Source organism: Xanthomarina gelatinilytica (assembly GCF_000348685.1).
Classification (GTDB): domain Bacteria; phylum Bacteroidota; class Bacteroidia; order Flavobacteriales; family Flavobacteriaceae; genus Xanthomarina; species Xanthomarina gelatinilytica.
The window spans coordinates 1-57,671 of record NZ_ANLA01000003.1; the positions used below are offsets into that span (position 1 = coordinate 1).

The following is a 57,671-nucleotide window of genomic DNA, read 5'->3' on the forward strand; positions in this document are numbered from 1 at the left end:
TAAATTAGAATTTATAACTGTCCTATTTTTGGGGAAGCCTACATTAGATACATAAATAAGTTTGAAAATAAATATACATTACTTCTTAAATTTAAATATCCTATATCATAAGCAGAAAAATATACTTCATAAAATAAAAGTGAAGTTATTATCAACCACCATAAAAACATAGTAATACTTACTATAGAATTTAAAGATTTATAAAACACCAATATCTTATCACTGTTTAGAATTTCAATAAAATATAAGGAAATACAATTTAAAATCACTAATGCACCAAAAATATTGACGAATTTTAATTGTGAATTAAAAAATGAATCTAAATTTTGACTAATATAAGTAGTAGAACTTAACAAAAAAATGAAACAGACATATTTTACAATTTTTTTAAAATTACTATTCAATAAAATTTTATAATAATAATATGACATAAATAAAACACCACCTAAATTCCAGAAGGTAGTAAACCACCAATAATTTCTACTAAAGCTAGTTTCCTTTAAGTAATCTCTTAGACCATGAAGTTGTTGATATTCTATAACATAAGTTGGATAGCTACCTATAAAGTCTACAAAAGCAACATAAATCAAATAGTATATAAATATTTTGCTGTTATAATTCTTATATTTTTTATAAAATATAATCCCTATAACAGCACATACAATTAAAATTAAATCATTTAATTGTGAAGTATATTTATATAGAAAGTCTGACATGAATTATTGTGGATAATTAGCTGGTGGTGGCATTCCTGGACCTCCTCCATTTAAACCTCCTCCAGGAATATCTCCTCCTCCAGGTGGCAACATATTAAATAAAGTGCTATTTCCTTGGGAGAAGTTTTCAACACCTGTTGGCACCATAAACATGGTGGTGTACCCCAACTCCTTAGATTCATTTTCGGCATATTTTAAATATTCGCGCATGCACTGTTCTTATTTATTAAAAATTAATCATTTTTCTGGATTTGATATTATTAGCCCAATCGCAAACATACCATACAAGAACAAGTTAGCAAATAAATAGACTTGCCATTTCAAAATAATATAATTCCAATCTGCAGTTGAATAATACACTTCATAAAATGCCAAAGGAGATATTATGAGCCAAAAAATTAAAATTGCAATGCTTATATAAAAATTTAAATCTTTATAAAATTTGAGCACTCGTTCATTTGAAAGAATTTCCAAGAAATAATAAAAAGCACATTGAATGATAATCAAAGCTCCAGCAATATCTATGGAAGAAAAAGATTTAACAAAGAAATCTTTCCAATTACTCAATATGATATAAAAAGAGAATACTAAAAATATAACTGTTGATGCTTTTAGTAAGTTTGCATAAAACTTATTCTTTAATACTTTTTGGTAGTACAACGCAAATATTAAAACACCTCCAATATTCCAAAATAAAGTAAACCACCATCTATTTTTTTCAAACAAGGTGTCCTTTAAAGCTACTTTTACATTGTGTAAAAATTCAAATTTTTCCACATAAATAGTATACGCTCCAAGAAATTCAATAATAAAGAGATAAACTAGAATAAAAATGAAATATTTAGCATCTGAATATTTGTGTTTTTTATAAAAAATTAAACCCACAAATACTGCGAAAATTTCAATACTAGTTATTAAAATACTATAATTATTTCTTAAAAATTCTTCCAAATAAAAAAATTTTACTGTGGATAATTAGCTGGTGGTGGCATTCCATTATGACCTCCATTTAAACCTCCTCCAGGAATATCTCCTCCTCCAGGTGGCAACATATTGAATAAGCTACTATTTCCTTGAGAGATGTTTTCAACACCTGTTGGCACCATAAACATGGTAGTGTAACCTACTTCTGCTTCTGTAGGATAGGCTCCCAAGTATACACGTACACCATCCATGGTGTAACCTAACTCCTTAGATTCGTTTTCGGCATATTTTAAATAATTTTTCATGTCTTCCAAAGACCACCAAGCCGAACGGTTGTCTGGACGTTTCACTATGGAATCACTAATCAATGCGTGTCTGCTGTTAAATGCTTGGTCTAGGGTCTTGGCCTCTTCTGGTGTAATTAATCCTTTGGGTGCCACAATGCCTACTTCGGTATTGTCATCGCCACACATGGGACAAAAAAAGTAGGTAGCCAAAGCACCTATAATGATCCCTAATACTAATAAACTAAAATTTTTCATAATGAGTAAGATTGGTTAATAGAATCTAAATGTATTAAAAAGATTGAAAATTCCTTCAATTTATGGTTTTAAAATAAAACTGTTGCCTCTTTTTTAACCCAGCCAACCTTCCCGATCCAAGCTTCTGTATTGGATGGCCTCGCTAATATGTGAACCCAAAATGTGGTCGCTTCCTTCTAAATCGGCAATGGTCCTGGAAACTTTTAAAATCCTGTCATAAGCTCTAGCCGAAAGGTTCAATCGTTCCATGGCTGTTTTCAACAACTGCATGGAAGCATCGTCCAGCACACAATGTTTTCTAATTTGCTTCGTGTTCATTTGTGCATTGTAATGTACAGTTGTAGAATTTTCAAAGCGTTTGGTTTGTAACTCCCTTGCTGCTGTTACACGCTTTCTAATCTCTATGGAAGATTCGCCTTTTCTGGTATCGGACAGTTTTTCAAAAGGCACAGGAGTCACTTCTATATGAATGTCTATTCTATCCAATAAAGGACCAGAAATCTTACTTAAATAACGTTGCATTTCGGCTGGAGAGGAAGTCACTGGTGCATCTGGATCGTTGAAATAACCGCTCGGACTCGGGTTCATACTGGCAACCAACATAAAAGACGATGGATAGGTTACCGTAAATTTTGCCCTTGAAATGGTTACTTCCCTGTCTTCCAACGGCTGACGCATCACTTCAAGAACTTCGCGTTTAAATTCCGGCAATTCGTCCAAAAACAACACGCCATTGTGTGACAAGGATATTTCACCAGGTTGTGGATAGCTACCTCCTCCAACTAAAGCAACATTTGATATGGTATGATGAGGACTTCTAAATGGACGTTGAGCCATGAGTCCTGTATTTTCCTTAACTCTTCCAACAACCGAATGTATTTTGGTGGTTTCCAAGGCTTCTTCCAAGGTCATTGGTGGTAGAATACTTGGCAAACGTTTGGCAAGCATGGTTTTTCCTGCTCCTGGTGGACCAATTAAAATAATATTATGTCCTCCAGCTGCTGCAATTTCCATACAGCGCTTTATGGATTCTTGTCCTTTCACATCAGAAAAATCAAACTCTGGAAAGTTTAGGCTTTTATTGAATTCTTCTTCTACATTTATGATGGTTTGCTCCAAAGGCTCGCCTTTATCAAAATAATTGATAACCTGCTCAATGGTTTCTACACCATACACGTTCAATCCAGAAACTATGGCAGCTTCCTTGGCATTTTGTTTTGGCAATATAAAACCTTTAAAACCCTCTTCTTTGGCTTTAATGGCAATAGGCAAAGCGCCTTTAATTGGTTGTAAGGAACCATCCAGGGACAATTCGCCCATAATAAGAAAATCTTCTAAATCTTCAGCTTGAATTTGATTGGTAGCAGCAAGAATGCCAATGGCCAAGGTTAAATCGTAGGCACTTCCCTCCTTTCTTAAATCGGCTGGAGACATGTTAATAATGATTTTTTTTACAGGAATTTTAAACCCATTGTTTTGCAAGGCAGCAGCTATTCGGTAGTTGCTTTCCTTGATGGCATTATCTGGCAAACCAACCAGATGGTACCCTACACCTGTGTCCACATTTACTTCAACGGTTATGGTAGTAGCCTCTACCCCAAAAACAGCAGATCCAAAGACTTTTTTAAGCATAATCGATTGGTTTGCTTAAATGTAAGAAAAAATACTAAATTATAATTCCTTAATAAACTCCAAAGCCCGTTTTTCGTTGTAATAAAAGCCTCCTTTTTGAAAAAAACCTACGTGACCTCCATGTTTAGGCATTTCCAAAAACAAATTTGAATTGTTTTTGGCTTCTTTTACAGGATAACATTCTGAAGATAAAAACGAATCGTTTAGCGCATTGATAAGCAAGGTTGGAATGCCAATGTTTGGAAGGAATTGCAAACTGGAACTTTGTTTATAATAGTCCTGGGCATCTAAAAATCCGTGAGCCTTAGACGTGTAAAGGTTATCAAAATCATATAAAGTTTTAATGGAAGTAACATCTGCTACTTTAAGTTTGTCAGCATGTTTATTGGATTTTAATAGCAATTTGGTTTTTAAGTTGTACTTAAATTTATCATGAAATGCTTTGTTTTTAAACTTGTGCAATTCGTTGGCAGAGCCTGCTAAAAAACAAGGTACCGAAACAGCTATTCCAGCTTTTATTTGTACTGGTAAGTTTGTGGTTTCCCCTAAATATTTTAGCGTTACATTGCCTCCCAAACTAAAGCCTTTGATAAAGATTTCAGAATACTGTGTTGTATCTAAAATATGCTGAATCACTTGTCTTAAATCTTCTGTTTCGCCTGAATGATACGAACGAAAAGACTCATTGTCCTCACCACTGCAACCACGAAAATTAACCGAAACTGCATCGATATGATTCTGATTAAAAAGCTTGGCAGTTCCTGTGATGTAATGCCTTTGGGCATTCCCTTCCAAGCCATGAAGAATAATGATGAGCCTTTCCGTTTTTTCTTCGGAATAACTCCAATCCAAATCCAAAAAATCGCCATCAGACAAGGTAATCCGTTCTCTTTTTTGAATCAGACCGTTTACATTTCTAATTAAACCGGAATAAACCGTAGCAACAAATCCGTTTCTGAAAAAATAAGGCGCTTTGTAGGTTGATTCTATTATAGGCATTTTCTAAACTTCAATGTTAGTAAACTGAAACGTATTCCCATCAAATAACCCTTTATCGCTTAATTTTAAGGATGGAATCACCAACAAAGCCATAAAACTCAAGGTCATATATGGTGCATGTAGTGTGCTTCCCAGTTGTTTTGCCATTTTATCAAGTTCAGCATATTGTTTTCCAATTGTTTTTGCATCCTGATCGCTCATAATGCCTGCAACTGGCAATGCCACCACTTTTTCTGCCTTATCGGCAGACAGGTTTTCTGAATCTGAAACTGCACAAATACCTCCTTTGGTTTCAATAAGTAAATTGACTGCTTTACATATAGCTTCATCACTAACTCCTACTGCAATTATGTTGTGAGAGTCGTGTCCAACAGAAGAAGCAATCGCGCCTTTCTTTAACCCAAAATTCTTTATAAAAGCAATGGCTGGTTTCTGATTTTGATATCTATTGACAACGGTCATTTTTAAAATGTCCTTTTCAACATTTGAAACTAGATTCCCGTCTTGCAACAGACTTTCTACAATAATCTCGTTTGTTACCAATTGTCCTTCCAAAGCTTCGATAACACGAATTTTCGCTTGCCCTGAGCGTAGTCGAAGGGTTGCTGATGATTCATACCTAAAGTCGGAAACGTCTTTTTTGTCTGTTTGGAAGTTGTTTAGAATTTCAAAAGGAACAGAATCTATTTTCGAAATATCTTCATCGAAAACCAATTCCCCATTGATGTAGGTTTGAAGTGTTTTAAAGTCTTTTAAATCTTCTACCACAATACAATCGGCAAAATCTCCAACATTTAATAAGCCAACATCTAAATTGTAATGTTTCACAGGATTAACACAGGCAACCTGTAACACCTTAAAAACATCCATGCCTTTAGCAACAGCTCTTGCACATAGATTGTTAATATGATGCAATAACAAATCATCTGGATGCTTGTCGTCGCTACAAAACATCATGTTTTCATAATGTTCTGGCAGCAAATCGATAAGTGCTTCAAAATTTTTGGCAGCTGAACCTTCACGAATCAGGACTTTCATGCCTTTTTGAAGTTTTTCTAAACCTTCTTCAAAAGTAAAACACTCATGATCTGTACTAATTCCTGCTTGAATGTATTTGGTTAGGTCGTCGCCTCGTAATCCTGGAGCATGTCCATCAATAGGTTTGTTGTAGTGTTTTGCCCAGGCTATTTTTTTAAGGACTTCATCATCTTTAAATAAAACGCCAGGATAATTCATCATTTCTGCCAAATATTTAATGTCTGGATTAGCCATTAAGGTTTTAATGCCTTCGGAATCTATGACTGCTCCTGCAGATTCAAAAGAAGTTGCAGGCACGCAGGAAGGTGCTCCAAAATTAAATTTAAAAGGAGTTTCTTTTCCATTGTTAATCATAAACTCCACGCCTTCAACACCAAGCACATTGGCTATTTCATGAGGATCGGAAACCGTTGCTATGGTTCCATGTTTTACTGCAATCCTGGCAAATTCACTGGGAACCAACATGGAACTTTCAATATGAATGTGTGCATCTACAAATCCTGGAAGGATGTAATGGTTCACATTGTGTTGTTTTTCTTCAACACTAAAAATCTTCCCATCTTTAATGGTAATTTCACCTTTAAAAACACGTTGGTTTGGTATGTCGACAATATTTCCTTTTAATATCATAAAATAAAATTAATCATTTTTGGATTGAAAATGCTTCACTTTTACATTGAGTTGAGCAGACTGGTTCAGCAAGACATTATTAATAAAAAAGCGAGAACCAGTCTCGCTTTTCAATTTTGTTATTGAATTTATTCCTTAAAATTTTCAATCCCCTTTTTCAGCCATTCGTAATATTCTTTAGGATCTGGTGTATAACCAACTGTTGGGCTAATATCTTCACCATCCAAATTTTGAATAACATATAAGGGTTGTGCATTGGTATTGTATCTGGTTTGCTGGAACTCCAACCATTTATGTCCGTAGGTCCTTACTTTGTTTCCGGTAAGTTCAGATTCAAACTGTTCGGCTTCAGGAAGTTTGGTCCTGTCGTCCACATATAGTGAAATAAGCACGACCTCGTTATCCAACAAGGCATAAATTTCATCTTCCACCCAAACCTGTTCTTCCATTTTACGACAGTTCACGCAGGTTAATCCTGTAAAATCCAGCATCACTGGCTTATTGACTTTTTTTGCATAAGCCATCCCTTTATCGTAATCATGAAAAGCTATTAGATCATTTGGTCCAAAATGAGCATCTTTAGGTAATTCTTTAGCAACAAATTCGCCTGAGGCAGAGACCTGTTTTTTCATATAACCCACTCCATAAGGCGATTCGCTATTGGTACTCATTGGTGGTGGAAAACCGCTAATCAATTTTAATGGTGCTCCCCAAAGTCCTGGAACCATGTAAACAGTAAAAGAAAGTGCCAAGATGGCCATACTTAATCTGCCAACCGAAATATGCTCTAAAGGCGAATCGTGAGGCAATTTGATTTTACCCAATAAATACAACCCTAAAGTTCCAAATATGGCAATCCAGATAGCTAAAAAGACCTCTCTTTCCAAGAAGTGCCATTCTAAAACCAAATCAATCATTGATAAGAATTTAAAAGCAAACGCTAATTCCAAAAATCCTAGAACCACTTTAACGGTATTCAACCAACCACCCGATTTTGGCAAGGAGTTAAGCCAACTAGGGAAAAAGGCAAACAACCCGAAAGGTAAGGCAATGGCCGACGAAAAGCCCAACATACTCACAATTGGAGCAATACCTCCTTTTGTGGCAGCATCCAATAATGCCGTTCCTGCAATAGGGAACGTACAAGAAAAAGATACAACTGCCAATGCCAATGCCATAAAGAATATACCAACAATGCCTCCTCTATTGGCTCCACTATCCACTTTATTGACCCAAGAATTTGGCAACATAATTTCAAAAGCACCTAAAAATGAAAATGCAAAGACCATTAAAGCAATAAACATAATGGCATTAAAAGTAACTCCAGTTGAGAACTCGTACATGGCATTGCTACCAAAAATGGCTGAAATGGCTGTTCCTAAAAGGGTGTAAATAACTATAATGAAAAACCCATACAACAAGGCATTTTTAATTCCAGATGCCCTGGTTTTGCTTTGTTTTGTGAAGAAACTCACAGTCATAGGGATCATTGGGAACACACAAGGAGTTAACAAAACCAAAAAACCTAAAAAGAACGCTGTAAAGAATATGGTTAATAAACCTTTGTTTTCTTTCTCTGCTGCAAGTGGTTTGTTATCTTTTTTTACAACTGTTTTAGTTTCGTCCTCAATAAAATTTGATGGATCTTCGGTTGCTGAAGTGGCAGTGGTCAAATCGAATGTCACCATCTTGCTTTGATAAATACAACGTTCGTCATCGCAGGCTTGAAAGGAAGCTTCAACTTCTATGATTTTTAGATTTGGATTTAACACTTCAATTTTTTGCGTAAAAGTTGCCTTTTCGTCAAAATAGTTCAAATCCATTTCAAACACCTTGTCGTAAGCAGTTATATAAGGGCTTTCAAGCGTTTTTCCTATTAAGTTATAATTATTGACCCGACTTAAGGAATCATAGATGAACTCGGTTGGCAAAGCGCCTCCCTCTGGCATATCCTGAGAATATAAATGCCAATGCTCTTCTATCTCTGCATTAAAAATTAGGTTGTATTCGGTATCTGATAATTTTTCAACGTCGCCTGTCCAAGTTACAGGGTTCAATACCTGCGCTTGGACCATACATACAGTAAAAAATAGGCTGATAAAAAGGGCTAGTTTATGTATCATTATCTAAGGTAATTTTTAATATGTTGTGTGTTTTGTCAGTTATTTTAAATCGGTTGTCTGCCCTGTAATTCAAGATCCAAACAATGTCTTGATTAGAACATAACAGCCAAACCTTTTCTTTTTCCAGGATGGAAAGTTTCTCATCTTTAAAAAACTTGCTCAGTTTCTTTTTGCTTTCCATTCCAAAAGGGTAAAAATAGTCTCCTTTTTCCCATTTCCTTACGGTTAAGGGATATTTTAACAAATCTTTATCAACATAAATTGTGGATGGGTTACCCGTTTCCAAACTATCTGTCAATTCAAATCTTAAAGTTCCCAAAAGTGTCTTTACACGTTTATTTTCTTCTGAAATGACAATAACTTTTTCAGGTGTATCATTGATGGTACGAAACAAAATCAGTTCATCCCTATTTTTTAGTAAACAATGTGATTTTGAACACACTTGTTTACCAGATTGCGCATCCAACAAATCCGTTACATCTTGCCATTCTGTAAATTGATAATCTTTCAACATATGGTATAAGTAAGCTTTGGGATGAGACAAGCCTTTAATTTTCTGGATGTTGAAGTGAATTTCATGTTCAGACATCTTGGTTACGGTTTTTTTTAAAACCTCTTCTATGCTATCGTCTATAATGGTTTTTGAGTCCTGTAGATGTGCTTGGGTAAGTTGAAAATTTTGAAGTAGCTGTGGATTGATATCCTTTAAAACAGGTATCACCTCGTGACGTAATTTGTTTCTCAAATATTTATTGGATGCATTGCTGCTGTCTTCACGCCAAGTTATTCTGTTTTTTAAGGCATATTGTTCCAATTGCTTCCTAGTAAAACGTAATAAAGGTCTTATAATTTTTCCATGAACCTCTGGAATTCCAGTTAACCCTTCTAAACCAGTACCTCTGGATAGGTTTATCAAAAAAGTTTCCAAATTATCATCTGCATGATGAGCAGTTAATATATAATCAAAATGAAGCTGTTCTGCCAACTCAGAAAACCAATGATACCTTAATGTTCTGGCTGCCATTTGCGTGGATAGTTTATGATCTTTAGCAAAGGTTTCAGTATCAAAATTTTCTATAAACACTTCAAGTTCCAAGTCTTCGGACAATTGCAATACAAATTCTTCATCTCCATCACTTTCCTCTCCTCTTAAATTGAAATTACAATGTGCCAATCCTATGTGCAATCCCAATTGATGACACAAATGGGTTAAGACAACGCTATCCAATCCTCCAGATATTGCTATAAGCAACTTGGTTTTCTTTAAGAAATTTAGGTTGTTGTTGATATGTTGCTGGAATATCTCAAGCATTTTGACATGAATTCATATTTGGTTTTTAATAGTTATCAAATATAACACCTTGAAACTTTTAACTTTTAACTTTTTACCGAAAACTTTAATCCTCAAGAACCTCACGCATAGCTTTAGCCTTAATCAAGCATTCTTCATATTCTTTTAAGGGGTTGCTTTTTGCAGTAATGGCACTTCCTACAGAAAATGACACATATTGTTGGCTGTGATTGTATAAGATACTTCTAATAACCACGTTGAAATCGAAATTGCTGTCTGGAGTAAAATAACCCACTGCTCCAGAATACACACCACGTTTGGTTTCTTCCAAGGTCTCTATAATTTTCATGGCCGAAATTTTAGGTGCTCCTGTCATGCTTCCCATAGGAAATGTAGACTCCAAAACATGGACTGGATGCTCTGTTTCCTCTATTTCAGAAGATATTGTTGAAATCATTTGATGCACTTGTGGAAAGGTATAAACCTGACATAACTCTACCACTTTAACTGTTCCTTTTTTTGCTGTTTTGGATAGATCGTTGCGAACCAAATCCACAATCATGATGTTTTCGCTGCGTTCTTTTTCGTCTATGGCCAATTGTTCTTTAAGGTGTTTGTCTTCCACACTATCTTTGGAACGTTTGGCAGTTCCTTTTATGGGTTGCGAAATGATCTTAGTTCCGGTTTTTTTTAAATAACGTTCTGGTGAAGCCGATAACAAATACTTGTCGTTAAGTTTTATAAAAGTGGCAAAAGGAGGTTTGGAAATGCTATTGAGTTTCCGATAGGTTTCCAAAGGGTTTATCTGAGTGTTTTCTATGTAAAACTCCTGACAAAAATTGGCTTCGTATATATCACCACGATAGATGTGTTCCAACATGGTGTTCACTTTTGACAGATAATCGGTTTTTGAGATTCTGGGTTTTATTACTATTTCATTCAAAAAATTGCTCCGTTCTTCGTCACTCTCTGCCGACAAGACAGGCTCGCAATGACAGATGTTATTCAAATCATTATCCATTTCATCTGCAACCACATTTAAGTAGTGCATTTCAACCGTATCTCCTTTAAATAAAAAAAGTTTTTTAGGTTGGAAAAAATAGAGTTCCGGAAAATGCAAGCCATCAAAATTTTCGGATTTCAAATCTTCTATGGCATTTTTCAAATCGTAGGATAAATAGCCAAAAATCCAATCTTTTGTATGGGTTTGGTACTCCTTTAACTTCAAAAAAGCCTCCTGGAAATCTGTTTGGATACAGGTCATGGCGTCTACAGCCAACACTGCATCAAAGCTTGAATAGGCTTCATGATAATCGTTGGAATCCATCCAAACGGCCTCATGATATGGCTGACTCCAAGTCAATAACTGACTTTTAAAAGTATCTATGCATTTTGGTTTATGTAAGTATGCTGTTCTCAATATTACAAATTACCGAAAATTAAAATAGATTTGGAAGTTGAAGACCTTTAAGTTTATAAAAAAAATTAGCTACGATTTCACAAATGTTTTCTTGATTTATTCCACAGTAATGTCTCGCTTACTAACAACAACGTTCAACCGTCTTTTCGCACTCGAGTGAGGCAAACCATATTGGTGTATTTCCTCGAAATTCGGGACAAGCTGTGGCAAAACAGGTAGCATAATTCTTCAAATAACTAATTATAAGATTCTTGCTTTCGCAGGAATGTAGAATCCTTTTAAAAAATCTATCTTTGCAGCAGATAAAATGAACATGAGTACATTTCAAGATTTAAATTTAAACACACCTTTATTCAACGCCTTAGACGATTTAGGCTTTACACAACCAACTCCAATCCAGGAACAAGCCTTTAATGTGGTGGCTTCTGGAAAAGACGTGGTGGGAATAGCGCAAACAGGAACAGGTAAAACCTTTGCGTATATGCTACCTATTCTTAAAAACCTAAAATTTTCCAAACAGGACAACCCAAGGATTTTGGTTTTGGTGCCTACACGTGAATTGGTTGTGCAAGTGGTTGAAGAAATTGAAAAACTGGCCAAATACATCAATGTTCGTGTGCTGGGAGTTTATGGTGGCGTAAACATCAACACCCAAAAAATGGCTGTGGCTCAGGGTTTGGATATTATTGTGGCTACTCCTGGACGTTTGTACGATCTGGCAGTGAGTCGAGTGCTTCAGCTTAAGTCCATACAAAAAGTAGTCATTGACGAAGTGGATGTAATGTTGGATCTTGGGTTTAGACATCAGTTGATGAATATTTTTGATATCCTGCCTGAACGAAGACAAAACATCATGTTTTCTGCCACGATGACTCAAGATGTCGATGAGCTGATAACCGATTTTTTTATTGCTCCAGAACGTGTGTCCATTGCGGTTTCCGGAACACCATTGGAAAATATTTCGCAAAGCAAATACAGGGTTCCTAACTTTTATACCAAGTTGAACCTACTCAAGCATTTATTAAACGATACCGAAACCTTTAATAAGGTTTTGATTTTTGTTGCCAATAAAAAAATGGCAGACAGACTGTTTGAAGCCCTAGACGAAACATTTCATGACGAATTATGCGTTATCCATTCCAACAAAACACAAAATTACAGATTGCGAAGCATTGAGCAATTTAGAGAAGGTTTTAACAGGATTTTAGTGGCTACAGATGTTATGGCTCGTGGTTTGGATATTGATAATGTATCACATGTGATTAATTTTGACACTCCCGATTTTCCTGAAAATTACATGCACAGAATTGGTAGAACTGGTCGTGCTGAACGCGAAGGTCAGGCTCTTATTTTTTCCACTGAAAAAGAACAGGAAGCTCTATCAAACATTGAAACCTTGATGCAAATGGAGATTCCCTTAAAGGAAATTCCAGAAACAGTAAGCATCTCTACCGAACTTATTGAGGATGAACGCGAGGTTATAAAAGAGCGTAACAACCCCTTAAGACGTAAAAAAGACGAAGAGGTTGGACCTGCCTTTCATGAGAAAAAGGACAAAAACAAAAAGGAAAACCTTGGTGGTTCCTATAAGTTCAAGATTGCCAAAAAGTATAAAAAGCCTAAAACCCGTGGAGACAAGAACTATAATAAACGTAATAAGAAAAAGTAAGTTTAATTACCATTATAACCAAAAATCCCTTTTCATTTCTGATAAGGGATTTTTATGATATAGAGTCCTAACATTTTCTTGCAAACAAGCTGTTACACCTGTTAATTAACAGCAGCCACTTGTTGGTTCGCAACAATCTGAATCTTGAATTTCAGAAAGTTTCAGTTTTGGCTTCTCTTGCCTTACTCCTTCTTTTTCAGCATATACAGTGATGCTATAAATGCCTGTGGCACCTTTATTGAAAGACTGTATGTCATCTTGTGACAGATATTTACTCAAAATATCGTCTGGAATACTAATGGTTTTTTCTTTTTGGATCTTGATATTTTGAAAACCTCTATCTTCAATCAACTTTAAATAGTCCCCTTTTTGAATGGCTCCTGCCACACAGCCAGCATACATTTCGGCATCCTGTTTTAAGGCGTCGGGCAAGTCTCCTACCAAAACAATATCTGAGATACTGAAATGACCTCCAGGTTTTAAAACCCGATGGATTTCTGAAATAACCTTTTCTTTATTTGGAACCAGATTCAACACGCAATTGCTCACAATCACATCAGCAACAGCGTCGTTTACTGGCATGGCATCAATATCACCTTCCCGAAACTCAACATTGTTAAACCCTAGTTTCTCGGCATTGCTTCGTGCTTTTTGAATCATGATGGGTGTAAAATCTATTCCAATAACCTTTCCTTCGCTTCCTGTTTCATGTCTGGCAACAAAACAGTCGTTTCCTGCTCCAGAGCCTAAGTCAATGACTGTGTCTCCTTTTTGTATGTGTGCAAACTTTGTTGGTAAGCCACAACCTAAGCCTAAATCGGCATCTTCAATATATCCTGAAGTTTCCGAATAATCGTCCATCATGATATTATAGACTTTGTTTGATGGTGTTGTGGCACCACAACAAGACGAAGCATTTTCTACCTTACCTTGTTCTGCTATGGTTGTGTAACGTTGTTTTACAATATCCTTTAGTTCTTGTTCTTTTTTCATTTGTGTGGTTTTATGGTGAAAAAAATCTTTATTAATTACTTTATTGCAATATTACGATTAAACATGGAATTTGAAAAATATATTGATAAAAAAATCCCTCTTCATTGCTGAAAAGGGATTGGAATAACCTTGTTATATCAAAACCTTCCTAACAATAACTTATACCATACATAAGTTTAGTCTTGATTGTCACGCAATTATTCAGTATTATTTATAAGCTAATCAATAAATAATAACTAATATCTTTAATTTTTATTACTTGACCAAAGAATAAAGTTATTCTCTTATAAACAAATGTTCTGACAGAATACAAAAAACGAGCCAAAAATAACCCGTTTACGATATCTCAAGCATGTATGTCTATATTTTTAATTTATTTTTAACTTTTGCATGCGCTCTTTATAATAGGTGTTCCCACTTAATTGATACGCTAAAGCTAGCATTTGCAATGCTTTTTTTTTATTGTTTGTGGCAAGATAATAATCTGCCATGGAATCATAGGCATTGGCGCTTTTAGGATAATATTTAATGGCTAGCTCAAAATACAATTTAGATTTATCTAATTGATGCATATCTATATTCATATAACCTAAACCATTCAATAAGTCTTCTGGAAAAGGTGGAACTGAATATCCGAAGTGGTTTTCAAGTTTATTGGCACGAAATTCAATCATGTTTTTTAATTCGTCCTTTGGGGTATCAGGAGCATTAAATTTATCTGTGTTTTCCATCTGAAACCATGTAAAGAGAGATATCATTCCATCTTTTATGGATGGTTGTGGAATGGTTCCATGCAAATCGTTTGGATAAAACTGCCATTTAAAAGACAGATTGTTTTCAGGGCTTTCTTCTATAATTCTTGAAAGCATGATATTGGAACGCGCAAATAAGGTATAATCGCTGGTATCTTCCATGACATTATCAATAGTAACTTCTTGATTTTGCATGTGCAATTGGCCACTTAACGATACATACAAAGCTTTTCCTTCAAAACTTTTTTCCTTAAAAACCTTTTCGGCCTGTTTTAAAACCATTTGGTCATCCCAATCCAGACTTGGATCGATACTCACATAGTTTGCAAACAATTCCGGTTTGTTGATTAAAGTAAAAATTGTAAATAAGCCTCCATAGGAATGCCCTATCAAGGTTCTGTAATTGGTAACAGGATAGTGTTGTTCCACATAAGGAATCAGTTCGGTTTCAATAAACTTCAGAAAGTTTACGGCTTCACCATTCTCTTCATAAAAAGGCATGCCATATTTGGTGGTGATTTTTGAAGGTGTTAAATCCCTTGTTCTGTTTTCTGAGTTCGAAATACCCACGATAACCATTTCTGGCATGAAACCACCACTGTAATAATCATGAGTATTGACTAGAGTTGGCATGAGCACATCGCCATCTAATATAAATATAACTGGATATTTTTCTTGTGAATCTGATTTATAGCTGTCTGGAAGCTGAATATAAATATCTCTATTTTCATTAAGAATTTTAGAATATATACTATCCTTTTTCCCTATTTGATATAGGTATTCTGTTTGTGCTCTGGATTGTTGAAAAACCAAACTTATCACAACCAACATTAGCTTACCAATATTCAAGCTGTTTGGTTTAGTTTTCATGAGATTGAGTTTTTTGCATGCTTCTTAAAATAACAATGCCAAGTCTTGCTACAAGAAAAGTAAACAAGCCAAAGGTAGCTGTTAATAAAGATACTTTCAGGCCTCCAGCAAAAATTGAAGGATCGGCATTTCCCATGGCTTCAATTGAATCGAAGGCTGTTATCAACCCCAATACAGAAGCAAAGAAACCTAAAACCAAACCCAAGAGGCTAATATCTGCAGCCAGTTGCAGCATTTTTTTGGAGGTTATTGGGTCTTTCAGCTTTAAAAACCCTTTCACAATAAAAAATATGGCCAAAAGCAAACAAATTAAAATAAGGAACATGAAAAAGCCTCCTTCATTAAACCTATCTGTTAAGGGATTTGCTGCAATAACTACTTGTGGAACTAATACATAAAGTTTCATAATAAATGTTTATAGATTAACATACAGCAAACTTAAAGCGCTTCTTCAAGATATAAATTAAAATGCGACGAACTACCATATTAGTTAAGGAAATGACATTTGGTTGAAAGCCTTGTTAATTCCGTTATTCGTCTACAAAATATAAAAAGGCTGAAAAAATATGGTATTATTGTAAGATATTTTGAGATGATGTTCTGTAAAAAAATCCTTTTAAAAATATTGTTTCGGATGATATTGCATCTGGTTTTTTGGTGTGCAGTGCTGCTATTTTTTACTTATTTTTTTGGAGCTGGAAGTAAAGATTTTCATGATACCTTTTTGTTTTCACTGTTTATAATGCCCATTACGATGGCTACCACTTATGTATCCATTTACAAGTTAATTCCTGACTATTTGGTCACGAAACGCTATGGTCTTTTTATTTTATATAGTATATATACCTTAATTGTTTCGGGGTATTTGATCATGGTTTCCATATTTTTTAGTTTGATTTACCTGGCCAATTTTGAATATACCCAAATGAATCCCATTACCAGAAACATCTTATTGGTGACTTCTGGCGTGTATTTAATAGTGGTAGTAGTGAGTGCTTTTAAACTGTTGAAGTTGAACTTAATCCAAGCCGAAAACACTAAAAAACTGGAGACCAAAATACTGGAAACCCAATTAAAACTAAAGGAACAGGAGCTGAACTATCTTAAAATGCAGATTCACCCACATTTCCTGTTTAACACCTTGAATACCATGTATGGCTTTGCTCTAAAAAAAGCCGATGAAACACCAGAAATGATCCTGAAACTTTCCAATCTCTTGGATTATCTATTATATCAAGTGGATAAACCTTTAGTCTTGCTAATAGATGAGATCAATCATATCAAAGATTATATTGAGTTGGAAAAGTTGCGTTTTAACAAGCGATTGGATGTAAGCTTTAACACTTATAACATTCCAGAAAACATTAGCATTGCACCTATGCTCCTTCTGCCGTTTATAGAAAACAGCTTTAAGCATGGACACTTAAACAATGGCGTTTTAACTATTAAAATTGTATTATCTTGTACCAAGGAACAAGTGTTTTTTTCCATAGAAAACAGTAATTCCAACAACAACCAAAGCAGAAAAGGCATTGGATTGGAAAACATACAAAAACGACTGGATTTACTATATAAAGGCAAATACGATTTGCAAATAGAAAACTCCAACAATCTATTTAAAGTGCAATTAAAATTAAATCCCAGTTAATTGAGTGAGCCAAAACACATATCCTGTTTGATAGTGGATGATGAAGCCATGGCTAGGGACATTATTGCCACTCATCTCTCCAAAATAAGCAATATAAAGGTGGTAGCGAGTTGCAGTCACGCCATGGAAGCCTTTCAAGTAATTAGCAGCAACACTATCGATTTGGTATTTTTGGACATCAACATGCCGGAAATTTCTGGAATCTCTTTTGCAAAATCCATCAATAAAGACATAAAAATAATCTTTACCACAGCCTATCGTGATTATGCTGTGGAAGGCTTTGAACTACAAGCTGTAGATTATTTATTAAAACCCATTTCGTTTGAACGTTTACTAAAAGCCATAAACACCTATTTTGAAGTATATAGCAACCTTAAAAATCAAGACCCTTTAGAATCGGAAAGCAATCCCTTTATGTTTGTACGTGCAGACAGACGCATGATTAAAGTGGACTTTGATACCATTATTTACATAGAAAGTTATAGTGATTATATTAAAATACATTTGGCTAACCAAACCATTGTTACCAGGGAAACCATAAGTGCCATTGAAGCCAAATTACCTAGTAAACAATTTATTAGAATCCACAGATCGTTTATTATAGCCTTGGCACACATTTCTTCCTTTACCAACGAACATGTTGTTATAAAAGGGCAAGCCTTAACCATTAGCCGAAGCTATAAAAAGGAGGTTTTGGAAAAGTTGTCCAACTTTTAGTGAACTTACATGCTTTCAACAAATTCCATAAAAACCTTTTTATGAAGCTCCAAATCCAAATTTGGGGAAAGCGACGCACGAACTATATAATCTTTATCACCTTCTTTGGTGGTTCCTTGAGTAGATGTAGCTGGAATGGTCCAATAACAGCCTTTTAACTGTCCATAACTCACACAAAACTTGCTTTCGTCAGGTATTTTGGTTATCATTAAGTTGATTAATTTTAAATTCAAGTCTCTTTTATAAGCTTCTTTTTCTTCAGCCGTTTCGCCTTTGGTAGGCAAGTCCAAAGAAAAAACAGAAGGTGTAAACCCTTGCTCTGCCAAGGCTTCTGAAACAAAATTTATTTTTGCTTCTGGTAAAACTTCTTGAATGAAGTTTACAAACTCCCTTGTGTTTGTATAAGCATCGGCTATACGTTGTGTCATGGTAGGCAGCTGTTTGGCCAGAATCTGGTATTGAAGGGCTGTAGCTTCGTTGTCGCAAAGCAACAAATGCGTTTCTATTTTATCCATCAATCTTTTGGTTGGCTTGTTTCCTACGCAGTAACCTGCTGTACAAAGTCCGCCACTAGGGAATTTGGAACCACTGGCAAAGGATATGGTTTTAACCTGAGAGAGCATGCCATCTTCAGCTAAAAATGGCACATTAGGACAAAAGGTTTGATCTAAAATAAAAACAGGAGCCATTGCAGTTGTACCTCTTGCTGTTTGTCGCTCTTTACTTAAAACATCTCTTAACTTGTTAAGGTCTGGAACTTCAACTCGGGGGTTGGTAGGGATTTCGGCAATAATATAAGGGATGGTATCTTCTTTGGCAATGCTAGCCAAAACAGTGTCTATACTTTCTACCATATTGTTATCTCCATCCACCAACAAGTCTACAATGTCTACATTATCAAGACAGGCTGCCACGCGTCTGGCTTGGTCGTTTGTGCCACCATAACAGTTGGGAGGCACTATTATCTTAATGGCTTTTCCCTGATGATTCTCAATGGCATCGTGAATGAGTCCCATGAGGATGGCATATTGAATAGACAAGCCACTGGAAGCCACAAGCGCTTTTGTGGTTGTTTCAGTAATTTTATTAATAGAATTTAAGACGCTTGTTTTGTTTGCTTCCACAAGCTTGTTGTCACTCTCCACAGGTTTATGGTGTATCAATGCTTTTAAAGCAACCAGACAATCTGCAGGTGTCATGGCAATGGTTTCTCTTCGTCTTACATGCTGAATTTCTGAGACATAATTTTCGTTTTGCTTGCCATTTACTATTAGAATACTTCCTAAGTTTTTATGCAGACTGATATAAAAATCTATATTCTCAAAAAGCTCCATGGTTTCTAGGTTGGCTTCTTGCGATATATAAATGGTGCTTCCTTGAAACGCTGGAATGTTATCTATATGTTCCACTTTAATTAATTCAAAGGAGTAACCATAGATGTTTTTGATGATTTCAGCATCAAAACCTTGAGGTAAATGTCCTGTGTAAGCAATTTGGGTATTTTTATTTTCAAAAAGATTTTTTCTTAGAACAGCCAAAACAGGAATGGTCTGTGACGAAAAACTAATGACATGACTTGATTTTAATTGATGCAAGTTGGCAATAGTCCATTCCAAAACACTGGATAATGGATGACCCAAGCGAATATAATCGTAAGCTGTAGGTAATGTTTCTAGTGCAGCTGTGTCTGCATTGTTTTGTTGATATAAGGTTTCAAAAGCGTCCAAGAATTGGGTTTTTGCCAAGGATTCGTTGTAAATATCCAAACGATGGGTAGTTAAACGCAACCAATCTGTTGGCATGTTATGTATGACTTTTTTAAGGTATTCCAGCATATTTCAGTATTCTAATATAAATGTTTTAAGACAAGCTGCAAGTTACAGTTTTTAGAATTTCTTTAAAGGGAAAACCAAAGATTTTTAAAGTGCTTTTAACATTTGGAAATAGAAGCATGCCAGGCTGAGAAAACCATTTTGGGTTGATTTGAATATAACTCTGTTCAAAGCACGAAATAATGCCACAAAGCGTGATAAAAATATCATTTATTAAAAATACTGTTGATTTTAGATACCATATAACAGTATTCTTGTCTTAGGTTTGTTCTTCGTTGTTTAAGTGTCTTATACTTAAAATCATGGCTAAAATTAGTAGAACATTTGAAAGGATCCCAGCTAAAGGCCCTTTTTCTAGATGGTTAAAGTCCAACTCAAGAAAATTCATGGTTAAGAGTAAGATTCCAGCTATTAAAACACCAATAGCACCTGTTTTTCTGCTCATAGTAGCTTGTTTTAGTTTTATTTTTTTTTAAACGTAATAAAGTTAAAAATTATATTCTAAAAACTTCATTGCAATTCATTGATTTAATAACATAAATTATCGAATAGACTTTAAGCCCTTTGTTTAGAATCTTGCTAAACCCTTTTAAACATTTTTTGCACTTTTTTTACTTATGTTTTACAAGTTTAGCTCCTGACAGTCCTACATTCGGGGAAACATTATACCTTTTATTATGAAATATTTAAAACTTATTGTCATGCTAATTTCCAGTTTGGTTATTGTGTATATGCTTAGTCCTTATACCAATAACAACATTACAAACAAACCGTACGCCATTCATAATTAGACGTTTGTATTCTTACACTATTCAGTAAACCCAACTAAAATAAACAAAAAAACCTCATGGTTTAAATGAGGTTTCCTAAAATTGTATAACGACTCTTGTAAAAAAAATGTCTCACTAACGGTTTTTTTTTATTTAAATTAAGGATATTGAACATTTTAGTTTTTCATGATCCATTTCTGTCTGCCAACTTTTTTATTTGCTTATGTTATATGTCACATATCCTCATTCATTCCACTGTATTAAAATCCGTTTCAGGTTCTCTGCTTTAATCAAGTAAAACATGGTCCAAAGCAACACCCAAACCATAAATGCCAAAAATAAAAAAACCATATTCAGTCCACTGTATTTTAAATTGAGGAACATAAAAAGGAATGTTATGATTATGGCTCCAATAAAGTTGTAAAGAATTGCGTTTTTAATGCTCATTTCAATCAGTCCAGTTAAAAAATTCCAACCAACAAGTTTATCTTTTATGACTATTTTATCAGGTTCGGAAAATTCAACGATCACTCTTTGAGCAAAAGCCATTTTAATTATCAGTTCGTTATTTTTCCTTTGAAATTGATAACCAAACTTTTTTAACAATGCTTCTGTTTTGTCTATTTCCATAATTACTGACATGTTTTAAATCGTGTTTTAAACACCTAATTTAGGAAATAAAAAATAGAAATTAAAAAATGTTTTATGGAATGACATTGTGTAAAATCATTCACAAATAGAGTAGTTTTTTAGTCGTGTTTTTGTTTTCGTTTTTCTTTTAAACTGAAGACTGTTTTGAGCTTTGTTTCTTTATGAATATGATAAAATTAAATTTTCGGACGAGTTAATCGTTAAGTCGGATACAAGATTTGGTCAAAGTATTTAATAATTTTAAGCGCTTCAAAATTGTAGTGGTTGTTTTCTACTTATGTAAAAGGGTCAGCAATCATATTTAAAAAATTTTTATAAATATAACTAAGGGTTTCCATAATGCTAAACGCCTTGTTAAACACAAAAAAAAAGCAACCTTCTCAGGTTGCTTTTTTCGATATATGTTTTTGGCAGTCAATAAAAAGCTTTCAAAAAAGCTTTGCGACACCTAATGGGTATTATATATGAAGTGCCCTATCCTCTGTTGCTGCCAAGGCAGCTTCTTTAGTGGCTTCGGCAAAGGTAGGATGTGCATGAGACATTCTGGAAATATCTTCGGCAGAAGCTCTGTATTCCATAGCTACCACAGCTTCGGCAATCATGTCGGCTGCTCTTGCGCCAATCATGTGAACGCCTAAAATTTCGTCCGTGTTTTTATCAGCAAGTATTTTTACAAACCCGTCTAAATCCATACTGGCTCTACTTCTACCCAAAGCACGCATAGGGAACTGTCCTGCTTTATAGGCCACACCAGCTTCTTTAAGTTGTTCTTCGGTTTTACCAACAGATGCCACTTCTGGCCAGGTGTAAACCACACCAGGAATTAAATTGTAATCTATATGTGGTTTCTGTCCTGCAATAACTTCGGCTACCAAGGTTCCTTCTTCGGAGGCTTTATGTGCCAACATAGCACCTTTTACCACATCGCCAATGGCATAAATGTTTGATACGTTGGTTTGTAAATGTTCGTTGACCTCTACCTGACCTCTGTCGTTTAACTTTACGCCAGCTGCTTCGGCATTCAAGCCATCGGTATAGGGACGACGACCAACAGATACCAAACAGTAATCGCCTTTAAACGTTACTTCTTCACCTTTTTTGTTATCGGCTTTGACAATCACTTCCTTGCCTTTTCTTTCAACCGATTTTACTCTGTGGGACGTATTTATAGAGAACTTTTGCTTTTTAAGCACTTTGCTCAACTCTTTGGACAAACCTGCATCCATGGTTGGAATTATTCTGTCCATATATTCTATAACAGACACTTCAGCTCCCAAACGTTTGTAAACCTGTCCAAGTTCCAGACCAATAACCCCTCCTCCTATCACGATTAAGTGCTTAGGGATTTCGGTGAGTTTTAAAGCTTCTGTGGAGGTAATAATACGTTCTTTGTCTATGTTTATAAACGGTAAACTTGAAGGCTTGGAACCTGTGGCAATAATGATGTTCTTGGCTTCAATTTCTGTTTCTTTTTCACCTTTAATCACAACATGGGTCGCGTCCTTAAAGCTTCCTACGCCTTGATAGACTTCAATGTTGTTTTTCTTCATTAGGTAATCGATACCACCAGTGGTTTGATCCACAACCGATTGTTTCCTGTCAATCATTTGTTTTAAATTCACCTTAATGTCACCTGGAATTTCAATACCATGCTCTTCAAAATGTTTTACAGCATCTTCGTAGTGATGGGACGAATCTAAAAGGGCTTTACTAGGGATACAACCTACGTTAAGACAGGTGCCTCCTAGTACAGGATATTTTTCTATAATAGCAGTTTTCATTCCCAGTTGTGCGCAACGTATGGCTGCTACATAACCTCCAGGACCAGAACCAATAATGGCTACATCGTATGAATTCATAAGGTAAATAATTTATTTATAATAATGCCTCACTTCAACTGCGCTCTTTGCAGGCTCGTTCAGCACGTCAAGGTTTGTTATAATTGAATACAAAAGTACAAATGTTTTGTGGGACGACCATAAAAAAAGCATCTCCATATTTAGGATTTTATTTGAGGCGTAAAATCAACAAAGGCAACACCAATAAAATATTGGGTTGCCCTGTTTATCCTTAATTCTCCCTATGAACTAATTAATAGCATTACAAAGTTGGGATTCTTTTATAAGTCTCACAATACTCAAATTGAGTAAATATGCTCATAACATTATATTTTGTTCATTTTAAGCATGCCTATCAGTTCTCCTGTTGATGAAATGTTCAATTTTTTTAAAATGTTTCGTCTGTGCGTATCTACAGTGTTAGGGCTAATATTTAAACTCTTTGCAATTTCCTTACTGGATTTGTTAATGGTCAATAACCGAATGACATCCCGCTCACGATTGCTAAGCCCATTGGTTATAAGTTTTTGTGAAAAATTATTGAAATACTTGGTTTCGTATTCGTTATGGTCATTTAAAAGCTTGGCTGTAGCTGTGATGGGCATTTTAATTTTTGGATCCAAAACGGTATAATGCGCCAAACCTATAATGGGTTTCATGTCTGAATCGAATTCCAAGGGTGTGGTGTTTTGAATGATGTTCACATAGCTGCCTGCTTCGTTCAATAATCGGTAATTCCAAGTATAGCTCATACGTTGTCTATCTTTAATAGGAATTTCCTCTAAAGTGAAAACCATTAAATCGTTTAAAGCCTTTAACCATAACTCCACATCTTCTGGGTGAATCCGGTTCCAAAACTGCCTCATGCCTTCTTTCAGTAAGCTGTTTTTATCCAAACCAATACAGGAAGTCATGTTTTTACTGATAAACTCAAATGTGAGGTTTTGCGTGTTGGTAATACAAAAAAAGGTGGAACTATAAGGCAGATACACATCCAATTCGGTGATTTTTTTAATGTGATGTGTAAGTGCTGGATGATCGTAGGACTTGAATATGTCGTGATAGATAGTCTTTATTTGCTTGAGGAGCATGGTTTGGTTTTATGGTTTGCTATGCAAGATATAAATTTGAACCCAATTAAATGGTAATGGCTGTGGTATGTTTCACTTCATTAATAACAAACATGCTGTGCGTGCTACCAATATGATTGATGGAGGTTAGTTTATTGACCATAAATTCGCGAAATGCTTCCATATCTTCCACAATCACTTTAAGCAGGTAATCATAATCTCCACTAATGTGATAACATTCCATAACTTCTTGCAAATTGGCCACTTCTTTCTCAAACTTCATCACATATTCCTGTGTATGTTGAACGAGTTTGATATGACAAAAAGCCACAAAACTCTTATCAACCTTTTCTTTTTTAACCAAGGCCACATATTTTGAAATAACGCCTTGCTGTTCCAGTTTTTTGATACGCTCATAAACAGCTGTAACAGAAAGATTTAATTTGCTGGATAGCTCTTTGTTCGTTTGTTTGCTGTCTGCTTGCAAAAACGATATCAGTTTTTTATCGATAGCATCAAAAGTCATAATTGAAAAATTTTCAGTTTCAAAGTTAGAAATCCTAAGAAACCTTGTTTATATTCTACAAATATACAATTTGATAGTTTTATAATCTAAAGATGCAATATCTAGTTGATAATTTGTCTAAAATACTTGATATTTACATCAATAATCACTTAAAACAAATAGCATTATGGCATTTAAACCAGCAAACAACATACAAGACTTACAATATTTTGGGGAATTTGGAGGTGTAAACCCTTCCATTTCAGATTCATCAACCTACACTTTTTTATCGGCAAAAACCATGTTCGATACCTTTGAAGGCAATGCAGATGGTTGTTATTTATACTCCAGGCACTCCTCGCCTTCCAACCTGTATTTAGGGGAAGCTTTGGCTGCCATGGAAGGAACAGAAACAGCCAATGTCACTGCTTCTGGTATGGGAGCCATAACGCCTGTTATCATGCAACTTTGTGGTGCAGGAGACCATGTAGTGTCCAGTAGGACCATTTATGGTGGTACTTATGCCTTTTTAAAGAACTTTGCACCAAGATTCAACATCAACACCACTTTTGTGGATATCACCAAATTGGATGTGGTTGAAGCTGCCATTACACCAAATACCAAAGTACTTTATTGCGAATCTGTAAGCAACCCCTTGTTGGAAGTGGCAGATATTGCCAGCTTGGCTAAACTAGCCAAAAAACATAATTTAAAATTGATAGTGGACAACACTTTTTCGCCTTTATCCATTTCACCAGTTCAATTAGGTGCAGATATTGTAATCCACAGTTTAACAAAATTCATCAATGGATCCAGCGATACCGTTGGTGGTGTGGTTTGTGGAACTCAGGAGTTTATAAACGATTTACGCAACGTAAACGATGGTGCCTGTATGTTATTAGGTGCCACCATGGACAGTTTAAGGGCTGCATCTGTATTAAAAAACCTTAGAACCTTGCACATTAGAATGCAACAACACAGCCTAAATGCAACATACCTAGCTGAAAAATTTGAAGCCTTGGGTTTAAAAACAGTATATCCAGGCTTAGCTTCGCATCCTTCTCATGATTTGTTTAAAAGCATGATGAATGAAAAGTATGGTTTTGGTGGTATGCTTACCATAGATGTTGGCTCATTGGATAAAGCCAATGCCTTAATGGAATTGATGCAAGAAAAAAACTTGGGATACTTGGCTGTAAGTTTAGGGTTTTACAAAACTTTATTCTCTGCTCCTGGCAGCTCCACTTCTTCCGAAATTCCTGAAGACGAACAAAAAGAAATGGGTTTAAGCGATGGCTTGATACGTTTCTCCATTGGTTTGGATGCAGATATAGAACGCACCTTCAACATCATGCATGCCTGCATGAAAGAATTGAATATTTTATAAGCAATTAGTTTCCTCGTATTTTAATCGGCCTTAATGAGCTCTAGGTTCATTAAGGCTGTATGAGGTAAAATCCTTACAATACTAAAACTGCTATCTGAAAAAAGATACACCCTTTGATTGGCCTGCAAATGCACCAACTTGGTCATGCTACAGGAACTATTCCCTAAAGGAGTGACTCGCGTATGGCAATAAGATCCTGGGATCCTATCTGATATTGCGGGACCTGAAGGAGGATTGGGAGGATTTAGAGGTGGTGCCAATCCTGTGGACAAAAAGAACCCCAAGGTCACAGGTGAATTATTGGCTCCTCTCATAACTATGGAAATCGCATAAGAAACCCTGTAAATACCCGAAACCGGAACCAGAAAACTATTGGAATCGGCTGAAATGTTTTGATGAACCCCAAGGGTTCCAAACTCAATGGGCAAGTAATTGTAAAATCGTTCTTCAGGACTGGTTCTGTAAATTTCCCCAAATATCAATTGGGAACTTTCGTTGGCTTGATCATTGATTCGGCTCCAGCGACTACCGTTCCAAAAATAAAAACCTGGATATACATCCGCCATACTTTGATGGTTGTAAACCAGTAAACTGGTTTCTGGATTTAAAATGGTACTTGTGTCCCATGTGGATTGCAAGGCAACCCTAGGCACCAATACACCAGAATTGGAACTGCTGATATCTAAAACCGATGAGTCATGAGGTGTGGTTGTCCCTATTCCAACTTGTGCAAAAAGTTTTATGGAAACAAAGAAAAAAAGACAAAAAAACAGGACATTTTTTTGAAGACCCATTGCTAAAAATATTGTCTCACAAAGATAATCCACAGACAAATATAAAAAGGCTCATTTCGATAAAAGAAGTCTTTAATCTGATATAGTGTAAAAGAGAGGTCTTTGCGTAATATTTTTCATATTAAAAATCAATTCTATCCACACGCTTGTTCCATATTTCCATAAAAAATCAGCTAAACAAAATGGATGATAAAAACAAAGCTGAAAAAACAGGTTGTCCAGCCTTGTTTGACCAAGTTCCTTACAAAAAACCTCCCATAAACAGACTCCAATACCAATTTGTTAAACAAATCCGTATATGCTTTAAGTAAAAGCAATGATGTGCAAGGTTATGGATTTGCATACTTAAGGTGAAAATCGTAACATTACAATCCTAAATTAACTAACTGAAACAATGCAAGACGATAAAAACCTTTCTGAAATTGAAATTGAGGATCAAACCATAATTGAAAACAAGGAACTTAGCATCTGGGAAGCTTTAATTCCAGTGGTTCTATTAATGATGATGTTGGCTTACAACATATTTTATGCAGATGGGGAATCCATGGGAGAATATTCCAATCAATTTATATTATTAATTGGTGGTGGCATAGCTGCTCTGGTTGGGTTTTTTAATAAAGTCCGCTTTGGTTTAATGCTTAAAGAAGTTTGGGAAAACCTAAAAAGTGTTTTTGTGCCCATCATGATTTTGTTTTTGGTTGGTGCTTTGGCTGGAACCTGGTTGGTAAGTGGAGTAATACCTGCAATGGTTTATTATGGTTTACAAGTATTAAGTCCTACCATTTTTTTACCAGCCTCAATAATTATTTGTGCAGTTATTTCCATTGCTACTGGTAGTTCCTGGACCACTTCAGCAACTGTTGGTATTGCACTGGTTGGCATTGGGTCTGCTTTGGGCATTTCTACAGGAATGATAGCTGGAGCTGTAATTTCTGGAGCATATTTTGGAGATAAAATGTCTCCCTTAAGCGACACCACCAATTTGGCTCCTGCCATGGCCGGAACAGATTTGTTTACCCATATTCGCTATATGACCTTTACCACTGTACCTACCTTAATAGTGACCCTAATTGCTTTTAGTATCATGAGCATGACGATTGAAACCACTGGAAATGCCGATTTAAGCAGCTTACTGGGCAGTATTGACAAAACATTCAATATCACTCCCATGTTATTTATGGTGCCTTTGGCTGTAATTGTTCTCATATTATTAAAAACAAAACCTCTAATTGCGCTTGGGATTGGTGTATTATTGGCTGCCTTGTTTGCATTTATTTATCAACCAAATATTTTGGATCAATTAACATCTTCTAAATTTGGCTCCATTATCAATGCCATCTTTACAGATACACAAATCACAACCGATAATGAAAAATTAAACGATTTATTTTCTGCTGGTGGCATGAAAGGCATGCTTTGGACCATCTTTTTAATTTGTTGTGCCATGGTTTTTGGTGGCATTATGGATGCCATTGGTTCACTTTCTAGAATCACCAAAGCGTTACTTTCTGTAGCCACAACGGTTTTTGGGCTTTTTGCCAGTACGGTTATCAGCTGTTTGGGTTTAAATGCCATTGCTTCCGATCAATACTTGGCGATAGTGATTCCTGGTAAAATGTTTAAAAAAGCTTATCATGATAAAGGATTGGCTCCAGAAAACCTAAGTAGAACCCTTGAAGATTCAGGAACGGTCACCTCTGTTTTGATTCCTTGGAACACCTGTGGAGCCTACCAATCAGGAGTATTGGGTGTAGGTGTTGGAGAATACTTCATGTATGCCATTTTTAACTGGCTGAGTCCGTTCACTACCTTACTTTTTGCTGCTTTTCAAATTAAAATCAGACAACTTTCAACTGACAAATAGTAATTTCCTATTAATTTGCAAGTTCATAATAGACAATACCTATGCTTCGATAAGAAAATAAGATTTTATTCAGCTTAAAAAACGCCTTGGTGTCTTATATTTGCAATAGAGAAATTTATTAACAATTAAAATATAAAACATATGGCATTTGTAGGAAAAAAATTCCCAAATTTGAATGTAGACGCAATGAACGACATGGGCGACACCTTTAAAGTAAACGTTCTTGAAGAAGCAGTAAACAACAAGAAAAAAGTAGTTTTATTTTGGTATCCAAAAGACTTCACATTTGTATGTCCAACCGAGTTACATGCATTCCAAGAAGCTATGGAAGAATTCAAAAAACGTAACACCATAGTTATTGGCGCATCTTGTGATACTCCAGAAGTACATTTTGCTTGGCTGAACACCCCTAAGGACAATGGAGGTATTGAAGGCGTTACCTATCCAATATTGGCAGACTCTAACCGCAACTTATCTTCCATCTTAGGTATCTTAGACATCACTAATGAAAAATACGATGAAGAAACTGGCATTGTAACCGTAGAAGGTGACAACGTAACTTACAGAGCTACTTATTTAATAGATGAAGAAGGAACAGTGTTCCACGAAGGCATCAATCACATGCCTTTAGGAAGAAACGTTAAAGAATATTTACGTTTAATTGATGCCTATACGCACGTACAGGAAAAAGGCGAAGTATGTCCGGCAAACTGGGAAGAAGGCAAAGATGCCATGCAGCCAAACGCTAAAGGGACTGCTGCTTACTTAGCAACTCACTAAAAAAACTCCAAAATCCAAATTCCAAAACAGGATTTATTGGGTTTTGGAATTTGGAATTTGAATTTTTGAAAATTATAAAAGATATGGTACAAGAATTAGATCAAGACAATTTACAGGACATCATTAACAATAACGATACGGTTGTGGTACAGTATTCGGCAACTTGGTGTGGTAATTGTAGAATCATGAAGCCTAAATTCAAAAAATTGGCTTCAGAAAACGATGGTAAAGTATTTGTAATTGCAGATGCTGAAAAATTTCCGGAATCCAGAAAACTGGCAAAAGTTGATAACTTACCAACTTTTGCAACGTTTAAGAAAGGGGATTTTATCAATCAGGTGCAAACAAACAAGTTTGAGGTATTAAAAGAATTGGTTGATAACGTAAATTAAACATTATGAAATTACCAATTATCAAACATCTCACTCAGTTCATTGAAGAAAACGATGAAGATTTTGTTATAGAAACCATTGAAACCCTAGAAGCCCTTACAGAAGTTCCTTCGCTTAAAGACGAAGAGCTTGATGTGATTGGGGAATTGATTTCCAATATGTATGGCGCTTTGGAGGTTCAAAAAATGGTGAAAGATGGTACCCCAAAAAAAGAAGCCCTAAACAGCTTTATGAAACGCGTTCTTGGTTCCATTGATTCTTAGAACATCATTAGCATACATACAAAAAGCCTCTACATTTTAAAATGTAGAGGCTTTTTTATGGAAATATATAAACTCTTATTTATTGTCGTCATCTATTTCCTCTTCTTTGACAGCCTTGGATTCAACGGCTTGCTCTTCCCTAGCTTTTAATTCGGTTTTTTCTTTTTTTACCTCAGAGTCTGTCTTAAGTTGCGCCTGTTCCTGTACTTGGGTTGTTTCTTCGGTTTTGGTTTCAGTGTTATTATCTGCTGTTTGTGCAGATGTTAATTGAGAAAAACCTAAAAAACAGGTTAATGCCATGGCTCCAAATAATTTCTTTGATACTTTCATAATAATAGGTTTATTTATGTTTATAGATTTGTTTCCTTATGTACGCAAGACTTGGAACGTATGGATGTTACAGATTCCGCTTTAACATAAATCTAACATACCCTTAACAACTGTCATCAACAAAACTTACTGAACTTAAACCATTTGAGGGATTATTTCTTAAAATAAAAAAATGGGAAACAACATTGTGGTGAAACTCTTATTTTATTAGTATTTTTATATAAACAAAAAACAAAAAAATTATGGCAACAGTAACCTTACATGGAGATAACGTACAAACGTCTGGAACACTTCCTAAAGTTGGAAGCAAAGCTCCAGATTTTAAACTCACCACAACCGATTTAAGCAGTAAAACCCTAAACGATTTTGCTGGAAACAAAGTGGTCTTGAACATCTTCCCAAGTGTGGACACAGGCACATGTGCCCAATCGGTTAGACAATTTAATCAAGAAGCATCAGAGCTGGATAATACCAAAGTGCTTTGTGTTTCTAGAGACCTTCCTTTTGCCTTAAAAAGATTTTGTGGTGCCGAAGGCTTGGACCATGTTATATCTCTTTCCGATTATAAAGATGGAAGCTTTGGAAAAGCCTATGGCCTAAATTTTGTAAATGGTCCATTGGAAACTCTCCATTCCAGATGTGTTGTGGTTTTAGATGAAAATGGAACCGTAAAATATACGGAACAAGTTCCTGAAATTGCAGATGAACCTAATTATAAAGCTGCACTTGAGGCTTTAATGGATGACTAAAAAAGAGTCCTTTTTTGTTAACAGGTTAAAAAGCGTGGCCTTTGCTTTTAATGGCGCTTGGCTTTTATTAAAAACAGAACCCAGTATCAAAATACAGGTGTTTATTGGGATAACCATGACATTGATAGGCTTTCTGGTAGGTCTTAGCACAACCGAATGGATCTTGCAAACCTTGACCATTGGTATTATAATTGCACTGGAAGGCTTAAACACTGCCATAGAAGAAATGGCAGATTTTATACATCCAGAATACCATCCAAAAATTGGACTCATTAAAGACCTGGCTGCTGGAGCTGTTTTTATATTTGCTTTGGTAGCGTTAATAGTTGGTGGCATCATTTATTTTCCTAAGATTTTTTAAATACTTTTACCATTAGGATAAACGTTAGTAATTTGTATTTTTGCTTCATGGGGCAAACCATACAAACCAATATAGATAGAACTTATTTCTGTTTCCAGGAAAGTAAACATGGCAAAGAAGAAAACAAAAACAACAAACTCCAGTAAACCCAAATTAAAAGTCCCAAGTTTTAAGTTGACAAATCAACAAAAACTGGTATTGGGTAGCTTTTTGGTCTTATTGGGACTCTTGCTTTTTATAGCCTTTGTATCTTTCCTTTTTACAGGAAAAGCAGATCAAAGTACGCTTACCGAATTTACCTCAAGGGATGTAAAGCCACAAAATTGGCTCAATAAAACAGGAGCCTGGCTGAGCGATTTTTTTATACAACGTGGCTTTGGTATTGCTTCCTTTATTTTTGCTGGACTTATTTTCCTTTCTGGTGTATTTGTATTAACCAATTCCAGCACAAAAAAATTGCAAAAACATTGGTTTTGGGGCACGCTTATCGTTATTTGGCTAGCTATCTTTTTTGGTTTTTTTACCGAAAAATTGGATATTCTTGGTGGTACCATAGGATTTGAAATGAACCTGTTTTTACAAGATTACTTAGGAAAAATAGGCACCTCTCTCCTACTTGTTTTCTTTTTAATTACCTACTTGGCCATTCGTTTTAAAGTGACAGCCGACACCTTTAAAAACCTATTCCAGAGAGCTTCAAAAGATATTAAAAATGAATTTAACACAGTTACAGATGATGTTACAGTTCCTATAGATAACGATTTAACTGCTGAAGCTGAAGATATCAAATCGGCATTCGAATTGGATATTGAAAAACCTACTGATGAGCAGGAAGAACTTGCTCAAGAAACAAAACCCAAACCAAAACCCGAACCTGAAAAAGAAGAGGCAGAAATGACGATTGAGGTTGAAAAAGTAGCTGAAGAACTTTCAGAAACCGACAACCTTTCGAATAAATTGGTTGAAGATTTTGGTCAGTTCGACCCAACCCTGGAATTGAGCAACTACAAGTTCCCTTCATTGGATTTATTGAAAAAATACGAATCTGAAGGCATTACCATCAACCAAGAAGAACTGGAAGAAAACAAAAACCGAATTGTAGAAACCCTAAACAACTACAAAATAGGCATTGCAAGCATAAAAGCCACAATTGGTCCAACAGTCACACTTTATGAGATAGTTCCAGATGCAGGTATCAGGATTTCGAAAATTAAAAACCTGGAAGATGATATTGCTTTGTCACTATCTGCATTAGGCATCAGGATTATTGCTCCTATTCCAGGAAAAGGAACCATTGGTATTGAGGTTCCCAACAAAAATTCCACCATAGTCTCCATGCGTTCTGTAATTGCATCACAAAAATTTCAGAAATCAGATATGCAATTGCCAATTGCTTTAGGCAAAACCATTAGCAACGAAACCTTTGTGGTGGATTTGGCAAAAATGCCTCACTTGCTAATGGCTGGAGCCACTGGACAAGGAAAATCGGTTGGACTGAATGCCGTTTTAACCTCTTTGCTCTATAAAAAACATCCAGCAGAAGTGAAATTTGTTCTGGTAGATCCCAAAAAAGTGGAATTGACTTTGTTCAACAAAATAGAACGTCATTATCTGGCCAAACTGCCAGATAGCGAAGATGCTATTATTACAGACAACACAAAGGTTATAAATACCTTAAACTCGTTGTGCATAGAAATGGACAACCGTTACGAGATGCTTAAAAATGCCTTGTGTAGAAACATTGCAGAATACAATGCCAAATTTAAAGCACGTAAGTTAAACCCTAATGACGGTCACCAATTTTTACCCTATATTGTTTTGGTTGTCGATGAGTTTGCCGATTTAATCATGACAGCGGGTAAGGAAGTGGAGACTCCCATTGCGCGTTTGGCACAACTTGCCAGAGCCATAGGAATTCATTTAATCATTGCTACCCAAAGACCTTCTGTTAACGTGATAACAGGGATCATAAAAGCCAATTTCCCAGCAAGAATAGCCTTTAGGGTAACCAGTAAAATAGATTCCAGAACAATTTTGGATGGTTCTGGTGCAGACCAACTAATAGGTCGTGGAGACATGCTCTACACACAAGGAAACGACATGATACGAATTCAATGTGCCTTTGTTGACACTCCTGAAGTAGAAGAAATAACCGATTTTATTGGATCCCAAAAAGCCTATCCTGAAGCCTATATGTTACCAGAATATGTTGGCGAGGAAAGTGGCACAAGTCTTGATGTAGATATCAACGATAGAGATGCATTGTTTCGTGATGCTGCCGAAATTATTGTCACGGCTCAACAAGGATCTGCGTCTTTATTGCAACGTAAATTAAAGTTAGGCTACAATCGCGCTGGACGTTTAATAGACCAGTTGGAAGCTGCAGGCATTGTTGGTGGTTTTGAAGGCAGTAAAGCCAGACAGGTTCTAGTCCCAGATTTAGCAGCACTTAATCAATTATTGGAAAACGAAAGTCAATAATTAAGCCAAATAAAAAATATAAAAATGAAAAAAATAACATTAATTTTTACCCTCTTCATTTATACCATGTCTTTTGGACAGGACAGTAAAGCCAAAGCGCTATTGGACGAAGTGTCACAAAAGGCTAAAAGCTACGATAATATTTCAATAGATTTTAAGTATGTACTGGACAATGCAGCCGAAAACATCAAACAGGAAACACGTGGAGATGTCGTGATGCAAGGAGACAAATACCGTTTAAACATTTTGGGTGCCACCCGTATTTATGATGGTAAAACACTGTATAGTATTAGTCCTGACGATGAGGAAGTAACTATTTCAACAGAAAACCCAGATGATGAAAATAGCATTACACCCAGTAAAATGCTTTCGTTTTATGAGGATGGCTACACCTATAAAATGGACATTATTCAAGATGTGAAAGGAAGAAAAATACAGTATGTAAAACTCACTCCTATGGATTCCAATTCCGAAATTAAAAATGTGCTATTGGGAATAGACGCTCAAACCAAACACATCTATAACCTTATAGAGATAGGTAAAAACGGAACAAAAACCACTTTAACTGTTAATTCTTTTAAAACAAACGAACCTATATCGAAATCCTTATTTACTTTTGACAAGAACAAGTATAAAGATTACTACATTAACAAATTGGATTAAGTAACTTTTGAAGATTTTAGATAGATACATACTAACCTCATACCTTAAAACTTTTATCAGCGTGTTTGTGATTCTCATGCTGATTTTTGTTTTACAAACCATCTGGCTATATATAAAGGAATTGGCTGGAAAAGACCTGGATATGGTTGTTGTGGCTAAGTTCTTGCTTTATTTTTCCCCTAAATTAATTCCATTGGTTTTGCCTTTGACCATCTTGCTGGCATCCATCATGGTATTTGGAAGTTTTGCCGAAAACTATGAGTTTGCTGCCATGAAATCCACAGGTATTTCTTTGCAACGTGCCATGAAAGGCTTAAGCATTTTTATCGTGGCTTTGGGAATCACTACTTTTTTCTTTTCAAACAACGTAATCCCTTGGGCAGAATATAACTCTTATAACCTTCGGAAAAATATAGCCAAATTAAAACCTGCCATGGTAATAGCCAAAGGACAGTTTAATGAAGTTGGAAACGAATATAATATTAAAGTAGCCGATAAAAGTGGCGACAGAGGACAGTATTTAGAAGAAGTACTCATCCACAAAAAAACAGGTGGCAAAGCTGGGAACTACACAACCATTTACTCCAAAACCGGGGAGCTTATAGGTGAAGAAGATTCTGATATCCTACAACTTATTCTCTACGATGGATATTTTTATGACGACACACCTCCAAAAGACCATAAAGACAGGCTAAAAAAGCCCATGACCAAAAGCGCCTTTAAAAAATACACCATTAATGTAGATTTATCGAACCTCAACAATGTTGATCTGGAGCAAAAAGACATTAGCGACAAATACAACATGCTTAACATAAAAGATTTAAGCTATACCATTGATACCTTAAAAATTGATAGGGACAACAATATTAAAGAATTGGCCGAAAACTTGTACAACAGGACCAATTTACCAATAATCAACAAAGGTGTTGTTAGTAAAACAGACTCTATCTATAATGGTGAGATTCTGGAACTTTTCAGTCATAAAGACAAAGTACAACTTATAGATTTGGCACAAAACACATTTAAAAGTACCCTTCAAATAATAGACGTTAAAGAGCAAGGCTTGAAAACCAAATCTATTTGGTTAAACAGGCATGTAATAGCTTTACACGAAAAACTAGCCTTGGGCTTTGCCTGTATTATTTTATTTTTTGTGGGAGCACCTTTAGGCGCTTTAATAAGAAAAGGAGGTATTGGACTGCCTATGGTTATTGCCATCTTGTTGTTTTTAACCTATCATTTTATTGGCATATTTGCAAAAAACAGCGCCAAAGACGGCAGTTTGAACCCTGTGTTTGCTTCTTGGTTTTCAACCATCATCATGTTACCCTTGGGAATATATTTAACCAAAAGGGCTACGGCAGATCGTGGTTTGTTTGAATTTGACCATATTTTAGAGCCAATTAAAAAAATCCTTAAAATTAAGGATAAAGAAGATGTAAAAAACAAATCGAAATTGCCTGACGCTGTTCGGGAAGTGATAGAGGAAAATTTGGATATTTCACAGGAACCTTTAGCCCATACTGAAGATTTTGGCACCATAAGAAAAAGACATTCAGATTATAAGGAATACGCTAAATTCACTTTCATTTTCTACATTATTGGCGCCATCTTAATACCATTATACTTCATTTTAAGAAATAACAAATTGGAAGAAATTGCTGTGGTTTGCCTACAATTGGGGATTATTTCGTTTTTTGTTTGTTTCATCTATTTTATTGTGTCTTCCTTAAAATTACGATCTATATACAAATTGATAGCCTTAAAAGGTGTAACTAAAAACCCAATCCTACTCATAATGGGATTTGTTTTTTATCCGTTGACACATTTTTTAAGAAGGAACAAAATTAACGATGACCTTTCTGTTAGTTTAAAATAAGCTATATCTTTGCACCATATTAAAAAATAAGCTTTATGTCCACGCTTAAAACAGCAAACCAAACTACAAACATACAATTACACAGTATTGAAGAAGCCATTAACGATATTAGAAATGGTAAAGTTATTATTGTAGTTGATGATGAAGACAGGGAAAATGAAGGCGATTTTTTGGCTGCTGCAGAAATGGTAACGCCAGAAATGATAAACTTTATGGCAACCCATGGACGTGGTCTAATATGTACTCCTTTAACCGAAAAACGTTGCAAGGCTTTGGAGTTAAACATGATGGTTAACAACAATACCGATCCTATGGAAACGGCCTTTACCATTTCTGTAGATTTAAGAGGCAATGGTGTTACCACAGGTATTTCTGCAAGTGACAGGGCCAAAACAGTAAAAGCCCTTGTTGATGAAAACACCAAACCTTTTGAATTGGCCAGACCAGGACATATTTTTCCTTTGGTTGCCAGGGAAGGTGGTGTGTTACGTAGAACTGGACATACAGAAGCTGCCATAGATTTTGCCAGACTGGCTGGATTAAAACCTGCTGGTGTGATTGTTGAAATCATGAACGAAGATGGCAGCATGGCGCGTTTACCTCAACTGGTGGAAGTGGCAAAAAAATTCGGTTTAAAAATTGTTTCCATTGAAGACTTGGTGGCTTACAGAATGCAACACGATTCCTTAATTGAAAAGAAAGAAGATTTTGATATGGTAACCCGTTTTGGTAAATTTAGACTTAGAGCATACCAACAAACTACCAATAATCAAGTACACATAGCCATTACAAAAGGAACTTGGAACACCAACGAACATGTGTTAACTCGGGTAAACTCTACATTGGTAAATAATGATATTTTAGGAACGCTAACCAATAATGCCGATAAAAAGTTGGACGATATGTTCCAACTGATCAATGAAGAAGGAAAAGGAGCTATCATTTTTATAAATCAGCAAAACCAATCCACCAATTTATTGCACAGGCTTTCCATACTTAAGCAACAACAAAATCACAAAGACCTGATTAAAGCACCTAGCATTCAAATGGACAGTAAAGATTTTGGGATTGGTGCCCAAATACTTCACGATCTAAACATTCATAAATTACGTTTGATGTCCAATAGCGAACAAACTAAACGGGTTGGGATGATAGGTTACGGACTGGAAATAATTGAATATGTAAGTTATTAGTTTTTGTTTTCTAAAGCTTTGATTCTTTTTTCGAGGAATTGGTAATTCTCCAATTGATCTTTTAACGCAACAATTTCCTTTTGTTGCTCTTGAACGGCTTTAATAAGTACTGGAATCAATTCTATATAGCTCATGGCCAAATAATCCCCAGGAACAACAATTTTTTCACCTGTTTTAGGATCTATATCCACATCTTCTGTAATAACAACCTCTGGAATGATTTTCTCAACATCCTGGGCTATCAAACCCAAACGTTTTCTATTGTTTGGGGAAATGGTTTCATTATAGCTATAACTTACTGGTTGCAGTTTCATCAAGTCCTCCAGCCCATATGGCAACTCCGAAATATGAGTCTTGGTACGCCTGTCAGAATAAGTCACAAAAGTATTGGCAACCACTTCGTCCCAATGTTGGTTGATTAAACTATTTCCTATATCGAAAGTACTGTTGGAAAATGGTACGATATCGCCATCCAAGCCTAAATTATTTCCCCCTAAATTGGCCATTTCCAAATTGTCCAAAGACAATGTTGCGTACAAATGTGAGGCATTGGCATTGCTTATCATCACATGGCCATTAAACCTTAAATTATCTGTATCAAATTCGCCATAAATCAGAGCTTCGTTAGCATCTGCATCAGAATTTTCTATATACAATCTATTGGAACCTGTTTCATGGTAACCAGCTCCATACCCTAAAAATATATTCGCATCTCCATTTGAATTTAATCCAGATTCTGTACCAATGGCAGTATTATTAATACCAACTGTATTAAAATACAAGCTATTTGTACCTATGGACACATTAGCATCTCCAGCAGTATTGCTATATAAGGATTGTGTTCCAAATGCTATATTATCATAACCAGTACTATTGTTTCTAAGGGACTCATAACCTGAAGCTACGTTATTGGAACCTGTTGTATTAGAATACAAAGTTTGATAACCATTAGCAATATTATTATTACCTATGGTATTTGAGTTAAGCGCTCTAAACCCATTTGCCACATTATAACTTCCCGTGGTATTTAAATATAAAGTTCTGGTACCATTTGAAACATTAAAAGAGCCTGATAAATTGGAATATAAGGCTCTAGTTCCAGTAGCTATATTATTTGAACCTGTAGTATTAGAAAATAAAGCTCTTGTACCAGTTGCTATATTATTATTTCCAGTAGTATTATTGTTTAAGGTTCGTAATCCAAGAGCCACATTATTGTTACCATTAGTATTGGAGTTTAAAGCCATAAAGCCAGTAGCCACATTATTAGATCCCATAGTGTTGGAGTTTAGAGCATTTGACCCAATGGCAATATTATTGTTTCCAGAAGTGTTACTATACATTGCTGAATAACCTACTGCTATGTTATAATCTCCTATATTGGAAACCGAAAGAGCATCTGTACCTATTACTGTATTGTAATTTCCACCTGAATGGTAAAGAGCATTGGAACCAATAGACACATTGCCTTCGCTAACTGTAGTAACATATTGAGAATTATAACCTAATGCCACATTGTTGTTTCCTGAAATATTGTCAAATAAGGTTTGATAACCTATGCCTACATTATTGGATCCAGAAGTGTTACTGTGTAAAGATCTGTATCCACTGGCTGTGTTCCTAACTCCGGACACATTTGAAAACATGGTATAAAAACCATTGGCAACATTAAAACTTCCAGTGGTATTATTAAAAAGAGATCTGTAACCAGCAGCAACATTATCAAAACCTGATGTATTGGAGCCCATGGCTTCAAAACCAATTCCTGTATTTTGGTTGTCTGAACTGTCATCATTGATTCCTGCTCCAAGACCAATAAAAACTGAGGATCCATTTTCTGAGCCATCATTATCACTTTTACCATCCATTAAGTCGTTTATTTTTTCAGCACCTTTTATGGATGTCCAAGCAGCCAAGCTGTTGTTCCAATAGTAAAACCCTTTGCTTATTGTACCATTTCCAGTAACATAAACCAACATCCCATCTTGGGCTTCCGTGGGATTGCTTAAAGGAAATACATCAATTTTTGGAATTAAAATACCATCGGTAGGATTTGGTGAGATTTGATTTGAAGCTCGAATATCCAATTGTGACTGTGGACTGGTAGTTCCAATACCTACTTGGGAATAGGTATAGGTAATCAATACTTGAAAAAATAAAACAATTAGGTAATGTTTCTTCATACAAAGCATGGTTAGACATTGCATATATTTTGAATACATACAAATACGTTATTTTAATATAAATTTGTTTCCTAAATATGAGTATTTGGCAACAGCATTTACATAACTAAAATAGGTATGGACTTAAAGATGAAGAGCTTTGGTGAAGTAATTTAATAAAAAAAAGGGAATGAGAATAAAAAATAATCCCAAATCCCTTTAACATCGATTAATAGCATCTTTTATGGGTCTATGACTATTTTCTTTGTAATATGTCCCTTATCGGTATAAACTTTTACAAGATATATTCCTGACTGTAAATTACTGATAGGTATTTGGTTACCATTTAAAACCTGTGAAACTTTTTTTCCCAATATATCAAACATCTCAACAGAGATAACCTGGTTTTTGGTTGAAACATATAAATAATCTGAGGCTGGGTTTGGGTAAACAGATATAGTCGACTCGTTTAAAACTTGAGTTGGTACTGAAAGGGTTTCTAAATTAAAGCTTTCCATCCCTGGAATATTTCCAGTATAGAAATTTAAAGTGCCATTTCCATTTCCTGGGCCATCAATATCAGAATTATAGAAACTCTCGAAAATGTTTCCAGCCTGTACATTTAAAGGATGATCGTTAGGCATAATAAACAGGGTTTCAGCTCCTGGATTGGTTACCTCAAAACTCACCAAATCTATTGGCACTCCTGCTGTATGCTGTAAAATAGTTTGGCCTGGAGGCATGTTAAATTGAAAGACATCAATATCAAACCCTACATATCCCAAACCAGCTATAAAAGCAGCATCATAATCGTACAGGTCGAACGTTCTGCTTGGAAAGAAACTTACCAAATTGATTATATGCGATGGTCCTGATGGCAATACTAAGGTAAACCCAACATCAGATACATCTGTATTGGCATTTGGACCATAAGCATCTGAATCGAAATCAGGTACGGCAATCATTTTAAATTGGTTTCCTGTTAGGTGCACAATCCCGAACTGATAGCCTTGAGCCATAGTGCACAGGCTTGCAAATAAAAATAGAATAAAGGTGTATTTTGTTTTCATGGGTACTGGTTTTAAGAGTTTATATTACGATTAATTTTGTGGTGGAACTGTAGCTTGAATGGTAAATGTTGGTGTGCCAAAACCATTGGATGGATGCGCTAGCACATTGTCCTTTATAAGGTTACTATCGTTTCCAGAACCAGAAAACTTAGCAATCCCATTTAGGTTTAAATCTGTATTTAAATATCCTGTTGATGAAAATGTTACCGAACCAAAACCATTGGCAGGATCAGATAAAATGTAATCCTTTATGGCATTCGAATCATTGTTGGCTCCTGAAAACCTTATATAATTTGTATTATTGGTATTTCCTGTCCATAAGGCTGTAACTCCAGACCCCAAAACAACTTGGGCATTTAAACCATAAGTTGAAAAGCCTGAATTTGTAAAATCAACAACTGTTGGGGAAGTTTCATTTAAAGCAATGGTAGCTGCGCTCATGGCTCCCAAATGGTTTCTGTGTTTCACAACTACATAATAAGTGGTTGGAGCTGCTGTCATGATTACATTTGAAAAACCATCCAAAGCTACCACATCACCATCACGTTGAAGTAAAGCCGATTTTGCGTTTATCAATTTTTGATTGTCATTGGCAGCACGTAATTCTATCCAAACCCAATCCACAATGGCGTTAGATCCTACCACGTTAAATACAGACGCATTGCAAGTGGCTGCATCAGGATACGGACTGGTTGTTGGAATGTAGGCATTTTGCCTAAGATCATCGTTCATAAGTCCTGCTGAAACTGGATTTAAAAGTGGGCCTTGCAAAAAGAGTTTAGGGTCTATTTTTATTTTCATATTACTATTGATAAACCCTTCGGAAATTTTAATGTTTCCAGTATTTAATTCTTGAACATTCACTTCGCCTATGGTATAAAGAATGTTTATACCTCCAGAAGTTGTATTTGTGCCTCCACTATCGATACTGAATTTTTCGATGCTTTGGGCACTACATAAAAAACTGATAAATAGTGCTGTTAAAAATGAACCTTTTGTTTTCATATTATTGTTGTTTTTTAAGTAAGGTCTCTATCAAATCCTTTAACTCATTAACTTGCACTTTTAAGTTCTCAATTTCATGCTGTTGTTCCTGTATGGCTTTTATGGCAACAACACTAAACCCAGCGTAATCAATCCCGTATAATTCATCTGCTTCCGAGAAATGCACCAATTCCGGAAAAAGAGATTTTACTTCTTGGGCTATAAAACCAATGGCTTTTGTGTTGGTAATATCATCTTTATAAACATAGGTTGAAGGTTTTAATTGTTTTACACGATCTAAGGTAGTAGGCATACTTTGTATGTCTTTTTTTAAGCTAACATCAGAGCTTATTGTGTACGCGCCTGTGTTAGCTAAAATATATCCTTTTAAAGTGGTTCCATAATGAAACCGTAAGGAATATCCGTGTGTAATATCCCAATTGGAATTGAGTCCATCATCAAAACGAAGTCCTGTTCCTACGGATTGACCATTTTGAAAAATATGTAGTTTCCCATTAGGGTTACCATCAACACCTATCTTGTTGAAATTTGCAGAACCATCTCCGTTAATTGCTGCTACAATTTCAGTCCCTTTTTGCATTTCAATAAATTGCGATGCTGAACTTGCATTTGAAGGGATTTGCAATTCCAGCAAATCTTTACCTAATTGGTGGTCTAGACTTTCAATTCGAACCGTATTTTCAACTCCAGACGTTTGTAGAATCGAGAAAGGATTTGCTGGATTGGAAATTCCAACACCTACTTTGCCTTCTGTTTCTGCCATAACAATATTTCCATTCTGCAAGAGTTTTAGTCTTGTGCTTTGTGAACTTGAACCATCTGCTTTGGACCTGAATAGTAAGTCTGAACCACTTCCAGTAGTTGCAAACTTCCATTGATTGCCATTATTTGGATAGCCCAAAATTAGTCCTCCTATATTGGATTGAACAAATAAATCACCAACTACATGGAGTTTATTTTCAGGCGTACTGGTTCCAATTCCAACACCACCTTCCATATAGCTAACATCTAAGCCATTTTTAATCCATAAAGGGTTTTCAATACTTTTTGCCGTCAAGGCATAAGGGACCGTTTTAAATTCGGTGGTTCCCATATCTACAAGTCCGCCACCTGTATTTACCTTTACATTCAAAAAATGTGAATCGCTTCCCCAATCAATAGTACTGTAATCGCCACTTACTGCTGTGCCTTCGCCTATGTTAACCATAATGATACCATTGGAATCGGTTGTTGGTGTATGCGTTTCTTCATAGACATTGGTTTGACTTGCACCTTGTAAGATGCTAAACTGTATGGCGATAAGGTCATTGGCAACCACATTGCCTAGGTTATCTTTTATGACTGCCTTATAATTGATGCCATTTTGTGCATAAGTTATCATACTCAGCAGCATGAATAATATAAATGTGTACTTTGTTTTCATTAGCTTATGTTTTAATATTAATGGTTGTATCCATAATAAGGTTAACATTTTAATTATCAAGTATTTGTTTTTCAAATCTAATCGGGTTTCAACACACAACATATCACTATTGTAACATACTATATAACATATGTAACTATTTAGGCTTAAGCTGTATTGAAATGGGGTTTAGAGGGTTTTGCTATTAGTTTTATAGCATCTTAATCGTTTATTATGGTTATAATGAATTGAATATAGGCTTTCTTACAATAATGGTACCTGTAACCTGGGTAGTAAAGGTGTCTGTTTGGTTGGTATACCCAACTTGCATGTCTGCAGTAAAAGTTATTTTAAAATGAGCATAAGTTACTCCTGTATAAACCGTTTGCTCTCCATAATCGGTTATGGTGGAGCTACCAGATAAACTGTTCATAACATAATTACCATATGTAATTGTCATTCCTGAATTCGTTTCATTTACGTTGGGACCAAAGCCCAAAGCCTGATTGTTGTTCATGGTCAACCCCATAGCCAAATTAAGATTTGGTGTTTGAATTTCATCCGTTAAAGTTAAAATAATGGTGTCTTCAGTTTCACCTTGTCCATTTGTGGATACGCTTCTAATTGCCACAACACCACTATTCCCATAACCTATTGGAAGATTTCCTGTTAAAGTTTCTCCATCTGTAGCTCCTCCCGTAAAACTAAGTTCATAGAAATGCGAATCTGTTGGTGGATTTGGGTTTTCATCTATAGGATTATCATCACTGGAACAAGATGTGTGGGTTATTAATAAAATTGCAATAAGCATAGGTTTGAATAATAATTTAATTGTTTTCATAATAGATTATTTAAGCGTTTTTGTTTTTAAAATTGAAGGGTTTGAAAGTTTGCAAAGTCATCGAGATATTAATTATGTCTTACCCATTTTTGGATGTTCCCTGTACCACTGTTATTGACATCGATTCTTAAGGTATCTGAAACCCCTAATTCCATGGTAGCAGGATAATAGTTATCGTCACTGCCCAATTCTTCGTAAATGAAACTATTACCATCTAGGGCATAAATATCTTTCCATTTAATATCTCCAATATTAAAGCCAGACAATGCAGGATCTGAGATGGTTCCTGTTTCATCGGTCACATCAATAACAATGTCATTGTTTACGGGATTGTTTCCTCCTACGCGAATCCAACTACCTTGTAAAACTTGAAGATATACTGATTGTGGTGTGTAATGGGATTCACGAACCCATTTTTGGATATTTCCTGCTCCAGAATTATTTACATCAACTCGCAAGGTATCATCCACACCTAAACTAATAGCTGCTGGATAGTAGTTGTAATCACTTCCCAATTCTTGATGTGTATAGTTTCCTGAGCCTTGACCCACAATATCTTTCCATTTAATGTCTCCTATCATAAAATTGGATTGTTGTGCGTCGGTAATAGTACCAGCATCATTGTTTACATTGATTTTCATCCCATTATTGGTTGGATTGTTACCACCAATACGGATCCAGTTACCTTGTAAATCGTCCAAAGGATAGGTTGGTTGTGGTGGATTGTTATCTGGTTCCAAAGAATCTGAGCTACAAGACACAGATACAGTTATTAGAACAGTAAAAAGCAGCATTGTTTTAATATATTTTTTAAAAGTTTTCATGATGTGTGTATTTAAATTGGTTTTCATATTATTTTAATATTCATGTGTTCTACATAAATTTTTTATAATCTTTTGAGTTGATGGAAAAGTTGGTTTCTTCTAGAGCAACACAAGTCATTTTCAAGGTTTCAGGTTTTTTCTTTGTGGTAACTGTCATGGTCATTTCCATCATTAAACCATCTACTTGTTTCATCCATTCCTGATTGGCCTGATTTTTTTTATCGTCAATATTGTAAAACGCTTTAGGGAAAGTAATATCGGCTTCTTTGGTTACCCAAACGCTTCCATTGTAGTCTTCACTGGATATTTTATACTCCCTGCAGATATAATTCAATATAACTTTGGTATTATTGGTTTTCTCAATTTTTACATCGTTATTGGAAGATTCCTGGTCATCTACAAAATCGTTTACGTCCAAAGACGTGGACATGAGCATTTTTTTTCCTCCTGCTTCAGTAAACATGTACATGGTTTTTTTGTCCAAATCCATGACATTGAACATGGTACTTGCATTTTCTATGGTATTCCCAAAATAATTTTCATCCTTGGCCAGAAAATAGGTGAAAGTGGTATTGTATTTATCACTTTCCATTTGCATCACGTATTTATGCGAAAAACTATAGACACTCTCTGGCGCCTTGTCTTCTGAAGTTGTTTTGCTTTTTTTGGATGATTTGGATTTTTTATTTCCTCCATTGTTAAATACCGAATCAAAGGCCTTTTCGGTTTCTTTTTGCGATTTTTGCTCCACTTTACGTTCCACAGTACGTTCTGCAGCATTGGTAGCCTTATCTGCCAGTCGTTCAAAAATTTGTGCTTGTGCATTAAACACAATTAGTATAAAAAAGCTTGTTGTTACTAATAATTTCATGATTAATAATTTTTATTGTTTTTACTTTTATGGTTTTAAATTGAAAAAGGTTAACATTTATAAACAGTACTTTAAAAATGGTGATATATCTTTCTGTAGGTGCTATTTGATTATGGTTACCGATTTTATGATTTTGTTGTTCAGCAAAATTCTAAGCTCATATTGACCCTTTTTTAAATGATCGATACTTATATATATTTTTGTGTCTACATCTGTTTTTTGGCTATTGGTATAGCGTTTCATTTGTTATTGTTTAAAGATGTTTAAAATTAAAAATGGAGAGTTTACCTTAATAACAAATATGTTTCAAAGGATATAAGATATGTTACAGAATGCTGAATTTATCCTGTCTGTTTGTAAGTTTTTTAAAAGGTACTCGTTAGGTTTGCAACTTTAGGTTTCTTTTAATACGAAAGCGTATTAAACCCTGTTTAATGGTGAATTTCTGAAATGTGCCTACCTTTTTAAGGAAGTTTATTTCTAATCTATCACTTCAAAAACTTTAAATAGCCCTTTACTTTTTGTATTAGGTACTTCCGAAATAAAGGCATATTTACCAGGTTCTAAATCGGCATAGAAATAACCTGTACTACCAGCTGACATATCGTTAACACCACCTAAAAATGTAACGCCATTTGGAACTGGTGTGATTAATCCTTTTGGATCTGACCAATCCATCCAAGATTCTAAAGCGTCTTCACTAGCATTGGCATCTAGTTTTACTAAATTTAAGTCATGCCACATAAAATTTTCATGTTGTTTTTGATCTTTCACATACACAGAAAAAATTTGCTTCCCTTTGGTAATATCTTTGTCATAACTAATACCTGTTTCACCTGAAAGTGCTATGTTAACAGTAGCTTCAGGAGGAGTATTACCACTAGCTTCATCAGTTACAAATATGGGTTTTGCCATTCCCATAAGTGTATGGAATTTTCCATTAGGCATTTTCACATAACATTCCATAATATAATACCCTGGATCTAATTTTATGGTAGTAACAGCAGTATGTTTTGGTGCAATTAACCCTGAACCACCAGAAAAAATAATATCTCCAAACCATTCTGGTAATTTCCCAAAGGCAGCAAAACCTTCTTCTGATTTACCTTCGTTAATTAAATCCATACCTTCAGCAAACACTGGAGCAACATCTGTTAAGGTATGCTCTACTGTTTTGCCTTCTGGGTATTTATCCATTAAAAAGAAATGAGTTTCGTTAGATAAGTTTTGGTATTTAAAGGTATTCCATCCTGAAGGGATAGTATCTACACTTTGAAATTCCATACTTCTAGTAACAATATCTATAACATTAGATGGTTCTTCAATAACTTCTATCACTTCTTCTACTATTGTTTCTTCTGTTAATTCGGTTTTCTTTTCATTTTTACAATTAAAAAATAAAAGCGTCATTAACAGTAATGTCCAGATTTTTAAATTGTTTGCTTTCATATTATTAGAGGTTTCTTAGTATCTATAAATATAATGATTTAAAAATTTTCAATTTTTAGCTAATACTTGTTTTGAAAGTAACACCGTGTTTTTTTCTAAAGCCTCTACTCTATCTAAAAGCACCTGCAATAGGTCTGATTGTTCTGTATTGGTTTGTTCTTGAGCTGAAATGGTTAGTTTTTGGCTTTCAATAATAACTTGTTGCTCTTGTATAGCTTTTATTAAAACTGGAATTAACTCCGTATAACTCACGCTTAAGGTTTTATTCTCGTCATCAGCAGTATGAACAAGTTCTTTAATCACACTCTGAACTTCTTGAGCTATTAAGCCCATAGATTTATAATCTTGTTCTCTATTTTTCCAGTTATAAGCTTTGGGAGAAAGTGCTAAAATTTCGCTTAAGCCATAATTTAAATCTTCAATGTCTTTTTTAAGGCGTCGGTCTGAACTATGCACTACAGTACCTCCAACTGCTACATTCCCTCCATGCTGCTGTAAAAGAAGAGCTGTGCTTGATCCATTATAACGTGCCGATATTTCATTTTCATCAAACACTAAATTGAAATTATTTTCTTTACCAATTACTAAAAGTCCTGTTCCATCAGCTAAATTGGCATCATTTGTACCATCTATATGCAATTTAACTGCAGGTGATGTAGTTCCTATTCCTGTATTACCATTTTTCAAAACGGTTAAGGCATTACTTCGATTTGCTGAACCAGTACCATTTCCTACCTGAAACAAAGTCTGAGATGAAATAGTAGCGTCATTCCAGTTACCTATTACAGTAGAATTGTTGTCATCTGCTATGGTACCATATCCAATTGCTATAGAGTTACTTGCTGAAGCATTAGCAAATAGTCCCAAAGCTACAGAGTTTTCTCCAATAGCATCAGAACTAAACCCGAACGCCATAGAATTATATCCTGAAGCATTTGCGTAGGTTCCCATTGCAATTGAATTATTTCCTATTGCACTTGGTTCATTACCTATTGAAAATGAATTATCTCCCAATGCTCCGTTAGTGTTTGAAGCATAAAAGGAGTAACTCAAATCTACAGCATTACTACCAATATTACCATAATTAGCTGGATTACTTCCTACTAATCGCCAACCAACACCATTACCTTCATCAATGGCTTCTAGACCAGTTGCAGAAGAACTATTGGCTTCTAAATATTCTTTTGTGATTAAAGCTTTAGCATCAGTTATTTCTGCTATATCAAAACTTGGTGCTGTGATGATACCATTTTTTTCTATTACAAATGCATTAGATTTATCTGAGATATCTGTACCATTTCCAACTTGAAATAAAGTAGTTGTTGAGTTTATATTATCATTAAATGTACCAATTACTAGACTATTTAAGTCATCTGCAATAGTTCCATATCCCATTGCTGTTGAATTTGACACAGAAGCAGTTGTAACAGAACCAATTGCAGTAGAACGAAGACCAGAAGCAGTTGTTAAATATCCCATGGAAATAGCATAATCACCTGTTGCTCCATAAATACTAGAAGTAAAATCACTATAACTTAAATCTTTGGCGTTTAATCCAATGTTTCCATAATTGTCTAAATTGCTTCCTATCAATCTCCAACCTATTCCATTGCCTTCATCTAGAGCTTCAAGACCAGTTGGTGTTGCTCCAGAACCGCCTCCAGAATAATTAGCATCTGCAAACTCTTTCGTAATTAAGGCTTTGTCATCTGTAATTTCAGATATATCGTAACTAGGCGCCGTAATCGTTCCATTTTTTAAAACGGTTAAGGCATTAGATTTATCTCCAAATCCTGTTCCATTTCCAATTTCAAAAAGAGGATCAGTGTCTACCCAAGTTGTTGGGTCTCCTCCTCCAAGATTAAAACGACCTATTGCTGTAGTTAGTAATCCATTGGCATTGATGCCATTTCCTATAGCTGTTGATGTTTTACCTATAGCCAGTGTAAGTTCGCCTGCTGCCAATGAATTTTCGCCAATAGCATTTGTGGCATTTCCTAAAGCGGTACTGTTTTCTCCTGATGCTTCGGTTTCAAAACCCATAGCTGTAGCGGCTTGTCCTGATGCTGCTGTATTATAGCCCATTGCTGTAGCTGAAATTCCCGATGCTGTTGATGCTTCACCCATAGCAACCGAAAATGGACCTGAAGCAATGGTATTGCTTCCCATAGCCGTTGCATATTGTCCTGTTGCTGAAGATCCATATCCCATAGCTACAGAACCAACATTTGCAGTAGTGTATTGTCCCATAGCTACAGAGCCTGTTCCAACAGCACCTTGACCAGCATCATATCCTGTATCACCTCCATAACTTAAATCAACAGCTCTATCTCCTATATTACCATAATAAATGGGATTGGAGTCTTTTAAACGATAACCAACACCATTCCCTTCATCTAAAGCTTCAAGTCCAGATACATTTGCTGCACTTAAAGCATAAGGTACTGCCATAAATTGGGTGGTTCCCATATCTGTTAAACCAGAGCCTGTATCTATTAAAACGTTTAAAAAATGGGCGTCAATTTCCCAATTAATCGTGTTGTAATCACCACTATATACAGTGCCTTCTCCAATATTTACTATGATAATGCCATTGGCATCAGTAGTTGGATTATGTGTTTCTTGATATACATTTACAGCACCTTGCAATATTGTAAATTGTACTGTAATATTTTGATTGGCAACTACATTGCCAGAGTTGTCTTTTATTAAAGCTTTGTAGTTGATGCCGTTTTGGGCAAGTGCAAAACATGTATTTATAAATATGATTAGAAATAAGTATTTGGTTTTCATAAATGTCTTTTAATGTGTGGGTTAGATTAATTTTTAACTATTTAAAACCATTTTGTATATGTTTCTAAATGATAGTTTTTACTTTATGGTTGAACTTTAAAAAAGTTAACTTCCTATTAGCATTTTAAAGCCTTTTATTTTTCAATCACTACGGACTTAACCACCTTATTATTCAATAAAATATGTAATTGGTAAACGCCTTTTTTAAGATGATCTATGGATATATATATCTTATCATCAATACTCTTTTTTGAAAAAGGCTTGTTTTGTTTCATAAGTTATTCCTTTAGAGAGACTCAAATTTAGATACAGGGATCCTGCTTCGATAACAAATATGTTTCAAAGGATATAAGATATGTTCCAGATGTTGTGAAATTCTGTTTTCTAAGGATTTAGAGAGTAATCTTGAGGTGTGCAACCATAGATTTCCTTAAAGCACTTATTGAAATAAGAAGGGGAATTAAACCCAACCTGATAGGCAATTTCTGCCATAGTAGCATCGGATTTTTTTAACAGCTCTAAAGATAATTTTAAGCGCTGGGACCTTAAAAACTCGCTGGTGGTCATACCTGTTATGGCCTTTAGTTTCCTGTGAAGTTGGGTACGACTTATTTGCATGTGTTTCCCTAAAGCTTCGCTGTTAAAATCTGGGTTTGTAATGTGCTTATCCAAAGTTGTTTGAAGTCTTTTTAAAAATTCGGTTTCGGTGGACGTAATTGCCAATTCGGGATTTATTGTTAAGGTACTACTAAAATGCTTTTGAAGTTTTAAGCGACTTTCAATCAGTTTTTCAACCCTAACTTTTAATTTCTCGCTACTAAACGGTTTTGTAACGTAGGCATCTGCTCCTGTTTTAATTCCTTGTATCTCATTGACTTCTCCTACTTTAGCAGTAAGAAGTATTACAGGAATATGACTGGTAAGTTCATTGGTTTTTATCTCGTGGCACAATGCCATTCCGTCCTGTTCTGGCATCATAATATCACTTATAATCAAATCCGGAAGCTGCTTCTTGGCTTTTTCAATACCTATTTTACCATTTGCTGCTTCCATAACCTGATAACTATCTAAAAACATTGAAACTATGAACGCACGTATATCTGGTTCGTCTTCCACAATGAGTATACTGGGTTTTTCTGTATGTGTTTTTGCAAACACGGAATCTAAGTCCAAATCCTGTTTTTTTGAGATAGCGTGAGCCAATAATTCGCTTTCATTAAAAGCCTCTTTACTTATAGGAAGTGTAACCGTAAATTGTATTCTATTTGCATCCAAATTGTTGGCAATAATGGTTCCCTTAGAAAGCGAAACCAAATCACGAACCAAAGCCAATCCCACACCAACACCATCAGACAATTCATTGTTTTGATAAAAACGCTGAAACAACTTGGTTAAATCTTCTTTTCCAACCTGCTTGCTATTGTTTATAATGGACATGACCAACATGTCCTTCTGGTTCATGGCTTCAAAGATTATCTTACTGTTTTTTGGAGCGTATTTTATAGCATTTGAAAGCAGGTTGGAACTTACCTTTTCTATAATATCCTTATCAAACCAAACGGTTTTTAAATCATGAATGTGAAAACTGATTTCTATATTTTTTTCTTTGGCCTTATATTGAAAGGCACTTATAATTTGTTTCAATAAAACAGCTAAGTTCCCTTGAGCTACTTTAAGCTTTATTTGCCCAGAATCTATCATGGAAAGATCCAACATCTGGTCTACCAGATTGAGCAATCTATTAGCGTTTTGTTTTACTAAGGTCAGTTCTTTCTTATCGGTTTTAGATAAGTCTGATTTGGCCAATTGGTTATCTATAGGTCCTGAGATTAGTGTTAGAGGTGTTCGAAATTCATGTGAAATATTGGTGTACAGCTTGGTTTTAAATTCGTCCAGTGCCTTGGCTGCTTTCAATTTATTTAACGCCATATTCTGGTTAAGCTTCAAAACATAAAATGAAAAAATAATGGCAGTAAAAATTAATCCGTAAGCTACATAAGCCATGGTCTTTTTGTACCAAGGTGCATTTATGGTGAATTGCTTGGAGGCTATAGGCGTGTCATCAAGAATGTTATAGGCAGACTTTACATAAAAAGTATAATTGCCAGATTCCAAATTTGTAAAGCTCACAAAGTTGCTTTCTGCTTCGTGCCACAAACTATTTTCGTTGTTAAGTTTGTAGTAATAGTTTAATTTTTTAGGAAAGCTATAATCATTGGTTGCAAAATGTATCGTAAAATAAGATTGATCGGGATGTACATCAAAATGGTCTGTATGCTTTATATTTTTCTTATCTATTTCAAATTTTGTATCGGATTTGGAAGTTTTGGAATATAGGTCCACCTCTGTAATCACAGGTTTTGTATGAACTTCAGGAAATTTAAACCCCTTTGGGGCAATTACTTGTATGCCTTTTTCTGTTCCAAAATAAAATTCATTTTTATAAAATAAACGCGACGTAAACAAGCAAGCATTGGAGACCAAACCATCTGATGCATTAAAGTTAATAAGGCGATCTTTAGTGGCATCGTAAACATAAATGCCATTCCTAATGGTACTAATCCAATAAATCCCTGGAGCATTGGAATTTATGGCCATTGTTTTTTTATCAAAAAAATCATTGCCTATTTTAAAGCTTCTAAAGCTGCGACTTTCTGGATTGTAGATGTTGATACCACTATCCATACCAAACCAAATTTCGCCAGTATCAGCCTCAAAAATTTCATAGGCTGTGTTTGTATTTAAGGTGTTCTTTTTAGGATTTTCCTTGGTGAATTGCTCATAATCAAATGGTTTTTCGTTAGAACTGACCTTAGATATTTCTGGGATTTTGTAAATACCATTCCCAACGGTAATGATCCATAGATTATCGTTTTTATCTATTTTTAATTGTAATCCCTTTAATTCATAAGGGCCATTTTCATTTTTAAAAGTAAAATTACTTAGCACTTCCCCTTTTAAATTTACCAAATGCAATCCTTCCCAAGAACTCACCCACAAAAATTCATTTTTATCCTGAACAATGCCGTAAATTTTAAACAGATTTTTATTATCGCTAGGTATTTCATGGGTTTTAATCATACCTTGAGCATCTAATTGGTATAACTTATTTGTTAAGCCAGCAGTCCAAATACCATGACTTGTTTTCACGGCCGAAAACATTCTTATGGGAATCAGGTTTTTTAATGTATTGGTTTCCATTTCGTACTCAAACAGACCATCCTTTCCCACTATAAACAACTTTTCATCATCTGGAATTATTCGTCTGGCGTGAACGGGAATCACATGTTTAAATAAGCGCCCAGCTATGCTTTCTTTATAAAGTCCGTTATTGGTGCCGATCCATAAAGTCCCTTGACGATCCACAAAAAGCGCTTGTAAAACCCCTAAAACATGGTTTAAGTCTGGTGGCATTTCTAATTTTTTAAAGGTCTGGTTTAAAACATGATATTCGTACATATAGGTTTTTCCCAATAAAAACATGGTGTGGTTCACCATATTGGAAATGCCATAAATTATTTCGGGTGTTTCAAGTAATATTGGAGATTGCCCAAGTGTATAGGTGTACAAGGCATCATTCATTTTTAGTATAAAATTGGATGTTCCTGTTTGAAACATCTTATTTATATTTTCTGCTTGATAAACAGGCTCCAATTCTTTTAAAGACTCATGATACACATAAATGCTATTGTTAAAAGCTAAAACTATTTGTCCATTACTGGTTTCATTTATAAAAATATTGCCACCAAGATCATTGACTTTTTCAACAGGTCCAGACATTGTTTTTCTATAAAGCGCGTTTTCAGATTCAATCCATAACACATCCTTGGATGTAATAAACAAATCGTAAATAATCATTCCTTTTAAAGCAGTGTCTCCTTCAATAAGATCAATTTTTTCAAACTCTTCGGTATCCTGATCAAAACGTATCAATCCTTCACCTTGTGTGCCTATCCAAAAAATACCTTCACTGTCTTGAACCATGGCACGAACCCAGTTTGCCGGAAGGGATTTGTGCTTTTGTGGATTGTAATGGTATGATTTTGTATTTGTTTCAAAAAATTTATAAAGGCCATCTTGTGTTCCAACCCAAATAAAACCTTCCCTATCCTGCATAATAGAAGATATGTATTGATTATCCAATTCCCCTTCTATGGGGTTTAATCTAAGAAAATCAATGGCATTTGAAACTTTTGGTGCTTGCGAAAAGACCATCCAGGGAAACAAACAAAATAAAAGTAGCCTTAAGTATATCATTAATAATGGATTCGTTACTTAAAGTTACTAAAAATGTTTTGATAACCTTATTATAAAACTGCAGTTATTGCTTTGACCATTTTTTCAGCACGTGCTTTCACTTCTGCCTCGGTCCATGAAAGTTTAATCAAACACGAGATGTTTCTAGCTATATAATGATCTGATTGGTCAAATGTTTTTGTTTGAAGATATTTTAACCCTTCTTTAACTTCATTGGAAATTGGGTACAAAGACTTTAGTTCTTTTAAATGCTCCCACTTTCTAATATAATGCCAGTTGTTATCATAGTAGTGAAAACAGGCATCCACACCATGGTCTTTAAAAGCTGACGATGCTTTTCTTGCTGTTTCTAAATCCGGTAAAAAGAAGCTTAAAAACGAATAACTTTCTTCTCCTCCTTCTGGAACGGTTCTGAAAGTGACTTCTGGAATCTCAGACAGGGCTTCCCTTAGTATGGTATAATTTTTCTTTTGAATGGTCACAAATTCATCCAAACGTCTTAATTGTGCCAAACCAACAGCTGCATGAAGCTCAGATATTCTAAAATTATAACCTAAAAACGGATGGGTTTCTGCGCCTCGATCCTTACCAACATGATCGTGACCATGATCTGAATAATGATCTGCATGCCTATAATATGCTTCATTATTTGTTAAGACTGCGCCACCTTCTCCAGCTGTAATAATCTTTACAAAATCTAAAGACAAACAGCCTAAATCGCCAATACTGCCTAAAGGTTTTCCTTTATAAGTAGCTCCTGTTGCTTGCGAAGAATCTTCAATTAAAATAAGATTATGTTTTTTACAAATAGCTTGCAAAGCCTCTAAATTTGCCATACTTCCACACATATGAACTGGCATAACTGCTTTGGTTTTTGAAGTTATGGCAGCTTTAACTGCTTGAGGATCCATAGTTAAAGTATCATCTATATCAACCAGAACAGGAATGGCACCTAGCATCATAATGGCCTCAAAACTTGCCACAAAGGTAAAGCTTGGCATAATCACCTCATCGCCTGCTCCAATGCCTGCACTTGCCAATGCAACAGACACAGCTGCTGTACCACTGGACACCAACTGCGCATGTTTAACCTCTAATACGGTTTCCAGCTCACTTTCAAGTTCCTTGGCCTTCCAATGGCCATTACGCATGCCATCAAAGCCATAACGCATTAGAACGCCGTTTTCTAAAACATCATTTAATTCTTTACGTTCCTTATCTCCAAATAATTCAAATCCTGGCATAATATTATTTTTATATAAAATTACAATTTAATACAGAGGTTGACCTCTGTACCTACAATTTTCACTTTTTAAAACATTACAGTTCTATAATACTTTCTGTAATGGATTTACGTACTTTTTTAAAATCGGCAAACATATCATCATCGGCACGATAACCAATTGGCAATAGCAACACAGATTTTAATCCTTGTTTTTTTAATCCCAATATGTCATCATAGGCATTGGAATCAAAACCTTCCATGGGACAGGAATCAATCCCTTCCAATGCGCAAACGGTAAGAAGGTTTCCCATGGCTAAATAAGCTTGATTTGTTGCCCAGGCTTCAATTTTAAATAAAGTTTTGTTTTCAAAATCGGAAATTAAAAAATCTTGAAAAGGCTTTAAAATGGATTTTGAAGTATTCCTAATGGCATGAACCCTATTGAAATACTCTGTTACAAATGCTTCATCAATATTTGTTTCAATACAAAACACCAACACATGGGAAGCTTGTGCAATTTGTTTTTGATTCATGGAATGTTGAACCAAATCTGCCTGTAACTCTTTATTATGAAGCACCACCAGTTTTATGGGTTGCAAGCCATAAGATGTGGCCGTCAAATTAAATGCTTGGTATAACACTTCTAATTTTTCTTGTGAAATATATTTCGTTTTATTAAACGATTTAGTAGCATATCGCCATTGCAGTTGATGTATAATATCCATTTTCTTTACTATAATAAGAACAACAAAAGTAATACTTGCAATTTGTTTCAACTAACGGATAATCAAAATATTCATTTTGATTAAAAAAATCTTTGGAAATTTTCAGTTTATTTATTTGAAAGAATCAAAAAAGGATTCTATATTTGCACCCGCAATTAGGGAATACCTAATGAGACACTCAAGGAGAAATGGCAGAGTGGTCGAATGCGGCAGTCTTGAAAACTGTTGAGGGTCACACCTCCGGGGGTTCGAATCCCTCTTTCTCCGCAAAAACCCTTGTAATTCAAGAAATTACAAGGGTTTATTAATTTTACAACTATAATTATACTCACCAGTTTTTATAAAGATTTACGTTAGGAGTTCTTTTTCTAATTGTCATTGTTAAAACTTTATTTACTTTTGATAGGTAGAAATTTCATATGAAACATCATTTAAGTACTCTTAACCTATTTCGTAAATTTAGTATAGTATTACTATGTATTGTGAGCTCTTACAGTCATTCACAAGATATAGAACCTAGACGTTGGACCTCGATGCCTTTAGGAACCAACGTGGTTGGCGTAGGCCTTAGTCATGTTTTTGGCGATATTGACTTTGACCCTCTATTGCAGGCAGAAAACACTACTGTTACTGTAAATTCAATCGCGTTACAGTATGTAAGACCCTTTAAAATAGGAAACAAGCAAGCACGAATTGATGTTTTGATTCCTTATAGTTTTGCCCAGTGGGAAGGTTTGTTGGTGGGTGAACCAAAATCTGTAAAACGACAAGGATTTGCCGACCCAAGACTACGTTTGTCCTTGAATTTTATTGGTCCGAAGGCCATGACCCTTAAAGAAATGCAGGAGTACATGAAAGCCAACCCTGTTTACACTACTGTTGGAGCCTCCATAGCCCTTAGCGTCCCATTGGGTCAATATGATGGTGATAAATTACTGAACATAGGTGCCAATTGTTTTGTTATTCGTCCTCAAATTGGATTTGTTCACAATTGGGGCTCCTGGTCTTTTGAATTGACAAGTTCAGTCTTTTTCTATACCAATAACAACGATTTTTATATTGATAAGACCAAAAAACAAAAACCACTATTTGCCATGCAAACACACCTTAACAAACAATTTAAACACCGTATCTGGTCGTCCTTAAGTTTTGGTTATGGTCAAGGAGGCAACTCCATAGTAAACAGGCAACCTAAAGACGATGAACGTGGTAACTTTATTGGAGGTCTCTCAGCTGGTATGCCCATTTCTAAAAAACACTCCATAAAAATCGCTTATGCCA

Annotated in this window: 49 protein-coding genes and 1 tRNA gene (1 of these 50 running past the window's edge); 16 read left to right on the top strand and 34 right to left on the bottom strand. The window is 35.3% G+C overall.

The features are described 5' to 3' along the window. Positions 1–38: 38 nt before the first annotated feature. The 10 genes from D778_RS00405 to D778_RS00450 all read right to left on the bottom strand — a co-directional run bounded on the left by D778_RS00405 (position 39) and on the right by D778_RS00450 (position 11,315). Positions 39–716 (bottom strand): hypothetical protein, encoded by a 678-nt coding sequence (locus tag D778_RS00405; RefSeq protein ID WP_007646591.1) that lies wholly within the window; start codon positions 714–716, stop codon positions 39–41. 3 nt (positions 717–719) lie between these two features. Then, the gene (locus tag D778_RS00410; protein ID WP_007646593.1) at positions 720–926 is read right to left on the bottom strand and encodes a hypothetical protein; all 207 of its coding nucleotides are present in this window, start codon (positions 924–926) and stop codon (positions 720–722) included. 27 nt (positions 927–953) lie between these two features. Beyond that, the gene (locus D778_RS00415) at positions 954–1,667 is read right to left on the bottom strand and encodes a hypothetical protein (RefSeq protein ID WP_007646594.1); all 714 of its coding nucleotides are present in this window, start codon (positions 1,665–1,667) and stop codon (positions 954–956) included. A gap of 11 nt (positions 1,668–1,678) precedes the next feature. Continuing rightward, positions 1,679–2,182: a hypothetical protein gene (locus D778_RS00420; RefSeq protein ID WP_007646596.1), complete on the bottom strand. Its 504-nt coding sequence runs from the start codon at positions 2,180–2,182 to the stop codon at positions 1,679–1,681. Positions 2,183–2,275: 93 nt separating this feature from the next. After that, entirely contained in the window at positions 2,276–3,814 is a 1,539-nt protein-coding gene (locus D778_RS00425; protein ID WP_007646599.1) for a YifB family Mg chelatase-like AAA ATPase, read from the bottom strand. A 39-nt stretch (positions 3,815–3,853) separates the two neighbouring features. Next, positions 3,854–4,813, bottom strand: a complete 960-nt coding sequence (locus D778_RS00430) for a YheT family hydrolase (protein WP_007646605.1) — start codon at positions 4,811–4,813, stop codon at positions 3,854–3,856. Positions 4,814–4,816: 3 nt separating this feature from the next. After that, a complete protein-coding gene (gene ade, locus D778_RS00435) occupies positions 4,817–6,481 on the bottom strand; it encodes an adenine deaminase (RefSeq protein WP_007646606.1) in 1,665 nt (554 codons plus the stop codon). 128 nt (positions 6,482–6,609) lie between these two features. After that, entirely contained in the window at positions 6,610–8,601 is a 1,992-nt protein-coding gene (locus D778_RS00440; protein WP_040491138.1) for a protein-disulfide reductase DsbD family protein, read from the bottom strand. Further along, positions 8,594–9,916, bottom strand: coding sequence for a tRNA lysidine(34) synthetase TilS (gene tilS, locus D778_RS00445; protein WP_007646613.1), 1,323 nt, complete (start codon positions 9,914–9,916; stop codon positions 8,594–8,596). The genes D778_RS00440 and tilS overlap by 8 nt, the downstream gene beginning before the upstream one ends. An 85-nt stretch (positions 9,917–10,001) precedes the next feature. Beyond that, positions 10,002–11,315 (bottom strand): anthranilate synthase component I family protein, encoded by a 1,314-nt coding sequence (locus D778_RS00450; RefSeq protein WP_040491119.1) that lies wholly within the window; start codon positions 11,313–11,315, stop codon positions 10,002–10,004. Positions 11,316–11,622: 307 nt separating this feature from the next. On the opposite strand from D778_RS00450, the gene D778_RS00455 reads away from it, so the two are divergent. Next, on the top strand, positions 11,623–12,984 hold the full coding sequence (locus tag D778_RS00455) for a DEAD/DEAH box helicase (protein WP_007646617.1): 1,362 nt from the start codon (positions 11,623–11,625) through the stop codon (positions 12,982–12,984). Positions 12,985–13,089: 105 nt separating this feature from the next. On the opposite strand, the gene D778_RS00460 is transcribed toward D778_RS00455, so the two are convergent. From D778_RS00460 to D778_RS00470, 3 genes are all read right to left on the bottom strand, one after another. Beyond that, positions 13,090–13,977: an arsenite methyltransferase gene (locus tag D778_RS00460; protein ID WP_007646619.1), complete on the bottom strand. Its 888-nt coding sequence runs from the start codon at positions 13,975–13,977 to the stop codon at positions 13,090–13,092. Positions 13,978–14,345: 368 nt separating this feature from the next. Further along, the gene (locus tag D778_RS00465) at positions 14,346–15,599 is read right to left on the bottom strand and encodes an alpha/beta hydrolase-fold protein (RefSeq protein ID WP_007646621.1); all 1,254 of its coding nucleotides are present in this window, start codon (positions 15,597–15,599) and stop codon (positions 14,346–14,348) included. After that, on the bottom strand, positions 15,589–16,005 hold the full coding sequence (locus tag D778_RS00470; protein ID WP_007646623.1) for a MotA/TolQ/ExbB proton channel family protein: 417 nt from the start codon (positions 16,003–16,005) through the stop codon (positions 15,589–15,591). The genes D778_RS00465 and D778_RS00470 overlap by 11 nt, the downstream gene beginning before the upstream one ends. A gap of 336 nt (positions 16,006–16,341) precedes the next feature. On the opposite strand from D778_RS00470, the gene D778_RS00475 reads away from it, so the two are divergent. Next, positions 16,342–17,247 carry a sensor histidine kinase gene (locus tag D778_RS00475; protein ID WP_238307529.1) on the top strand — a complete coding sequence of 302 codons (906 nt, stop codon included), beginning with the start codon at positions 16,342–16,344 and terminating at the stop codon, positions 17,245–17,247. Beyond that, positions 17,248–17,964 (top strand): LytR/AlgR family response regulator transcription factor, encoded by a 717-nt coding sequence (locus D778_RS00480; RefSeq protein WP_081602604.1) that lies wholly within the window; start codon positions 17,248–17,250, stop codon positions 17,962–17,964. It begins immediately after the preceding gene. 5 nt (positions 17,965–17,969) lie between these two features. Here the strand turns inward: D778_RS00480 and D778_RS00485 are convergent, their stop codons facing one another. The 6 genes from D778_RS00485 to D778_RS00510 form a co-directional block, all read right to left on the bottom strand. Further along, positions 17,970–19,799, bottom strand: coding sequence for a PLP-dependent transferase (locus D778_RS00485; protein ID WP_007646629.1), 1,830 nt, complete (start codon positions 19,797–19,799; stop codon positions 17,970–17,972). A gap of 256 nt (positions 19,800–20,055) precedes the next feature. Further along, positions 20,056–20,241 carry a hypothetical protein gene (locus D778_RS00490; protein ID WP_007646630.1) on the bottom strand — a complete coding sequence of 62 codons (186 nt, stop codon included), beginning with the start codon at positions 20,239–20,241 and terminating at the stop codon, positions 20,056–20,058. Positions 20,242–20,809: 568 nt separating this feature from the next. After that, positions 20,810–21,208, bottom strand: coding sequence for a hypothetical protein (locus D778_RS00495; protein WP_238307532.1), 399 nt, complete (start codon positions 21,206–21,208; stop codon positions 20,810–20,812). Positions 21,209–21,675: 467 nt separating this feature from the next. After that, positions 21,676–23,076, bottom strand: coding sequence for a dihydrolipoyl dehydrogenase (gene lpdA, locus D778_RS00500; protein WP_007646635.1), 1,401 nt, complete (start codon positions 23,074–23,076; stop codon positions 21,676–21,678). Between the two features lie 305 nt (positions 23,077–23,381). Next, positions 23,382–24,146 (bottom strand): LuxR C-terminal-related transcriptional regulator, encoded by a 765-nt coding sequence (locus tag D778_RS00505; protein ID WP_007646640.1) that lies wholly within the window; start codon positions 24,144–24,146, stop codon positions 23,382–23,384. 46 nt (positions 24,147–24,192) lie between these two features. After that, the gene (locus D778_RS00510) at positions 24,193–24,651 is read right to left on the bottom strand and encodes an Lrp/AsnC family transcriptional regulator (RefSeq protein WP_007646641.1); all 459 of its coding nucleotides are present in this window, start codon (positions 24,649–24,651) and stop codon (positions 24,193–24,195) included. 166 nt (positions 24,652–24,817) lie between these two features. Here D778_RS00510 and D778_RS00515 point away from each other — a divergent pair, with 166 nt between their 5' ends. Beyond that, entirely contained in the window at positions 24,818–26,017 is a 1,200-nt protein-coding gene (locus D778_RS00515; RefSeq protein WP_007646642.1) for an aminotransferase class I/II-fold pyridoxal phosphate-dependent enzyme, read from the top strand. Between the two features lie 20 nt (positions 26,018–26,037). On the opposite strand, the gene D778_RS00520 is transcribed toward D778_RS00515, so the two are convergent. Continuing rightward, on the bottom strand, positions 26,038–26,811 hold the full coding sequence (locus tag D778_RS00520; RefSeq protein WP_007646643.1) for a hypothetical protein: 774 nt from the start codon (positions 26,809–26,811) through the stop codon (positions 26,038–26,040). Positions 26,812–27,205: 394 nt separating this feature from the next. On the opposite strand from D778_RS00520, the gene D778_RS00525 reads away from it, so the two are divergent. The 4 genes from D778_RS00525 to D778_RS00540 all read left to right on the top strand — a co-directional run bounded on the left by D778_RS00525 (position 27,206) and on the right by D778_RS00540 (position 30,110). Beyond that, positions 27,206–28,675 carry a Na+/H+ antiporter NhaC family protein gene (locus D778_RS00525; RefSeq protein ID WP_007646645.1) on the top strand — a complete coding sequence of 490 codons (1,470 nt, stop codon included), beginning with the start codon at positions 27,206–27,208 and terminating at the stop codon, positions 28,673–28,675. A 141-nt stretch (positions 28,676–28,816) separates the two neighbouring features. Further along, the gene (locus D778_RS00530; RefSeq protein ID WP_007646646.1) at positions 28,817–29,455 is read left to right on the top strand and encodes a peroxiredoxin; all 639 of its coding nucleotides are present in this window, start codon (positions 28,817–28,819) and stop codon (positions 29,453–29,455) included. Positions 29,456–29,538: 83 nt separating this feature from the next. Then, on the top strand, positions 29,539–29,847 hold the full coding sequence (locus tag D778_RS00535) for a thioredoxin family protein (RefSeq protein ID WP_007646647.1): 309 nt from the start codon (positions 29,539–29,541) through the stop codon (positions 29,845–29,847). Positions 29,848–29,852: 5 nt separating this feature from the next. Beyond that, positions 29,853–30,110, top strand: a complete 258-nt coding sequence (locus tag D778_RS00540; protein WP_007646649.1) for a DUF6952 family protein — start codon at positions 29,853–29,855, stop codon at positions 30,108–30,110. A 75-nt stretch (positions 30,111–30,185) separates the two neighbouring features. Here D778_RS00540 and D778_RS00545 read toward each other — a convergent pair whose 3' ends face one another. Continuing rightward, positions 30,186–30,440, bottom strand: coding sequence for a hypothetical protein (locus D778_RS00545; RefSeq protein ID WP_007646651.1), 255 nt, complete (start codon positions 30,438–30,440; stop codon positions 30,186–30,188). A 242-nt stretch (positions 30,441–30,682) separates the two neighbouring features. Between D778_RS00545 and tpx the strand changes: the two genes are divergently transcribed. The 6 genes from tpx to ribB all read left to right on the top strand — a co-directional run bounded on the left by tpx (position 30,683) and on the right by ribB (position 37,766). Beyond that, positions 30,683–31,189 (top strand): thiol peroxidase, encoded by a 507-nt coding sequence (tpx, locus tag D778_RS00550; protein ID WP_007646652.1) that lies wholly within the window; start codon positions 30,683–30,685, stop codon positions 31,187–31,189. Next, on the top strand, positions 31,182–31,550 hold the full coding sequence (locus D778_RS00555) for a diacylglycerol kinase (RefSeq protein WP_007646654.1): 369 nt from the start codon (positions 31,182–31,184) through the stop codon (positions 31,548–31,550). The genes tpx and D778_RS00555 overlap by 8 nt, the downstream gene beginning before the upstream one ends. Before the next feature lie 108 nt (positions 31,551–31,658). Next, positions 31,659–34,031 (top strand): DNA translocase FtsK, encoded by a 2,373-nt coding sequence (locus tag D778_RS00560; protein WP_040491126.1) that lies wholly within the window; start codon positions 31,659–31,661, stop codon positions 34,029–34,031. Positions 34,032–34,055: 24 nt separating this feature from the next. Then, positions 34,056–34,694 carry an outer membrane lipoprotein periplasmic chaperone LolA1 gene (gene lolA1 / locus D778_RS00565; protein WP_007646658.1) on the top strand — a complete coding sequence of 213 codons (639 nt, stop codon included), beginning with the start codon at positions 34,056–34,058 and terminating at the stop codon, positions 34,692–34,694. Positions 34,695–34,701: 7 nt separating this feature from the next. Then, the gene (locus D778_RS00570) at positions 34,702–36,573 is read left to right on the top strand and encodes an LptF/LptG family permease (RefSeq protein ID WP_081602605.1); all 1,872 of its coding nucleotides are present in this window, start codon (positions 34,702–34,704) and stop codon (positions 36,571–36,573) included. Positions 36,574–36,608: 35 nt separating this feature from the next. After that, positions 36,609–37,766: a 3,4-dihydroxy-2-butanone-4-phosphate synthase gene (gene ribB / locus D778_RS00575; RefSeq protein ID WP_007646661.1), complete on the top strand. Its 1,158-nt coding sequence runs from the start codon at positions 36,609–36,611 to the stop codon at positions 37,764–37,766. Here ribB and D778_RS14060 read toward each other — a convergent pair. From D778_RS14060 to D778_RS00635, 13 genes are all read right to left on the bottom strand, one after another. Next, complete coding sequence (locus D778_RS14060) at positions 37,763–39,949, bottom strand: tail fiber domain-containing protein (RefSeq protein ID WP_007646663.1); 2,187 nt, start codon at positions 39,947–39,949, stop codon at positions 37,763–37,765. The genes ribB and D778_RS14060 overlap by 4 nt on opposite strands. 221 nt (positions 39,950–40,170) lie before the next feature. Continuing rightward, entirely contained in the window at positions 40,171–40,998 is an 828-nt protein-coding gene (locus D778_RS00585) for a T9SS type A sorting domain-containing protein (RefSeq protein WP_007646664.1), read from the bottom strand. Positions 40,999–41,028: 30 nt separating this feature from the next. Then, positions 41,029–42,003, bottom strand: coding sequence for a hypothetical protein (locus D778_RS00590; protein ID WP_007646666.1), 975 nt, complete (start codon positions 42,001–42,003; stop codon positions 41,029–41,031). 1 nt (position 42,004) lies between these two features. Beyond that, the gene (locus D778_RS00595) at positions 42,005–43,426 is read right to left on the bottom strand and encodes a tail fiber domain-containing protein (RefSeq protein WP_007646667.1); all 1,422 of its coding nucleotides are present in this window, start codon (positions 43,424–43,426) and stop codon (positions 42,005–42,007) included. A 217-nt stretch (positions 43,427–43,643) separates the two neighbouring features. After that, positions 43,644–44,246: a hypothetical protein gene (locus D778_RS00600; RefSeq protein ID WP_007646669.1), complete on the bottom strand. Its 603-nt coding sequence runs from the start codon at positions 44,244–44,246 to the stop codon at positions 43,644–43,646. Positions 44,247–44,314: 68 nt separating this feature from the next. Continuing rightward, positions 44,315–45,070: a hypothetical protein gene (locus tag D778_RS00605; protein ID WP_155949849.1), complete on the bottom strand. Its 756-nt coding sequence runs from the start codon at positions 45,068–45,070 to the stop codon at positions 44,315–44,317. A gap of 49 nt (positions 45,071–45,119) precedes the next feature. Next, the gene (locus D778_RS00610; RefSeq protein WP_007646671.1) at positions 45,120–45,941 is read right to left on the bottom strand and encodes a DUF4412 domain-containing protein; all 822 of its coding nucleotides are present in this window, start codon (positions 45,939–45,941) and stop codon (positions 45,120–45,122) included. A gap of 480 nt (positions 45,942–46,421) precedes the next feature. Then, positions 46,422–47,390 (bottom strand): hypothetical protein, encoded by a 969-nt coding sequence (locus tag D778_RS00615; protein WP_007646673.1) that lies wholly within the window; start codon positions 47,388–47,390, stop codon positions 46,422–46,424. A gap of 48 nt (positions 47,391–47,438) precedes the next feature. Next, positions 47,439–50,183 (bottom strand): tail fiber domain-containing protein, encoded by a 2,745-nt coding sequence (locus D778_RS00620; RefSeq protein WP_007646674.1) that lies wholly within the window; start codon positions 50,181–50,183, stop codon positions 47,439–47,441. Positions 50,184–50,317: 134 nt separating this feature from the next. Continuing rightward, positions 50,318–50,458 (bottom strand): hypothetical protein, encoded by a 141-nt coding sequence (locus D778_RS14650; protein ID WP_007646675.1) that lies wholly within the window; start codon positions 50,456–50,458, stop codon positions 50,318–50,320. Positions 50,459–50,567: 109 nt separating this feature from the next. Beyond that, complete coding sequence (locus tag D778_RS00625) at positions 50,568–54,440, bottom strand: hybrid sensor histidine kinase/response regulator transcription factor (RefSeq protein ID WP_081602608.1); 3,873 nt, start codon at positions 54,438–54,440, stop codon at positions 50,568–50,570. Positions 54,441–54,490: 50 nt separating this feature from the next. Continuing rightward, positions 54,491–55,684 (bottom strand): DegT/DnrJ/EryC1/StrS family aminotransferase, encoded by a 1,194-nt coding sequence (locus tag D778_RS00630; RefSeq protein WP_007646677.1) that lies wholly within the window; start codon positions 55,682–55,684, stop codon positions 54,491–54,493. A 76-nt stretch (positions 55,685–55,760) separates the two neighbouring features. After that, on the bottom strand, positions 55,761–56,390 hold the full coding sequence (locus tag D778_RS00635; RefSeq protein WP_040491135.1) for an NAD(P)H-dependent oxidoreductase: 630 nt from the start codon (positions 56,388–56,390) through the stop codon (positions 55,761–55,763). Between the two features lie 182 nt (positions 56,391–56,572). Between D778_RS00635 and D778_RS00640 the strand changes: the two genes are divergently transcribed. Together D778_RS00640 and D778_RS00645 are read left to right on the top strand one after the other, a co-directional pair. Next, positions 56,573–56,657, top strand: a tRNA-Ser gene (locus tag D778_RS00640). Between the two features lie 215 nt (positions 56,658–56,872). Beyond that, positions 56,873–57,671, top strand: the 5' portion of a protein-coding gene (locus D778_RS00645) for a transporter (protein ID WP_155949850.1). 71 nt of this gene lie beyond the right edge of the window; the window shows 799 of its 870 coding nt (coding positions 1–799); the start codon lies at positions 56,873–56,875; its stop codon lies beyond the right edge, outside the window.

Coding starts and splice junctions, on each gene's coding strand:
- D778_RS00405 (WP_007646591.1), bottom strand. CDS start 716: ATGTCAGACTTTCTATATAAATATACTTCACAATTAAATGATTTAATT.
- D778_RS00410 (WP_007646593.1), bottom strand. CDS start 926: ATGCGCGAATATTTAAAATATGCCGAAAATGAATCTAAGGAGTTGGGG.
- D778_RS00420 (WP_007646596.1), bottom strand. CDS start 2,182: ATGAAAAATTTTAGTTTATTAGTATTAGGGATCATTATAGGTGCTTTG.
- D778_RS00425 (WP_007646599.1), bottom strand. CDS start 3,814: ATGCTTAAAAAAGTCTTTGGATCTGCTGTTTTTGGGGTAGAGGCTACT.
- D778_RS00430 (WP_007646605.1), bottom strand. CDS start 4,813: ATGCCTATAATAGAATCAACCTACAAAGCGCCTTATTTTTTCAGAAAC.
- ade (WP_007646606.1), bottom strand. CDS start 6,481: ATGATATTAAAAGGAAATATTGTCGACATACCAAACCAACGTGTTTTT.
- tilS (WP_007646613.1), bottom strand. CDS start 9,916: ATGCTTGAGATATTCCAGCAACATATCAACAACAACCTAAATTTCTTA.
- D778_RS00455 (WP_007646617.1), top strand. CDS start 11,623: ATGAACATGAGTACATTTCAAGATTTAAATTTAAACACACCTTTATTC.
- D778_RS00460 (WP_007646619.1), bottom strand. CDS start 13,977: ATGAAAAAAGAACAAGAACTAAAGGATATTGTAAAACAACGTTACACA.
- D778_RS00465 (WP_007646621.1), bottom strand. CDS start 15,599: ATGAAAACTAAACCAAACAGCTTGAATATTGGTAAGCTAATGTTGGTT.
- D778_RS00470 (WP_007646623.1), bottom strand. CDS start 16,005: ATGAAACTTTATGTATTAGTTCCACAAGTAGTTATTGCAGCAAATCCC.
- D778_RS00475 (WP_238307529.1), top strand. CDS start 16,342: ATGCCCATTACGATGGCTACCACTTATGTATCCATTTACAAGTTAATT.
- D778_RS00485 (WP_007646629.1), bottom strand. CDS start 19,799: ATGCTGGAATACCTTAAAAAAGTCATACATAACATGCCAACAGATTGG.
- D778_RS00490 (WP_007646630.1), bottom strand. CDS start 20,241: ATGAGCAGAAAAACAGGTGCTATTGGTGTTTTAATAGCTGGAATCTTA.
- D778_RS00495 (WP_238307532.1), bottom strand. CDS start 21,208: ATGTCAGTAATTATGGAAATAGACAAAACAGAAGCATTGTTAAAAAAG.
- lpdA (WP_007646635.1), bottom strand. CDS start 23,076: ATGAATTCATACGATGTAGCCATTATTGGTTCTGGTCCTGGAGGTTAT.
- D778_RS00505 (WP_007646640.1), bottom strand. CDS start 24,146: ATGCTCCTCAAGCAAATAAAGACTATCTATCACGACATATTCAAGTCC.
- D778_RS00510 (WP_007646641.1), bottom strand. CDS start 24,651: ATGACTTTTGATGCTATCGATAAAAAACTGATATCGTTTTTGCAAGCA.
- D778_RS00515 (WP_007646642.1), top strand. CDS start 24,818: ATGGCATTTAAACCAGCAAACAACATACAAGACTTACAATATTTTGGG.
- D778_RS00520 (WP_007646643.1), bottom strand. CDS start 26,811: ATGGGTCTTCAAAAAAATGTCCTGTTTTTTTGTCTTTTTTTCTTTGTT.
- D778_RS00525 (WP_007646645.1), top strand. CDS start 27,206: ATGCAAGACGATAAAAACCTTTCTGAAATTGAAATTGAGGATCAAACC.
- D778_RS00530 (WP_007646646.1), top strand. CDS start 28,817: ATGGCATTTGTAGGAAAAAAATTCCCAAATTTGAATGTAGACGCAATG.
- D778_RS00535 (WP_007646647.1), top strand. CDS start 29,539: ATGGTACAAGAATTAGATCAAGACAATTTACAGGACATCATTAACAAT.
- D778_RS00540 (WP_007646649.1), top strand. CDS start 29,853: ATGAAATTACCAATTATCAAACATCTCACTCAGTTCATTGAAGAAAAC.
- D778_RS00545 (WP_007646651.1), bottom strand. CDS start 30,440: ATGAAAGTATCAAAGAAATTATTTGGAGCCATGGCATTAACCTGTTTT.
- tpx (WP_007646652.1), top strand. CDS start 30,683: ATGGCAACAGTAACCTTACATGGAGATAACGTACAAACGTCTGGAACA.
- D778_RS00555 (WP_007646654.1), top strand. CDS start 31,182: ATGACTAAAAAAGAGTCCTTTTTTGTTAACAGGTTAAAAAGCGTGGCC.
- D778_RS00560 (WP_040491126.1), top strand. CDS start 31,659: ATGGCAAAGAAGAAAACAAAAACAACAAACTCCAGTAAACCCAAATTA.
- lolA1 (WP_007646658.1), top strand. CDS start 34,056: ATGAAAAAAATAACATTAATTTTTACCCTCTTCATTTATACCATGTCT.
- ribB (WP_007646661.1), top strand. CDS start 36,609: ATGTCCACGCTTAAAACAGCAAACCAAACTACAAACATACAATTACAC.
- D778_RS14060 (WP_007646663.1), bottom strand. CDS start 39,949: ATGAAGAAACATTACCTAATTGTTTTATTTTTTCAAGTATTGATTACC.
- D778_RS00585 (WP_007646664.1), bottom strand. CDS start 40,998: ATGAAAACAAAATACACCTTTATTCTATTTTTATTTGCAAGCCTGTGC.
- D778_RS00590 (WP_007646666.1), bottom strand. CDS start 42,003: ATGAAAACAAAAGGTTCATTTTTAACAGCACTATTTATCAGTTTTTTA.
- D778_RS00595 (WP_007646667.1), bottom strand. CDS start 43,426: ATGAAAACAAAGTACACATTTATATTATTCATGCTGCTGAGTATGATA.
- D778_RS00600 (WP_007646669.1), bottom strand. CDS start 44,246: ATGAAAACAATTAAATTATTATTCAAACCTATGCTTATTGCAATTTTA.
- D778_RS00605 (WP_155949849.1), bottom strand. CDS start 45,070: ATGAAAACTTTTAAAAAATATATTAAAACAATGCTGCTTTTTACTGTT.
- D778_RS00610 (WP_007646671.1), bottom strand. CDS start 45,941: ATGAAATTATTAGTAACAACAAGCTTTTTTATACTAATTGTGTTTAAT.
- D778_RS00615 (WP_007646673.1), bottom strand. CDS start 47,390: ATGAAAGCAAACAATTTAAAAATCTGGACATTACTGTTAATGACGCTT.
- D778_RS00620 (WP_007646674.1), bottom strand. CDS start 50,183: ATGAAAACCAAATACTTATTTCTAATCATATTTATAAATACATGTTTT.
- D778_RS14650 (WP_007646675.1), bottom strand. CDS start 50,458: ATGAAACAAAACAAGCCTTTTTCAAAAAAGAGTATTGATGATAAGATA.
- D778_RS00625 (WP_081602608.1), bottom strand. CDS start 54,440: ATGATATACTTAAGGCTACTTTTATTTTGTTTGTTTCCCTGGATGGTC.
- D778_RS00630 (WP_007646677.1), bottom strand. CDS start 55,684: ATGCCAGGATTTGAATTATTTGGAGATAAGGAACGTAAAGAATTAAAT.
- D778_RS00635 (WP_040491135.1), bottom strand. CDS start 56,390: ATGGATATTATACATCAACTGCAATGGCGATATGCTACTAAATCGTTT.